Raw genomic sequence first — 57184 nt, 5'->3', positions numbered from 1 at the left:
TGGCGACACTGTTTATCGGCTTGCGGATTGGCTCGCGCACCTTCCTGTTCACGGCGTTTGCCGTACAACTGCTGGGCGGGGCGTTGTTCCTGCTGCGCCTGCAAGGCGGCGACTCGGCAGCGGTATTCAACGCCGGTTGGAACGGCCTGCTCACCGCGTCGTTGGTCGGCCTGGCGTTGATCGGCGGCATGCTGCTGGCGGCGCGTGACGACATGGTACGCAGCGATGTGCGCCTGTTGCGCGGGCTGTCCGTGGTGCTGTTGGCCGGGTTGGTGCTGATCAATCTCGCCGTGTTGTTTGTACTGCCATGGGAAAGCGCCAGTGGTGTGTGGGCGGCCAGTGGGTTGTTGATCATCTGGTTGAGCCTGTACCTGCAACAGCGCGTCAGTTTCGTGTTCGGGTTACTGCTGCAAGTGATCGGCGGCGCGTCGTTCCTGCTGGCGGTGCCGGAGCTGCTCGGGCCTCTGACCAGCGAGGGTTTGCGTCCGCTGGGGCATAGTGGCTTCTGGACGCCGATGGTGTTGGGCCTGGCCGCCTTGATCGGTGCCTGGCGCTTGCAACGTGAGCCCCATGCGCCGGTGTTTGCCGTACTCAAGCTGCAACGCCTGTCTGACCTGCTGCTGGTGTGGGGCGCGGCGTGGTGGGCGTTGGCGCTGATCGCTGAAGTGCTGCGGTTTATTCCCGACGAGCTCCAGGGCTCGTTCCTGCTGGGTATAGCGGCGGTCAGCGTGGCGATCTGGGCGCTGCTCGCGACGCGGCTGCGCTGGGCATCGCTGGGCGTGTTGTGCATCTTGTTGATGCCGGCGGCGGGCCTGGTGCTGCTGGTGTCCGCGCATCACTATTACCACCCGGCGGCGCAGTACGGCTGGCTGGCCTGGTTGGCAGTATTTGGCGTGCATTTCATCGCGCTGCGGCGTTTAGCGACGGTGGTGCCGGCCAACGTCCTGAGCGTTGCTCACGTGTTGGGTTGCTGGATGTTGATCGGTGTATTGGCGCTGGAACTGCGCTACGCCCTGTTGTTGCTGTCGAGCGAATACAACGCCTGGCGTTGGTTGGGCTGGGCGATCCTGCCAAGTCTGTATCTGGTGCTGGCTGCTGCACCGCGCAACTGGCCGTGGCCGGTGTCGGCGTATCCACGGGAATATCGAGTGTTGGCGGCACTCCCATTGGCGGTACTGATGCTGGGCTGGTTCTGGCTGGCGAATACCTTCAGCGACGGCACGGCAAAGCCGTTGCCCTATGTGCCGTTGCTCAACCCGCTGGATCTGGGCTTGCTGTTTGCGCTGCTGGGCGTGTACCTGTGGTCGCCCAGCGTGGCGCCGCAGCGAGGGCCGCGTGCTGAATTGATCGCCCAAGGCATTGCCGGTATTTCGCTGTTCACGTTCTTTACGGCCCTGGTGATGCGCACCGCACACCACTGGGGCGGCGTGCCGTTCCATCTGGATGCGTTGCTGGAGTCGATGTTGGTGCAAGCCGGTCTGTCGATTGTCTGGACCCTGATCGCCCTCGGCCTGATGATCGGCGGCCACCTGCGCCATCGCCGCGAAGTGTGGCTGATCGGTGCGGCGTTGATCGCGGTGGTGGTGGCCAAGCTGTTCTTTGTCGAGCTGAGCAACCGTGGCGGCCTGGCGCGGATCGTGTCGTTTATCGGCGTGGGCGGGTTGTTGCTGGTGGTGGGCTACTTTGCGCCGCTGCCGCCCAAGCGTGCCGAACCTGTGTTGGAAACTGAAGGAGCATCCTCTTGATCGGTAAGTTGAGCGTGGTCGTGCTGGGCATGTGTACGACGTTGTCGGTGTGGGCGCAGGAAACGCCGGCCGACTTCAGCAGCCAGGTGCCGCTGAGCGTCAGCGGCAACGGCCCCTGGTATCGCCTTGAGTTGCCGTTGGCCGTGCAACTGAATGCGCGCCAGGCTGACCTCAGCGATGTGCGCGTGTTTAACGCTGCCGGTGAACCCCAGGCCTACGCGCTGTCGCGTCAAACGTCGCAACGCACCGAACGTCGTGAAGTCACCGACGTGAAGTGGTTCCCGCTGTACGCCGCCGACACCCAGGCAACCTTGCCCGGTGTCGTGATGAAAACCACGGCCGAAGGCACCCTGGTGGAAATCAAGCCGTCCACCGCACCGGAGCCGGGTAAGCAGGTGCTGCGCGGCTGGGTGCTCGACGCCAGTAGGATCAAGGCGCCTTTGCAGCAGTTGAGCCTGGACTGGAGTCGCGAGCAAGAGGGCTTCCAGCGCTTCAGCATTGAAGCCAGTGATGACTTGCAGCACTGGGAATCCTGGGGGGATGGGCAAGTCGCGCGTTTGTCGTTTGCCGACGAGCGGGTCGAGCAGCATGACGTCAGCTTACCGGGGCAATCCGCGCGTTACCTGCGCCTGGTGTGGAAGGGGCAAGCGGCGCCGTTGCTGACCTCGGCCAAGTTGGCCAGTGCAACCAGCAGCAGCCTGCCGATGCCGCTGGTATGGTCGCAGCCGCTCTCGGGCACGCGGCTCAAGGCGGGCGAGTACAGCTGGAAGCTGCCCACCGGGCTGGGTGTCGAGCGCTTGCGTATCGAGTTGAAGCAGCCCAATACGCTGGCGCCGGTGACCCTGGCGGGGCGACGCGATGGCAATCAGGCCTGGCAGCCGTTGAGCAATGGCGTGTTGTATCGCCTGACTCAAAATGGTCAGGACGTGGTGCAGGACGAATTGCAGCTGCCCGGCCAGACGGTCACCGAACTCAAGTTGCAGGTCGACGAGCGCGGCGGCGGCCTGGGCGTCGAAGCGCCGGCCCTGCACTTCGCGGTGCGCGCCACGCAGTTGGTGTTCCTGGCGCGGGGCGAGCCACCGTTCACGCTGGCGTTGGGGAATGCCTCGGTGAAGGCGGCGAACCTGCCGCTGTCGACGCTGATCCCCGATTACAACGCCGAGCGCCTCAACACCATGGGTCAGGCCAAGGTGGCCGGGGCCGTCGCGGTCACTTCGCCGGTGGTCACTGCGGCTGTCGACAGCGGGCCGAACTGGAAAACATTCGGACTCTGGGCCGTGTTACTGCTCGGCGTCGCTGCACTGGGAGCCATGGCCTACAGTTTGCTGCGCAAGCCGCCGGTGGCACGTTAAATAAAGTCCATGAACTCTATTGGGTTTTAATCCTCTGATAGGAGGAAATACGCCCCGACTCGCGTTAAACTGCGCGGGTTTTTAGCCCCCCCCATTCATCGGAGCCTTCCATGTCCCGCGTTACCTTGAGTCGCTATTTGATTGAGCAGACCCGCAGCAACAACACGCCTGCCGATCTGCGCTTCCTTATCGAAGTGGTGGCGCGTGCTTGCAAGGAAATCAGCCACGCCGTATCCAAAGGCGCATTGGGTGGTGTCCTGGGCAGCATGGGCACTGAAAACGTGCAGGGCGAAGTCCAGAAGAAGCTCGACGTGATCTCCAACGAGATCCTGCTCGAAGCCAACGAATGGGGCGGTCACCTGGCCGGCATGGCGTCCGAAGAAATGGACAATGCCTACCAGATCCCGGGCAAATACCCGAAGGGCGCCTACCTGCTGGTGTTCGACCCACTGGACGGTTCGTCCAACATCGACATCAACGCCCCGGTTGGCACCATCTTCTCGGTACTGCGTTGCCCGAGCGAATACCTGAGCCAGAACGAAGCCCTGAACGAAAAGGCCTTCCTGCAGCCAGGCACCGAGCAGGTCGCTGCCGGCTACGCGATCTACGGCCCACAGACCATGCTGGTGCTGACCTTGGGCGATGGCGTCAAAGGCTTCACCCTGGACCGTGAAATGGGCAGCTTCGTCCTCACCCATGAAGACATCACCATCCCGGCTTCCACCCAGGAATTCGCGATCAACATGTCCAACCAGCGTCACTGGGAAGAACCGGTCAAGCGCTACGTGAACGAGTTGATGGAAGGCGAAGAAGGCCCGTTGAAGAAGAACTTCAACATGCGTTGGGTCGCCGCGATGGTGGCCGACGTGCACCGTATCCTGACCCGTGGCGGCCTGTTCATGTACCCACGCGACAGCCGCGAGCCGTCCAAGCCGGGCAAACTGCGCCTGATGTACGAAGCCAACCCGATGTCCTTCCTGGTAGAACAGGCGGGTGGTGCGTCCACCGACGGTCACCAGCGCATTCTCGATATCCAGCCCGACGGCTTGCACCAGCGTGTGGCGGTGTTCCTGGGGTCCAAGGAAGAAGTTGAGCGTGTGACCGCTTACCACAAGAAGTAACCTGCTGCGATAAGTGAACGGCATTGTTGTGAGCCGGTTCACCCTTAAAGAAGCCCCGAAACGTTTCAGCGTTTTCGGGGCTTTTTTGTTTTCGTTCGTCGGGAACCAGACACCTCTTTTCCCTTCTAAGCTTCTGGCAGATACCCAGGCTGCTTCGTCCCTCCAGGAGTTATTCCATGTCGTTACGCCGTCTCGCTTTGCTGGCTTTTTGCGTGCTGTTGGCCGCTTGCAGCAAGGTCAATCAAGAAAACTACGAAAAATTGTCGGCTGGCATGGCCAAGACAGAAGTCGAGTCGTTGTTGGGTAAGCCGACCGATTGCTCAGGCGCACTGGGCATGTCCAGCTGCACGTGGGGCGATAAAAACAGCTTTATCAGCGTTCAATATGCCGGTGACAAAGTTCTGATGTTTTCCGGGCAAGGCCTGAAGTAAACCGGGGCGAGAGCCTGCGGGAGAAGAAGAATGATGCGTTTTGTTTTGTTCCTTTGCGCCAGCCTGTTTTTGGCGGGCTGCGCCAGCCATTCTGGCGATGATCTGCAACCCAAGACAGCGAGCAACGTCAACCTCAAGCGTTACCAGGGTACCTGGTATGAGTTGGCTCGATTGCCGATGTACTTCCAGCGCAACTGCGCGCAGTCCGAAGCCCGCTACACATTGCTGCCTGATGGCGATATGTCGGTATTCAACCGCTGCCTCACCACCGAGTGGAAGTGGGAAGAAGCCAAGGGCACGGCCACGCCGCAGGTGCCTGGCAAGACCGACAAGCTCTGGGTGGAATTCAATAACTGGTTTACGTCACTGCTACCTGGCGTCGCCAAGGGCGACTACTGGGTGCTGTATGTCAGCGACGACTACAAGACCGCCATCGTCGGCAGCCCGAGCCGGCGCTATATGTGGATCTTGTCACGCACGCCGACGGTCAGTGCGGACACCCGTGAAGACCTGTTGAGCAGGGCGCGGCAGCAAGGGTATGACACCACGCGTTTGATCTGGCGTACGTCGGATAAGCAGATGGCGAAGACCTCGCAATAATTCTGGATAGCCACAAATCCAATTGTGGGAGGGGCAACCCCCTCCCACATTTTTTAACCGAGTAACTCTCTTAAGACCTGCGTAAACGCCCGGCTGCTTTCTTCTTCGCCGGCGTGCCGCCCATCGCGCACTACCCACTTGCCGTTGACCAGCACATCGCGCACTTGCCGGTCACCGCCGGCAAACAGCCAGCGATTGAGAATGCCGTCTTCTGTCGCTGTCGCCAGGTAAGGGTCGTTACCGTCCAGCACGATCCAATCCGCACGCTTGCCCACTTCCAGTCGACCTATCGGCTGTCCCAGCGCCTGTGCGCCACCGTCCAGCGCCGCATCGAACAACGTACGGCCGACCATCGGCTGGTCGCTGCGATACAAGCGGTTGCGCCGTTGATCGCGCAGGCGTTGGCCGTATTCCAGCCAGCGCAGTTCTTCCACCACGCTCAGTGACACATGGCTGTCGGAACCGATGCCCAGGCGTCCGCCCTGGGCGAGGAAATCCACGGCAGGGAAAATCCCATCGCCCAGGTTCGCCTCGGTGGTCAGGCACAAGCCGGCAATCGCGCGGCTCTTGGCCATGCGCGTCACTTCTTCAGAATCCGCATGGGTGGCGTGCACCAGGCACCAGCGCTCATCGACCTCGACATTGTCATACAGCCATTGCAATGGGCGTTTTCCGCTCCAGGCCAGGCAGTCGTCGACTTCCTTTTGCTGTTCGGCAATGTGGATATGCACCGGGCAAGTCTTGTCACTGGCAGCCAGTACTTCATTGATTTGTTGTGGCGTGACAGCGCGCAGGGAGTGGAAGCACAAACCCAGTTGCTGCGCCGGTTGTGCCGCAAGGATCGGTTGCAGGCGCGACTGCAGGTCCAGGTAGTTTTCGGTGCTGTTGATAAACCGTCGCTGGCCTTCGTTCGGTGCCTGCCCACCAAAACCCGAGTGGGTGTAGAGCACGGGCACCAAGGTCAGGCCAATCCCGCTGCTGGCGGCCGCCTGGCTGATCTGCCGGGACAGTTCCGTACGGTCGGCGTAGGGCTGGCCGCTGACGTCATGATGCACATAGTGAAATTCGGCCACCGAGGTGTAGCCGGCCTTGAGCATCTCGATGTACAGCTGGCAGGCGATCACCCGCAGTTGCTCCGGGCTGATCTTGCCGACCATGCGGTACATCAGGTCGCGCCACGTCCAGAAACTGTCATTCGGATTGCCGGCCACTTCGGCCAACCCCGCCATGGCGCGCTGGAAGGCGTGGGAGTGCAGGTTCGGCATGCCCGCCAACACCGGGCCCCTGAGCCGTTCGGCACCGTCTGCGCTGGCGTTGGCCTCAACCTGGGTCAGCAGGCCATCGGCGCTGACTTCAAGACGTACATCGTTGGCCCATCCATTAGGCAGCAGCGCGCGTTCGGCAAAGAAAGCGGACATGATTAGAGCACCCCGGTCGTGTGTTTATTTGTATATACATATACAGACGTTTGCCTGCTCGGTAAACTCCGGCAATCTATGCATCTTTTCCCCCTGCAAGGATTCCCTGTGCCGACTCCGCCCGCCAAGTCTTCACTGGCTGCCCACATGGACGAAAGTCCGGCGCCCTTGTACGCCCGTGTCAAACAGATGATCAGCCAGCAGATCCTCAACGGCAACTGGCCACCCCATTACCGCGTACCGTCGGAAAGCGAACTGGTCAGCCAGTTGGGCTTCAGCCGCATGACCATCAATCGCGCCCTGCGTGAGCTCACCGCCGAAGGTTTGCTGGTGCGCATGCAAGGCGTCGGCACGTTCGTCGCCGAGCCCAAGAGCCAGTCAGCGCTGTTTGAAGTGCACAACATTGCCGATGAGATCGCCTCCCGCGGTCATCGGCATACGTGCCGCGTCATCCACCTGGGCGAAGAGGCCGCCGGTTCCGAGCGCGCCGTCGCCCTGGAAATGCGCGAAGGCGGGCGGGTGTTCCACTCGTTGATCGTGCATTACGAAAACGATATTCCCGTGCAAATCGAGGACCGTTTCGTCAATGCCCTGGTCGCGCCGGAATACCTGCAACAGGACTTCACCCTGCAAACCCCCTATGCCTATCTCAACCAGGTGGCGCCGTTGACCGAAGGCGAGCACGTGGTCGAAGCGATTCTCGCCGACGCTGCCGAGTGCGAGTTGCTGCAGATCGAGCCGAGCGAGCCGTGCCTGTTGATTCGTCGACGCACCTGGTCCGGCCGTCAGCCGGTGACTGCCGCGCGTTTGATCCACCCCGGTTCACGCCACAGCCTGGAAGGACGGTTCAGTAAATGAGTGCAGTGAAAGTCTGGCGCGCCGCCGATTACGTGCGCATGCCGTGGAAAAACGGCGGCGGCAGCACCGAAGAAATCTCCCGCGATGCGGGCGAGGGCCTGGAAGGTTTCGGCTGGCGCCTGTCGATTGCCGATATCGGTGAGTCTGGCGGGTTTTCCACCTTCGCCGGCTACCAGCGCGTGATCACCGTGATCAAAGGCGCAGGCATGGTGCTGACCGTGGATGGCGAGGAACAGCGCGGACTGTTACCTCTGCAACCGTTCGCCTTCAAGGGCGACAGCCAGGTGTCATGCCGCCTGATTACCGGGCCGATCCGCGACTTCAATTTGATCTACTCGCCTCAGCGTTACCATGCGCGGTTGCAGTGGGTGGATGGTGTGCAGCGGTTTTTCAGCACGGCGCAGACGGTGCTGGTGTTCAGCGTGGCGGATGAAGTGAAGGTACTGGACGAGGTACTGGGCCATCACGATTGCCTGCAAGTGGACGGTAACAGCGGTCTGCTGGATATTTCCGTCACGGGTCGCTGCTGCATCATCGAACTGACCCCGCAGGGTTAAAAAATGTGGGAGGGGGCTTGCTCCCGATAGCGGTGGATCAGTGGGTATATCCTGGGCTGACACACCGCAATCGGGAGCAAACCCCCTCCCACATTTGTTTCTCACTGTTCTTGCGATCTGTTTCCAGCTCTCGCACCAATTTGTTACCGAACGCCCCAGCGTGGCGCAAAACCGCGCTGTCGTGACAAACCTCCCTCGCTATAAAACGCCTTCGTAAGAAATTTCATCATGCCTCGAAGCCTTAATTTCCGAGGCTCGCACACGCTTTCCAAAAAAATCCAATCACCTAGCCCAGAAAGTTGGCCGCTTGATTGCATATGCTTGTATGTACAAGTAAAGATGTGTGCGTAAGACTCTCCTTCGCACCATCAATGTTCGCGCATCGATCGCCGAGGAGTTCTTGTTGTGACCAAGCCTACAAAATACCGTGACGTCGAAATCCGCGCCGCCCGCGGTAACAAGCTCACCGCCAAAAGCTGGCTGACTGAAGCGCCGCTGCGCATGCTGATGAACAACCTCGACCCCCAAGTGGCCGAGAACCCCAAAGAACTGGTGGTGTACGGCGGTATCGGCCGTGCAGCGCGCAATTGGGAGTGCTACGACCAGATCGTCGAGAGCCTCACCAACCTGAATGACGATGAAACCCTGCTGGTGCAATCCGGCAAGCCGGTCGGCGTGTTCAAGACCCACAGCAATGCCCCGCGCGTGCTGATCGCCAACTCCAACCTGGTGCCGCACTGGGCCAGCTGGGAGCACTTCAATGAACTGGATGCCAAGGGCCTGGCCATGTACGGCCAGATGACCGCCGGCAGCTGGATCTACATCGGCAGCCAAGGCATCGTCCAGGGCACCTACGAAACCTTCGTTGAAGCCGGTCGCCAGCACTACGATTCAAACCTTAAGGGCCGTTGGGTCCTCACCGCCGGCCTCGGCGGCATGGGCGGTGCCCAGCCTCTGGCGGCAACCCTCGCCGGCGCATGCTCGCTGAACATTGAATGCCAGCAGGTCAGCATCGATTTCCGCCTCAACAGCCGCTACGTGGATGAGCAAGCCACCGACCTCGACGACGCCCTGGCCCGCATCGCCAAGTACACAAAGGAAGGCAAGGCCATCTCCATCGCGCTGCTGGGTAACGCCGCTGAAATCCTGCCGGAACTGGTCAAGCGTGGCGTGCGCCCGGACATGGTCACCGACCAGACCAGCGCCCACGACCCGCTCAACGGTTACCTGCCGGCCGGCTGGACCTGGGACGAATACCGCGCCCGCGCCAAGACCGAACCGGCTGCCGTGATCAAGGCCGCCAAGCAGTCCATGGCCGTGCACGTCAAAGCCATGCTGGAATTCCAGAAACAAGGCATCCCGACCTTCGACTACGGCAACAACATCCGCCAGATGGCCCAGGAAGAAGGCGTGGAAAACGCGTTCGACTTCCCAGGCTTTGTACCGGCTTACATCCGCCCGCTGTTCTGCCGTGGCATCGGCCCGTTCCGTTGGGCTGCGCTGTCGGGTGACCCGCAGGACATCTACAAGACCGACGCCAAAGTCAAAGAACTGATCCCCGACGACGCGCACCTGCACAACTGGCTGGACATGGCGCGCGAGCGCATCAGCTTCCAGGGCCTGCCGGCGCGTATTTGCTGGGTTGGCCTGGGCCAACGCGCCAAGCTCGGCCTGGCGTTCAACGAGATGGTGCGCAGCGGCGAGTTGTCGGCACCGGTAGTGATTGGCCGCGACCACCTGGACTCCGGCTCGGTCGCCAGCCCCAACCGCGAAACCGAATCCATGCAGGACGGCTCCGACGCCGTGTCCGACTGGCCACTGCTCAACGCCTTGCTCAACACCGCCAGCGGCGCGACCTGGGTTTCGCTGCACCACGGCGGCGGCGTGGGCATGGGCTTCTCCCAGCACTCCGGCATGGTCATCGTCTGTGACGGTACCGACGAAGCGGCCGAGCGCATTGCCCGCGTGCTGCATAACGACCCGGCCACCGGTGTGATGCGTCACGCAGACGCCGGTTATCAGATCGCCATCGACTGCGCCAAAGAGCAGGGCCTCAATCTTCCAATGATCAAGTAACCCATGTGGGAGGGGGCTTGCTCCCGATGGCGGTGTATCAGCCAATAGGCCTGGTGACTGACCCACTGCTATCGGGAGCAAGCCCCTTCCCACAGTTGAGCGGCGGCGACCCCCAAAACAATCCATCAGAGGTTGAACACCCATGGCTGCAAGTGACGCGCGTGCAAGCACCACCCCGTTGATCGAGAAACGTTCGATCGACTACATCCCGGAAGCGGAAAGACACGGTCGTCTATTGAGCCAGTTCACCCTGTGGCTGGGTGCCAACCTGCAGATCACCGCGATCGTCACCGGGGCCCTGGCCGTGGTGCTGGGCGGTGATGTGTTCTGGTCGTTGATCGGTCTGTTGATCGGTCAACTGCTGGGCGGCGGCGTGATGGCGTTGCATGCGGCGCAGGGGCCCAAGCTGGGCCTGCCGCAGATGATCTCCAGCCGGGTGCAGTTCGGTGTGTACGGCGCGGCGATCCCGATCGTACTGGTCTGCTTGATGTACCTCGGTTTCACCGCAACGGGCACCGTGCTTTCCGGTCAGGCCCTGGGCCAGTTGTTTGGCGTCAGCGACAGCGTCGGGATCCTGATCTTCGCCAGTGTCATCGTGCTGGTCACGGTGCTCGGTTACCGGGTGATCCACTTCATCGGCCGTGTTGCCAGCGTCATTGGCGTGATTGCCTTTGTCTACCTGTTCAGCCGTCTGATGAGCCAGGCCGACGTGGGCGCACTCCTGCAAATCCGTCACTTCAGTTGGAGCAGCTTCCTGCTGGCGGTGTCGCTCGCGGCCTCCTGGCAAATCGCCTTCGGCCCATACGTGGCGGACTATTCACGCTATCTGCCGAGCACGACGTCCTCGGTCAAAACCTTTCTTGCCGCAGGTGCAGGTTCGGTGGTGGGTGCACAGGTGGCGATGATCCTCGGCGTGTTTGCCGCGGCCATGTCCAACGGGCAATTTGCCGGCCACGAAGTGGCCTACATCGTGGGCCTGGGTGGTACGGGGGCCACTGCGGCGCTGCTGTATTTCAGCATCGCGTTCGGCAAAGTCACTATCTCCACGCTGAACTCCTACGGCAGCTTCATGTGCATTGCCACCATCATCAGCGGCTTTCGCGGTCGCCTGGAGGTCACGCGCTTGCAGCGGCTGTTTTTCGTGCTGGTCATCGTCGGTACGGCGACTCTGATCGCCTTGCTCGGGCAGCACTCGTTCCTGGGGGCGTTCAAGTCCTTCATCCTGTTCCTGCTGGCGTTTTTTACGCCATGGAGCGCGATCAACCTGGTCGACTACTACTGCATCACCCGTGATCGCTACGACGTACCGGCGCTGGCCGATCCGAACGGGCGCTATGGCCGTTGGAACCTGCTCGGTATCAGCGTGTATGTCTTCGGTGTGCTGGTGCAATTGCCGTTCATCTCCACCAAGTTCTACACAGGCCCGCTGGTGGCGGCCCTGGGTGATGTGGATATTTCCTGGATCATCGGCCTGGTACTCCCCGCCGCGCTTTACTACTGGGCTGCGAAAAAGTGGCCCGCCGCACACCCTGAACACCTGATCCTGCCGAAAGAGCAGGGCGCTGTACCAACGACGACAAACGGGCTGGTTGCACAGGCCTGAGGGGACGTGGACAGGGCTGGATGCCTACTGACTGCCGTAATCCATTTCATGATTGGGAGCGTCACAACAATGAAAATGCATAAGACCCTGTTGGCCACCGTATTCTCTGCGGGCGTGCTGGCCACTGCTGGCGCCCAGGCGGCCGGTTGGTGTGAATCCGGAAAACCGGTGAAATTCGCCGGCCTGAACTGGGAAAGCGGCATGTTGCTCACCGACATCCTGCAAACCGTGCTGGAAAAAGGCTACGACTGCAAAACCGACAGCCTGCCAGGCAACTCCATCACCATGGAAAACGCCCTGAGCAGCAACGACATCCAAGTGTTTGCCGAAGAATGGGTCGGCCGCAGCGAAGTCTGGAACAAGGCCGAGAAGGCCGGCAAAGTCGTCGGTGTCGGTGCCCCTGTGGTGGGCGCTATCGAAGGCTGGTACGTACCGCGCTACGTGATCGAAGGCGACGCCAAGCGCAAGCTTGAACCCAAGGCGCCGGGCCTGAAAAACATCGCCGACCTGGCCAAGTACGCCTCGGTGTTCAAGGACCAGGAAGAACCGTCCAAGGGCCGTTTCTACAACTGCCCGGCCGGCTGGACCTGCGAGCTGGACAACAGCGAAATGCTCAAGAGCTATGGCCTGGAAAGCACCTACACCAACTTCCGCCCAGGCACCGGCCCGGCGCTGGATGCGGCAGTGCTGTCGAGCTACAAGCGCGGCGAGCCGATCCTGTTCTACTACTGGTCGCCAACCCCGTTGATGGGCCAGGTCGACCTGGTCAAGCTGGAAGAAAAACCCGGTGTGGATAAGACCGTGAGCATCAAGGTCGGCCTGTCCAAGACCTTCCACGAACAAGCCCCGGAACTGGTGGCCGTGCTGGAAAAGGTCAACCTGCCCATCGACCTGCTGAACCAGAACCTGGGGCGCATGGCCAAGGAACGCATTGAGTCGCCGAAACTGGCGAAAATTTTCCTCAAGGAACATCCTGAAGTCTGGCACGCCTGGGTCAGTGAAGACGCAGCCAAGAAAATCGACGCGGCCTTGTAGGTCAAGTGTGCACGGCTACCCTGAGGGGTGGCCGGGTGCCTGGCTACAACCCATTGGATCGAGAGCACGCTATGTTTCCTGAGAGTTTTACGTTTTCCATCGCCGACTGGGTCAACGGTTGGGTGGATTCACTGGTCACCAACTACGGCGATGTGTTCCGGCAAATCTCCGACACCCTGCTGTGGGCCATCGTCAACCTGGAAGGGTTGCTGCGTGCAGCCCCCTGGTGGCTGATGCTGGCCATCGTCGGCGGTGTTGCCTGGCATGCCACTCGCAAGGTGGTGACCACGGCGGTGATCGTCGGTCTGCTGTTCCTGGTGGGCGCGGTTGGCCTGTGGGACAAGCTGATGCAGACCCTGGCGCTGATGATGGTCGCCACGGTGATCTCGGTGTTGATCGGCATCCCGCTGGGCATCCTGTCGGCGCGCAGTAATCGCCTGCGCTCGGTGCTGATGCCGTTGCTCGACATCATGCAAACCATGCCCAGCTTCGTGTACCTGATCCCGGTGCTGATGCTGTTTGGCCTGGGCAAGGTGCCGGCGATCTTCGCCACGGTGATCTACGCCGCGCCGCCGCTGATTCGCCTCACCGACCTGGGGATTCGCCAGGTCGACGGCGAAGTCATGGAGGCTATCAACGCCTTCGGTGCCAACCGCTGGCAACAACTGTTCGGCGTGCAATTGCCGCTGGCGCTGCCGAGCATCATGGCCGGTATCAACCAGACCACCATGATGGCGTTGTCGATGGTGGTGATCGCCTCGATGATCGGCGCCCGTGGCTTGGGTGAAGACGTGCTTGTCGGCATCCAGACCCTCAACGTCGGCCGTGGCCTCGAAGCCGGGCTGGCGATCGTGATTCTCGCAGTGGTCATCGACCGCATTACCCAGGCCTATGGTCGTCCACGGCATGAGGCGAGCAAATGACTACTGTCAGCAAAATCGAAGTTAAAAACGTCTTCAAGATCTTTGGCGCCCGCTCCAAGGAGGCGCTGGCGATGGTTGGCCAGGGCAAGACCAAGGACCAGGTGCTGGCCGAGACCGGTTGCGTGGTCGGCGTGAACGATTTGTCCCTGAGCATCGGCACCGGTGAGATCTTCGTGATCATGGGCCTGTCAGGCTCGGGTAAATCCACGCTGGTGCGCCACTTCAACCGCCTGATCGACCCCACCAGCGGCGCGATCCTGGTGGACGGCGAAGACATCCTGCAACTGGACATGGACGCCCTGCGCCAATTCCGTCGACACAAGATCAGCATGGTGTTCCAGAGCTTCGGCCTGCTGCCCCACAAGAGCGTGCTCGACAACGTCGCCTACGGCCTCAAGGTGCGTGGCGAAACCAAGCAGGTCTGCGCTGAACGCGCGCTGCACTGGATCGAAACCGTGGGCCTCAAGGGCTACGAAAACAAGTACCCGCACCAGCTCTCCGGCGGCATGCGCCAGCGTGTAGGCCTGGCCCGCGCCCTGGCCGCTGACACCGACATCATCCTGATGGACGAAGCGTTCAGCGCCCTCGACCCGCTGATCCGCGCCGAAATGCAAGACCAGTTGCTCGAGCTGCAAAAGACCCTGCACAAGACCATCGTGTTCATCACCCACGACCTCGACGAGGCCGTGCGCATCGGCAACCGCATCGCGATCCTCAAGGACGGCAGGCTGATCCAGGTCGGCACGCCGCGGGAGATCCTGCATTCGCCGGCGGATGAGTATGTGGATCGTTTTGTTCAGCGGCGCGCGGCGGTGGTCTGACCCAGGTTCTGTGGTGAGGCTCAAGCTCCCTCCCACATTTTGAATGCATTCCCCAGTGGGAGGGAGCTTGCCCCCGATGAGGCCGGCGAAGCTGTAGAGAATATGAAGAGGTCAACAATGTCCCAGGCAGCAAAAATCATCATCGCCGACACCCCCCTGCGCTGGCAGGACGTGGTCGCCGTGGCCCGTCACGGCGCGGTGCTTGAACTCTCGGGCCAGGCCTGGGCGCGTATCGACAATGCCCAGGCCATCGTGCAGCGCATCGTCACCAGCGGCGAACGTGCCTACGGCGTGAACACCGGCCTGGGCGCCTTGTGCAACGTGTCGCTTAAAGGCGAGCAACTGAGCCAGCTGTCGCGCAATACCCTGTTGAGCCACGCCTGCGGCGTCGGCCCGGTCCTCAGCGACGAGCAGACCCGCGCGATTATCTGCGCGGCGGTCATCAACTACAGCCACGGCAAATCCGGCCTGCATCCGCAGGTGGTGCATTCGCTGCTGGCACTGCTCAACCACGGCATCACGCCGCAAGTACCGTCCCAGGGCTCGGTGGGTTACCTGACCCATATGGCCCATGTCGGCGTGGCGCTGCTGGGTGTCGGTGATGTGAGCTATCGCGGCCAGATCGTCCCGGCGCAACAGGCCCTGGACGAAGAAGGTTTGCAGCCGGTCGTGCTCGGCGCCAAGGACGGCCTGTGCCTGGTCAACGGCACGCCGTGCATGACCGGCCTGAGCTGCCTGGCCCTGGCCGACGCCCATCATTTGCTGCAATGGGCCGACGTGATCGGCGCTATGAGTTTTGAGGCCCAGCGCGGCCAGATCGACGCCTTCGACGAAGAAATAATCGCCCTCAAGCCGCACCCGGGCATGCAGCATGTCGGCAGCAACCTGCGTGCGTTGCTCGATGGCAGTGAAGTGATCGCCAGCAGCAAAGGTATCCGCACCCAGGACGCCCTGAGCCTGCGCTCGATCCCGCAGATCCACGGCGCGGCGCGCGACCAGGTGGAACACGCGACGCTCCAGATCGAGACCGAACTCAACAGCGCCACCGACAACCCGCTGGTGCTCGGCACACCGGACCACTACCGCGTGGTGTCCCAGGCCAACCCCCACGGCCAGTCCGTCGCCCTGGCCGCCGACATGCTGGCGATTGCCATGGCCGAAATCGGCTCGGTCGCCGAACGCCGCCTCGACCGCCTGATCAACCCGCACGTCAGCGGCCTGCCGGCGTTCCTGGTGAGCAACCCCGGGGTCAACTCCGGGATGATGATCGTGCAGTACGTCGCCGCTTCACTGTGCGGACAGAACCGCCAGTTGGCGCAACCGGCGGTGCTCGACAACTTCGTCACCTCGGGGCTGCAGGAAGACCACCTGAGCATGGGCACCAACGCCGCGCTCAAGCTGCACCAGGTATTGGCCAACGTCACCCAGATCCTCGCCATCGAGTACCTGCTGGCGGCCCAGGCCTTCGAATTCCTGAAAGACCAACGCTTCGGGGCGGGCACCGACAGGGCCTGGCGCCTGCTGCGTGAAGTGGTACCCGCCTATGAGCAGGACCGTTGGCTGGCGCCGGATATTGCGGCTGCCGCCAAGGTGCTCAAGGACACCGCATTACCGAATCTGCACTGAACACGTATTTCAAAAGAATAATTCACAAGGAGTATAAATGTGACTGCGCTAAACCTGATTCCAGGCCAACTGAGCCTTGCCCAACTGCGAGCCATCTACCAGCAGCCGGTAACCCTCAGCCTGGATGACAGTGCCTCGGCCCAGATCGAAGCCAGTGTCGCCTGCGTGGAGCAGATTCTCGCCGAGAACCGCACCGCCTATGGCATCAACACCGGTTTCGGCCTGCTGGCCTCGACCCGCATCGCCAGCGAAGACCTGGAAAACCTCCAGCGTTCCCTGGTGTTGTCCCACGCCGCCGGCGTCGGTGAGCCGATCAGCGATGCGCTGGTACGGCTGGTCATGGTGCTCAAAGTCAACAGCCTCAGCCGTGGGTTCTCCGGGATTCGCCGGCAGGTGATCGACGCGCTGATCGCGCTGATCAACGCCGAGGTGTACCCGCATATTCCGTTGAAAGGCTCGGTGGGCGCTTCCGGTGACTTGGCGCCGTTGGCCCACATGTCCCTGGTGCTGCTGGGCGAAGGCAAGGCGCGCTACAAGGGCGAATGGCTGCAGGCCACCGACGCGCTGAAAGTCGCCGGCCTGACGCCGCTGACCCTCGCCGCCAAGGAAGGCCTGGCGCTGCTCAACGGCACCCAGGTGTCCACCGCCTATGCCTTGCGTGGCCTGTTCGAAGGCGAAGACCTGTTCGCCGGTGCCCTGGCGTGCGGCGGCCTTACCGTGGAAGCGGTGCTGGGCTCGCGCTCGCCGTTCGACGCACGTATTCATGCGGCTCGCGGTCAACGTGGGCAAATCGATTCGGCTGCGGCCTACCGTGACCTGCTGGGTGAGAGCAGCCAGGTGTCGCAGTCGCACCAGAACTGCGACAAGGTGCAGGATCCGTACTCCCTGCGCTGCCAGCCACAAGTCATGGGCGCCTGCCTGACTCAGTTGCGCCAGGCGGCCGAGGTGCTGGTGGTCGAAGCCAACGCCGTGTCCGACAACCCGTTGGTATTTGCCGCTGAGGGGGACGTGATCTCCGGTGGCAACTTCCACGCCGAACCGGTGGCCATGGCCGCTGACAACATGGCCCTCGCCATCGCTGAAATCGGTTCCCTGAGCGAGCGTCGTATCTCGCTGATGATGGACAAGCACATGTCGCAACTGCCGCCGTTCCTGGTGGGCAATGGTGGGGTGAACTCCGGCTTCATGATCGCCCAGGTGACCGCTGCAGCACTCGCCAGCGAGAACAAGGCACTGTCCCATCCCCACAGCGTCGACAGCATCCCGACGTCCGCCAACCAGGAAGACCACGTGTCGATGGCCCCGGCAGCCGGCAAGCGCCTGTGGGAAATGGCCGAGAACACGCGCGGCATCCTTGCGGTGGAATGGCTGGCTGCGTGCCAGGGCCTGGACCTGCGTGAAGGCCTGAAAACCTCGCCGAAACTGGAAAAAGCCCGTGGCATCCTGCGTGCCAAAGTGGCGTTCTACGACAAGGACCGCTTCTTCGCCCCGGACATCATCGCCGCCAGCGAGCTGCTCGCCAGCCGCTGCTTGAATGAGCTGGTGCCGGCCAAGTTGCTGCCGAGCCTGTAACCCTAGGAGTGTCGGATGAAAACCCTTTGGCAGCACTGCCACGTCGCAACCATGGCCCAGGGCAAATACTCGATCATCGAGGATGCGGCCATGGTCACCGTAGGTTCGCTCATCGAGTGGATCGGCCCGCGCAGCGAAGTACCGACGGCGGATTACGCCCAGGCGCATGACCTGCAAGGCGCGTGGGTCACTCCCGGGCTGATCGACTGCCACACCCACACGGTGTTTGGTGGCAATCGCAGCGGCGAATTCGAGCAGCGCCTCGAAGGCGTGAGCTATGCCGACATTGCGGCCAAGGGCGGCGGTATTGCCAGCACCGTGCGCGCCACCCGTGCCGCGACGGAGGATGAACTCTTCGCCAGCGCCCACAAGCGCTTGCGCAGCCTGCTGCGCGACGGCGTGACCACGGTGGAGATCAAGTCCGGTTACGGCCTGGACCTGGCCAACGAGCGCAAGATGTTGCGGGTGGCTCGGCGCCTTGGCGACGCGCTGCCGGTCAGCGTGCGCGCCACGTGCCTGGCGGCCCATGCATTGCCGCCGGAGTACAAGGATCGCGCCGACGATTACATCGAGCACATCTGCGCCGAGATGCTGCCGGCCTTGGCGGCGGAAGGGCTGGTGGACGCGGTGGATGCGTTCTGCGAATACCTGGCGTTTTCCACCGAGCAGGTCGAGCGCGTGTTCAAGGTCGCCCAGCAACTCGGCCTGCCGGTGAAGCTGCATGCCGAGCAGTTGTCGTCGCTGCACGGCTCCAGCCTGGCGGCGCGTTACCACGCGCTGTCGGCGGACCACCTGGAATTCATGACCGAAGAAGACGCCATCGCCATGGCCGCTGCCGGCACCGTCGCCGTTTTGCTGCCGGGCGCGTTCTACTTCCTGCGCGAAACCCAGCTGCCGCCGATGGATGCCCTGCGCAAGCACGGCGTGAAGATCGCCATCGCCAGCGACCTCAACCCAGGCACCTCGCCAGCGTTGTCGGTGCGCCTGATGCTGAACATGGCCTGCACCCTGTTCCGCATGACCCCGGAAGAAGCCCTGGCCGGTGCCACGCAACATGCGGCCACCGCCCTTGGCATGGGTGACACCCATGGGTCCCTGGAAGTGGGCAAAGTCGCTGACTTTGTCGCCTGGCAGATTGATCGCCCCGCCGACCTGGCCTACTGGCTGGGTGGCGAGCTGGATAAACGCGTCGTGCGCCACGGCGTCGACGTCCCTGTGTAAGGAGCATTGCTGTGGATAAGGTTCTGAACTTCAAACAAGGCCGTGTGCCGCTGCTGATCAGCATGCCCCACGCCGGGCTGCGCCTGACGCCTGCGGTGGAAGCCGGGTTGATCCCCGAAGCGCAAAGCCTGCCGGACACCGATTGGCACATCCCCACGCTGTATGACTTCGCCGATGAACTGGGCGCCAGCACCTTGTCGGCCGAGTATTCGCGGTTCGTCATCGACTTGAATCGTCCGTCCGACGACAAGCCATTGTATGCAGGCGCCACCACCGGTCTGTACCCGGCCACGTTGTTCGACGGCGTGCCGTTGTTCCGCGAGGGGCTGGAGCCGAGCGAGACCGAACGCGCCAGCTACCTGCAAAAAATATGGGGCCCTTACCACCGCACGTTGCAAGAAGAACTGGCACGGCTCAAGGCCGAGTTCGGTTATGCGCTGCTGTTCGATGCGCACTCGATCCGCTCGGTGATCCCGCACCTGTTCGACGGCAAACTGCCGGACTTCAACCTGGGCACCTTCAACGGCGCCGCCTGTGATCCGGAACTGGCCAGCCAGCTCGAGGCCATCTGCGCCACCCATCCTCAGTACACCCACGTCTTGAACGGGCGCTTCAAGGGCGGCCATATCACCCGCCATTACGGCAACCCGGCGCAGGATATCCATGCCGTGCAGTTGGAGTTATGCCAGAGCACGTATATGGAGGAGTTCGAGCCGTTCCGCTATCGCCCGGATCTGGCCGAGCCGACGCAAGTGGTGTTGAAGCAGTTGCTGGAAGGCTTGCTGGCGTGGGGGCGCAAGCGCTACGGGTGACGAACGGTCGCCTCTGTGCAACTCACAGTCGCCACAGGTCGTGTTGAGAGAGGCCTCGTTCGGTAAGGTTGTGGATACGGCGCACCAGACGCCACTTCCCACAATAAAAGCTGCCGAGTGAGACCTCTTTCATGAAAAGACTGTTCAACCGTTACCTGTTGACCCTCACCGGCGCGGCACTGCTCAGTGCCCAAGCCCTGGCCGCCGAGCCGGCCTCCTGCAAATCCATCCGCATGGGCGTGGTCAGCTGGACCGATGTGGTCGCCACCTCGGGCATGGCCGACGTGCTGCTCAACGGCCTGGGCTATGACAGCAAACAGACCAGTGCTGTGCAGCAGATCATCTTCGCCGGCATTCGCGACAAACGCCTGGACGTGTTCCTCGGCTATTGGAAACCGGCGATGGACAACAACATCGCGCCGTTCCTGGCCGCCAGGCAGGTCAAGGTCTTTGATAGGCCCAGCTTGGCCGACGCCCAGGCCACCCTGGCCGTGCCGCAATACGTGGCCGACGCCGGGCTGAAGACCTTTGCCGATATTGCCCGCTTCAAGGACAAGCTCGGCGGCAAGATCTACGGCATCGAGCCCGGCAGCGGCGCCAATACCGATATTCAGAAAATGATCGACACCAACCACTTCGGCCTGGGCGGCTTCAAGCTGGTGGCCTCCGGTGAAGCGGGCATGCTGGCCGCCGTGCAACGCGCGGTGAACCGCAAGGAGTTCGTGGTGTTTGTCGGCTGGACCCCGCACCCGATGAACATCAACATGAAAATGGCCTATCTCACGGGCAGCGAAGATGTGTTCGGTCCTGACGAAGGGCGCGCCACGGTCTCCACCGTCACTGCACCGGATTTTGCCGAGCGTTGTCCGAATGCGAACCGGCTTCTGGAAAACCTGACCTTCACCGCCGCCCAGGAAAGCCAGCTCATGGTGCCGATCATTGAGCGCCAGTCACCACAGGACGTGGCCAGGCAATGGCTGCGCGACCACCCCGAGGATTTGCAGCGCTGGTTGGCCGGGGTTACAGCATTTGATGGCAGCGATGGCTTGGCGTCGCTCCAGGCCTACCTCAAACCCTAAGCCAAATGCAGCCCCAACGGTGGGAGGGGGCTTGCCCCCGATAGCGCCATGCCTCACACCCTATCCGGTGACTGATCCACCACAATCGCAAGCAAGCCCCCGCAGGCCTTGAACCTGCTGTGCCAGAGATCATTGCGTATGTACCCACTATCCCCGCAACTCGCCGCCTTCGTCGAAAAAACCGCGTCCTTCACCAGCGACGACTCTTCCCTGGTGGGCCTGCGCCAAAGCTACGACCGCATGTGCCAGGCATTCACCCCGCCCAAACCGGGAGGCTTGCAGCTCGCGGACTTCACCCTGGCCGGTGTGGGCGCGCGCAGCTATCTGCCGTCCACAACGCCGCCCGCCGATGGCTGGCCATGCCTCCTCTATATACACGGCGGTGGTTGGGTGGTCGGCGGCCTGGATTCCCACGACTTTATCTGCTTCGAGTTGGCCACTGCACTTCAGGTCCTGGTGATTGCCATCGACTACCGCCTGGCACCCGAGCACCCATTCCCGGCTGCATACCACGACTGCCGCGCGTTGTGGCAGGCGATCCAGGCAGGGGAGTGCCCGCACGCCATCAACCGGCAACGCCTGGCGGTGGTGGGTGACAGTGCGGGCGGTAACCTGGCGGCGGCGTTGTGCCTGGGCTTGCGCGATGATGGCCAGCCTATGCCGCGCGTACAGGTCCTGATTTACCCCGGACTGGGCGGCCCGGCCGATTTGCCATCGCGCTGTGACTGCAGGGACGCGCCGTTGCTCAGCAGTGCCGACACCGATGGCTACCTCGCGCTTTACCTGCGTGGTTCGGGCACGGCGTCAGCCTATGCCATGCCGCTGCTGGCCGAGGATTTCAGTGGTTTGCCCAAGGCCTTGATCGCCGTGGCCCAATTCGACCCGCTGCGCGACGACGGCGTGCTGTATGCCGAGCGCCTGCAACAGGCTGGCGTGCCTGCGCTGTTGTATCCGGGCAAAGGCCTGGTCCACGGCTGTTTACGCGCGCGCGGCCAGGCCCCGGAGGTGGATCGGCTGTACGGTTATCTGCTGAATTACCTGAGGAGTGAAGGGGTGACACAGGTCTAAGCGCTCAAGGACATGCTCATTGCACAATTCGGGTTTATAGTGCCAGACGGCAAAATAAAAGACGTCCCCCCAGGGATGAACCCGACCCCCTACGGAGCGCGCAATGCAGACTTGGTACCCGCAGATCAAACCCTACGCCCGGCACGATCTGGCCGTCGATGACACCCACACGCTCTACGTCGATGAAAGTGGCTCCCCCGAAGGCTTGCCTGTCGTATTCATCCACGGTGGCCCTGGCGCCGGTTGCGATGCCCAGAGCCGCTGCTATTTCGATCCCAACCTGTACCGCATCGTTACCTTCGACCAGCGTGGCTGCGGCCGTTCCACCCCGCGCGCCAGCCTGGAAAACAACACCACCTGGGACCTCGTCGCCGACCTTGAGCGCATCCGCGAACATCTTGGCATCGACAAATGGGTGCTGTTCGGCGGCTCCTGGGGCTCGACTCTGGCCCTGGCCTACGCGCAAACCCACCCTGAACGTGTGCATGGCCTGATCGTGCGCGGTATTTTCCTCGCCCGCCCGCAGGACATCGAATGGTTCTACCAGGCTGGTGCCAGCCGCCTGTTCCCGGATTACTGGCAGGACTACATCGCGCCGATTCCTGCCGATGAGCGTCACGACATGATCGCGGCCTACCACAAACGCCTGACCGGCAACGACCAGATCGCCCAGATGCACGCCGCCAAGGCCTGGTCCGGCTGGGAAGGGCGCATGCTGGGCCTGTGCCCGAGCCCGCAGCACGTGGAGCGTTTTTCCGAGCCTCAGCGTGCGCTGTCCATTGCGCGTATCGAGTGCCACTACTTCACCAACAACTCCTTCCTGGAGCCCAACCAGCTGATTCGCGATATGCACAAGATCGCCCATCTGCCTGGCGTAATCATCCATGGCCGCTACGATATGATCTGCCCGCTGGATAACGCCTGGGAGCTGCATCAGGCATGGCCGAACAGCGAGCTGCAGGTCATCCGTGAAGCGGGCCATGCGGCGTCCGAGCCTGGTATTACCGATGCACTGGTACGCGCGACCGGCGAAATGGCACGGCGCCTGCTTGATCTACCGCCAGAAGAAGCATGAAGGGCCTGCTGCAACGGGTGCGCGGCGCCCGGGTCGAAGTGGCGGGCGAAATTGTCGGGGCGATCGAACAGGGTTTGCTGGTGCTGGTGGCCGTCGAACCTTCAGATACGCCCGAGAGCGCCGACAAACTGCTGCACAAGCTGCTTAACTACCGGGTGTTCAGCGACGACGAGGGCAAGATGAACCTGTCGTTGAAGGATATCGATGGGGGATTGCTGCTGGTGTCGCAGTTCACCCTGGCAGCGGATACCAAGAGCGGCCTGCGGCCAAGCTTCTCCACCGCCGCGCCGCCGGCCCTGGGAGCGGCGCTTTTTGATCACTTGCTGTTACAAGCGCAACAATTGCATGGCAAGGTGGCCTCGGGGCGTTTTGGCGCAGATATGCAGGTGCATTTGGTCAATGATGGCCCTGTGACCTTTCTCTTGCAGACATGAATGTATTAAAAACGACTTTAATGCCTAAAAACGTAGGGTTTCGCTACAAATACTTCGTTGTCCCTGATGCGTTGTTTCGCGGGCTACTAGATAATCGCGCGCTACGGGGATCAGCGTTGTTTGGTCCATTTTTGACTTAGGTAGAGACTTGTCCGACGGCCTCAGGGGAATCATTTTGCCCCAGGGGAGTCGGAACAATGCTCGCCAACCTGGCATATAGATAGCTGGCCGTTGGTTTTTTGATCTGTTTTCGGCGAGGGTTGCTCGTGATTGTTAGTCCCTGTAATGCACCAAAATTGTCTGCCAAACGGTTACGAAACGCACTGGTGACGGGCTCTGCCCTGTTTTGCCTGTTCGGCGCGGGTCAACTGTGGGCATTCAGTCTGGACGATGTGTCGGCCAAGGCAAAAGAGCTGGCCGGGCAGAAATACGAAGCTCCGCGCAGCAATCTGCCGAACGAATTCCGCGAAATGAAGTTCGCGGACTACCAAAAGATTCGTTTCCGCAACGAAAAAGCCGAATGGGCCGATCAAAACACCCCGTTCAAGTTGTCCTTCTATCACCAGGGTATGCATTTCGATACACCGGTGAAAATCAACGAAGTGACCGCCGACAGCGTCCAGGAAATCAAATACGACCCGGCTCGCTTCGATTTCGGCGGCGTGAAGTTTGATCCTAAAGCCACCGAACAGCTGGGTTATGCCGGTTTCCGTGTGCTGTACCCGATCAACAAGGGCGACAAGCAAGACGAAATCATGACCATGCTCGGCGCCAGCTATTTCCGCGTCGTCGGTAAGGATCAGGTCTATGGCCTGTCCGCCCGTGGCATGGCGATCGATACCGCGCTGCCGTCGGGTGAAGAATTCCCGCGCTTCACCGAGTTCTGGATCGAGCGTCCAAAACCGGGTGACAAGCACCTGGTGATCTTCGCCTTGCTGGATTCGCCACGCGCCACCGGTGCCTATCGCCTGATCCTGCGTCCGGGCACCGACACGGTTGTCGATGTGAAATCCCAGATGTTCCTGCGTGACAAGGTCAGCAAGCTGGGCGTTGCCCCGTTGACCAGCATGTTCCTGTTTGGTGCCAACCAGCCGTCCAAGGTGCTCAACTACCGTCGCGAGTTGCACGATTCCAGCGGCCTGTCGATCCATGCCGGCAATGGCGAGTGGATCTGGCGCCCTCTGAACAACCCTAAACACCTGTCGGTCAGCAACTTCACCGTGGAAAACCCGCGTGGGTTCGGCCTGCTGCAACGCGGTCGCAACTTCAGCCACTACGAAGACCTCGACGACAACTACGACAAGCGCCCAAGCGCGTGGATCGAGCCTGAAGGCGACTGGGGCAAGGGTTCCGTCGATCTGGTCGAGATTCCGACTGCCGACGAAACCAACGACAACATCGTTGCATTCTGGAGCCCGGCCGAACTGCCGGAAGTCGGCAAGCCCCTCGACGTAGCCTATCGCCTGCACTGGACCCTCGACGACGCCGCGTTCCACTCGCCGGACAGCGCCTGGGTCAAGCAGACCCTGCGCTCCACCGGTGACGTGAAGCAATCCAACCTGATCCGTCAGCCGGATGGCAGCGTCGCGTACCTGGTGGACTTCGAAGGCCCGGCCCTGAAAAAACTGCTGCCGGACGCCCCGGTGCGCAGCCAGGTGAGCGTGGGTGACAACGCTGAACTGGTAGAAAACAGCGTGCGTTACAACGAGCACACCAAAGGCTGGCGCCTGACCCTGCGCCTGAAGATCAAGGACGCAAGCAAGCCTACCGAGATGCGTGCGTCGCTGGTGCAGGACATCGTGCAGCCCGAGCCCGAGAAGGTTTCGACTCAAGTGCTCAAGGCCGACAAGGTCCTGGCCAAGCAACACGAGAAACAGGCCAAGAAAGACGCGAAAGACAAGGAAGCCAAGCAGCCAGAAGCTGCCCCAGCCACACCGGAGCCGATCAAGACCGAGCAGGTCCTGACCGAAACCTGGAGCTATCAGTTGCCTGCCGATGAGTAATTCTCAAATCCAGCCAGAGACTCTGTCCGAGTACCTGGCGCATCTTCCGATGACCGCTGAGCAGCGCGCCGAGTTGGCGGGCTGCACATCCTTCACCGAGTTGCATGAGCGCTTGTCGTCCAAAGTGTTTGATGCGCCTGTCGACGCCGCCCAGGCGTCGGTGGGTCGCCGGTTGACCCTCAGTACGGCTGAAGAGCTGCAAGACGCTGAAATGCTGGGGGTCGACGCCAGTGGGCGTGTGTGCCTCAAAGCCACGCCGCCGATTCGGCGTACCCGCGTGGTGCCTGAACCCTGGCGCACCAATATCCTGGTGCGCGGCTGGCGTCGGATCACCGGCCGCAGCAATCCGCCGGCGCCGCCGAAGGATGAGCGCGTATTGCCGGCAGCCCGCTGGCGTACCGTGGGTTCGATTCGGCGTTACATTCTGCTGGTGCTGATGCTCGGCCAGACCATCGTGGCCGGCTGGTACATGAAAGGCATCATGCCGTACCAAGGCTGGTCGCTGGTCGACTTCGACGAGATCCGCAGCCAGACCCTGCTGCAAACCGCCACTCAGGTGCTGCCTTACGCCCTGCAAACCAGCATCCTGATCATGTTCGGGATCTTGTTCTGCTGGGTCTCGGCCGGTTTCTGGACCGCATTGATGGGCTTCCTCGAACTGCTCACCGGCCACGATAAATACCGGATTTCCGGTAAAAGTGCCGGCGATGAGCCGATCCCGAAAGACGCGCGCACCGCGCTGGTCATGCCGATTTGCAACGAAGACGTGCCGCGCGTATTCGCCGGTTTGCGCGCGACGTTCGAATCGGTGGCCGCTACCGGTGATCTCGATCGTTTCGACTTCTTTGTGCTCAGCGACAGTAACGAAGCCGACATCTGCATCGCCGAGCAGCAAGCCTGGCTCGACGTCTGCCGTGAGGCGGGTGGCTTCGGCAAGATCTTCTATCGCCGCCGTCGCCGTCGCGTGAAGCGTAAAAGCGGCAACCTCGACGACTTCTGCCGTCGTTGGGGCGGTGACTACAAGTACATGGTCGTTCTCGACGCCGATTCCGTGATGAGCGGCGAATGCCTGACCAGCCTGGTGCGCCTGATGGAAGCCACGCCGGATGCCGGGATTATCCAGACCGCGCCACGTGCGTCGGGCATGGACACCCTGTATGCGCGCATGCAGCAGTTTGCCACCCGCGTGTACGGCCCACTGTTCACCGCCGGCCTGCACTTCTGGCAGCTGGGTGAATCCCACTACTGGGGTCACAACGCGATCATCCGCATGAAACCGTTTATCGAGCACTGCGCCTTGGCGCCATTGCCGGGTAAAGGTGCATTCGCAGGTTCCATCCTGTCCCACGACTTCGTTGAGGCGGCGCTGATGCGCCGTGCCGGCTGGGGCGTGTGGATTGCCTACGACCTGCCGGGCAGCTACGAAGAACTGCCGCCGAACCTGCTGGATGAACTCAAGCGTGACCGTCGCTGGTGCCACGGCAACCTGATGAACTTCCGCCTGTTCCTGGTCAAGGGCATGCACCCGGTGCACCGCGCGGTGTTCCTGACCGGCGTGATGTCCTACCTGTCGGCACCGTTGTGGTTCCTGTTCCTGGTGCTGTCGACGGCCTTGCTGGCGGTCAACACCCTGATGGAGCCGCAGTACTTCATGGCGCCACGCCAGTTGTACCCGCTGTGGCCGCAATGGCATCCGGACAAGGCGGTGGCGCTGTTCTCCACCACCATCGTGCTGCTGTTCCTGCCGAAATTGCTGAGCATCATCCTGATCTGGGCCAAGGGCGCTAAAGAGTTCGGCGGCAAGTTCAAGGTGACCATGTCGATGCTGCTGGAGATGCTGTTCTCCATGCTGCTGGCGCCGGTGCGGATGATTTTCCACACCCGTTTCGTGCTCGCCGCGTTCCTCGGCTGGGCCGCGACCTGGAACTCGCCGCAGCGTGACGACGACTCCACGCCGTGGGGCGAAGCGATCAAGCGTCACGGCACGCAGACCTTGCTGGGCTTCTTCTGGGCGCTGCTGGTGGTGTGGCTGAACCCGAGCTTCCTGTGGTGGCTGGTACCGATCGTGGGTTCGTTGATGCTGTCGATCCCGGTGTCGGTGATTTCCAGCCGGGTCAACCTCGGCTTGAAGTCCCGCGACGAGAGCCTGTTCCTGATCCCTGAGGAATACAATCCGCCGCAGGCGTTGCTGTCCACCGACAAGTACACCCACGAAAACCGTTGGCACGCGCTGAAAGATGGCTTTGTGCGCTCGGTGGTCGACCCGCAGCAGAACGCCCTGGCCTGTGCCCTGGCAACCTCGCGTCACGGTCAGGCCGAGCCGATCGAGTACCTGCGTGCCGAACGTGTGCGCCACGCGTTGAAAGTCGGCCCTGCCGGCCTCAACAACGGCGAACGCCTGGCGTTGCTCAGCGACCCGGTAGCCCTGGCCCGCTTGCACGAGCAGATCTGGAGCGAAGGGCATGCCGAGTGGCTCGCTGCCTGGCGTGATTCGATCAAGGCCGACCCGCACGCGCCTTTGCTGCCGCTGCAACCGCTGTCATCCCAGGCCCAACCGGCCTGATTCAGGCGCCCCCGAGGGTTCACTTCGGGGGCGTTCGAAGCGCTGGTCCTACAGCGTTTCCATCTTCTTCTTTATCGCCCTAACTCCTTGTTATTTCGAAACAAAAGACCCTTGTTCGAGGCGTATTTACGTGCCCGTGAGTGGGGTAGGATCGCCCCCCAAATTTGACTCGGTCACAGGGGGATTCATGATCAAAAGGTATTGTTCGGCATTGCTGATCGGCGTTATTGCATTGATTCACGGAGGTCTGGTGCAGGCCGGTGCCATCGACGACGCGGTTCGGCGTGGTGTGCTGAAAGTTGGCACCACGCCCACCTACATCCCCTTTGAAATGACCGATAGACAGGGGCGTATCGTTGGCTTTGAAATCGACCTGCTCAAGGTGATGAGCCAGGCCCTGGGCGTCGAGCTTGAATTGGTCAGCGTGCCCTACACCGAGCTGCTGCCTGGGCTGCAGGCGAAAAAGTTCGACCTGATCGGCAGCGGCATGACCGTCACCCAGGAGCGCAACCTGAAGCTCAATTTCAGCGACTCCTTTATCGTGGTGGGGCAAACCGTGTTGCTGCACCCCAGGCTGAGGGGCAAGGTCACCAGTGTTGAAGACCTGGACGACGCCACTTACCGGGTCACCACCGTCCAAGGCACCACTGGCGAGGCAGCGGCGCAACGATTCCTGGGGGCGGCGCGGTTGAGCGCTTTTGCAACGCCACAGGAAGCCGTGCGCCAAGTGGTGAACGGCGCCGCCGATGCCTTTATTTATGATGCGCCGTACAACCTGATTGCCCTGAGCTTGCCGGAAAACCGCGAGCTGCTGGCGCTTGAACAGCCGTTCACCTTTGAACCCTTGGCGTTTGGCGTGAAGAAAGGCGATTTTGACAGCCTTAATTGGATCAACCATTTCCTCAATCAGGTCGCCCAGGACGGGACCTACGATCGCTTGCACGACAAGTGGTTCAAGGACATGGACTGGATGGTTGAGGTTGACTGGAAGTCATAACTTCTTACACATCAATCCGTTGCCGATGTGGCCGGCGCAAGTGTCTATCCCTGCATTTGGCCGCACCGTTGTGGGGCTTTTCCGACATACGCAGATAACAATTACCCGTGAAACCTTTGTGACGGGCAATGAGTGGGTTAGGATCGCACCCCGAATTGGTGCAGCCCTTTTGCGCGCCGACCTTATAAGAATCGTTCAGGGGACTTGATGATGAAAAAGTATCTTTCGATGCTGCTGCTCGGCGTCACCGCGCTGGTCGCGGCCAATGCCGCCCAGGCCGGTGCCATCGACGATGCGGTCAAGCGCGGCACGCTGAAAGTCGGCATGGACCCGACCTACATGCCGTTTGAAATGACCGACAAGCGCGGGGAAATCATCGGCTTCGAAGTCGACATCCTCAAGGCCATGGCCAAGTCCATGGGCGTCAAGCTGGAGCTGGTGTCCACCGGCTATGACGGCATCATCCCGGCGTTCCTGACCGGCAAGTTCGACATGATCGGCAGCGGCATGACCCTGACCCAGGAACGCAACCTGCGCCTGAACTTCAGCGAACCCTTCATCGTAGTCGGCCAGACCCTGCTGATCCGCAAGGAGCTGGAAGGCACCATCAAGTCCTACAAAGACCTGAACGACGAGAAATACCGCCTGACCTCCAAGCTCGGCACCACCGGTGAGATGGTCGCCAAGAAGCTGATCTCCAAGGCCAAGTACCACGGCTATGACAACGAGCAGGAAGGTGTGCTGGACGTGGTCAACGGCAAGGCCGATGCCTTTGTGTATGACGCGCCGTACAACGTGGTCGCCGAGAAAAAAGTCGGTAACGGCAAGCTGGTGTTCCTCGAAGAACCCTTCACCTTTGAACCGCTGGCGTTCGGCTTGAAGAAGGGTGACTACGACAGCATCAACTTCATCAATAACTTCCTGCACCAGATCAAGAACGACGGCACCTACGATCGCATCCATGACAAGTGGTTCAAGAGCTCCGAGTGGCTCAAGGACATGGAATAAAGCGGGACTGTTTTCTGTTGTGAGGGGGCTTGATGTGGCAAGCCCGCTCGCCACCTCAGGTGTGCGTGCCACGATTCTTTTGGATGCTGAGTAAATGAAACAGAAAAAAGCCCAATGGCCCTGGCACCTGCTGACCGTGGTTGTGCTGGTTGGCCTGGCCGGCGCGTTGTATTACGCCACCTCGCTGATGTCCTACGAATGGCGCTGGAACCGTGTGCCGCAATACTTCGCCTACCAGGCCGAAGAGGCCCAGCGTGCCGCAGACATCTCGACTGTCGTCGAGCTGGCCCGCAAAGGCGATGTGGCCGAAGTCACCCTGCGCAACGATGCCGGCGTCGAACAACGCGTGAGTGTGGCCGACAACAGCCTGCAAGTGGCGCGCGGCGATGATGTGGCCGAAGGCGATGTCATCGGTGTTAACCGCCATTGGGCGTTGGGCCCGTTGATGTGGGGTTTGTGGACCACGTTGTGGCTGTCGGTGGTGTCCGGGATCCTCGGCCTGGCGATTGGGCTTGCCACCGGGTTATGCCGACTGTCCAGTAACCCGACCCTGCGCGATCTGTCGACGATCTACGTCGAGCTGGTGCGTGGTACGCCGCTATTGGTGCAGATCTTCATTTTCTATTTCTTTATCGGCACGGTGCTCAACTTGTCCCGGGAGTTTGCCGGGATCGCCGCGCTGTCGCTGTTCACCGGCGCCTATGTGGCGGAAATCGTCCGCGCGGGTGTCCAGTCCATCACCCGTGGCCAGAACGAGGCGGCTCGCTCCCTGGGCCTGAGCGCCAGCCAGTCGATGCGCCATGTGGTGCTGCCGCAGGCCTTCAAGCGCGTGCTGCCGCCCCTGGCCGGGCAATTTATCAGTCTGGTGAAAGACACCTCGCTGGTCTCGGTGATCGCCATTACCGAGCTGCTCAAAAGCGGTCGCGAAGTGATCACCACCTCGTTCTCGCCGTTTGAAATCCTGTTCTGCGTTGCAGGGTTGTACCTGCTGATCAACCTGCCGCTGTCGAAAATGGCCAGCCGGCTTGAGCGGAGGCTCGCGCAAAGTGATTGAAGTCCGCGATCTGGTAAAAGTCTTCGATACCCGCGGGCACGTGGTGCGCGCGGTGGACCATGTGACCACTCAGGTGGCCAAGGGGGAGGTGCTGGTGGTGATCGGCCCGTCCGGCTCCGGCAAGTCCACGTTCCTGCGTTGCCTCAATGGCCTGGAAGAGTTCGATTCGGGTTCGGTGAGCATCGATGGCTTGCAACTGGCCGACCCGAAAACCGATGTGAACGCCTATCGGCGTGAAGTCGGCATGGTGTTCCAGCACTTCAACCTGTTCCCCCACATGACCGTGTTGGAGAACCTGTGCCTGGCGCAAAAAGTCGTGCGCAAGCGCGGCAAGAAAGAGCGCGAAGCCAAGGCCCTGGCACTCCTGGAAAAGGTCGGCATTGCGCAGAAAGCCAACGAGTTTCCATCACGGCTTTCCGGCGGACAGCAACAGCGCGTGGCGATTGCCCGGGCGTTGGCGATGGAACCCAAGGTGATGCTGTTCGACGAGCCCACCTCGGCCCTGGACCCGGAAATGGTCGGTGAAGTGCTGGATGTCATGAAGACCCTGGCTCTGGAAGGTATGACCATGGTCTGCGTCACCCACGAAATGGGCTTTGCCCGTGAAGTGGCGGACCGGGTGCTGTTCTTCGATCATGGCAAGTTGCTCGAAGATGCGGCCCCGGCCGAGTTCTTCGCGGCGCCTAAAGACCCGCGCGCCCAGGCGTTCCTGCGTCAAGTGCTATAGGGCGCGGGGCGTTCATACCTTGAACCGCCCCACGCACTGCTGCAAATCCGTTCCCAGCCGCGCCAGCTCGATACTGGCCGCTGCCGTCTGTTCACTGGCGGCGGCGGCTTGCTCCGAGGCGTCGCGCACTTTCAATACGCTGCGATTGATCTCTTCGGCCACCGCACTTTGCTCCTCGGCGGCGGCGGCGATCTGCGGGTTCATTTCCTGGATGACCGACACCGTGCGGGCGATCTCCGTGAGGGAGTCCCCGGCGTTGCGGGCCAGGCCGACGCTGTTGTCGGTCAGGGTGCGGCTGTAGTCCATGATGTCGGCCACCTGTTGTGTACCGCTGTGCAGGCCTCCAATCAGCTCTTCGATTTCCTCGGCGGACTGCTGGGTCCGTTGGGCGAGACCGCGCACCTCGTCGGCGACCACCGCGAACCCTTGACCGGCCTCGCCGGCGCGAGCGGCTTCTATCGCGGCGTTGAGCGCCAGCAGGTTGGTCTGCTGTGACACAGACTTGATCACATCCAGCACGCTGCTGATTTTCTGGCTTTCCCGTTGCAGTCCTATCATGGCCTGGCCTGCGCGCGCCATTTCATGGGCAAGGTGCTCGATTTGCGCCACGGCATCCGTCACCACCTGATCGCCCAGTTCAGTCTGTTGATTGGCCTGGCCGGCAGCGATCGACGCCTGCTCGGCGTGGCGCGCAACCTCCTGGGCGGTGGCGAGCATCTGATTCATCGCGGTTGCGACCTGCTCGGTTTCATCGCGCTGATTGTTCACCCCGGCACGCGTTTGTTCGGTCACGGTGGAAAGTTCTTCGGCAGCGCTGGCGATTTGCCTCGCGTTGTCGCTGATGTTGCCAATCAGCCCCCGCAGGCTAAGCGTCATTTGGGTCATGCTGCTTTGCAACTGGCCCAGCTCATCCCGGCGTCGGGTCTGCACATCTTGGCTCAGGTCGCCCTCGGCAATGCGATTGGCGACTGTCAGCGCCCTACGCAGCGGCTTGACGATTTGCCCGGCAATCACCCAGGCAGCCAGGGCGCCGAAGAGCAACGCAGCAGCAGTAATGCCCAGGGTTTGGGTGCGGGCCTGCTCGGCTTCACTGTCGCGTCGTTGGGTCTGGTCCTGGCTCAAGAGATCACTCTGCCCGAGCAACTGATCCAACTGCTGCTCCAACTGGTTTTGCGTGTTTTCGGTGGCGAGTTGGGTGTCCTTGAGGCGTGTCAGGTAGGTGCGAATGCTGAGCACTGCGTTTTTCAGCACGCCGCTATCGACCGGCAGTTTTGCCACGGCTGCCTGGGCGAGTTCGAGGTTGCGCTCGGCGTCGCTGATGGCCTGGGCGTAGGCATCCAGCGAACTGGCGGCCCAGGCAGGGCTCTGGGCACGATCTTCGGCCTGTTCGATGGCTTGGCGCAGGTCTTCGATGGCATCCAGGGCCTTTGTATCGTCCTGGTCCGGGAGATCGCTTGCGAGTTGGGCCAGGACATCACCGGTCCGCGTGGTGGTCTGCTTCAGTTGCTCTCGGGCGTTTTCGCGTTTCTCAACCAGTGAGGGTACGTCTTTGAGGGTGGTTTTGAACGTTGCATTGATGCGGGCCATTTCCTGCAGATACCCAATGGATTTTGGCACTTTGAGCCGGCTGGAAAGCTCCACCAGAAGCCCGTCGATCTTTACCGTGCTCACACTCAATCGATTGAAGCTGGTGGGGTCGTCCAGGGTGCGGTAAATGATTCTGTCGGCCCGCAGTTCTTCGCCAGCCACCGCCAGTTGCGCGAGTACGGTCAGCGTTTGCGAGCGGTAAAGGGACGCAGCCAGGGCTTGCCAGCCGGTCACGGCAATCACGAAGCTCAGGGCCAGTACCAAGGAGAAACCCAGGGCGAGTTTGAGGGTGACACTGGCGTCACCCAACAGATGAGTCATTCGACGAAGCATGATTAACCTCCGACAAGTGAACAATGGGCGTTCTCGACATGCGCAAGCACATTGAGCTGAATTGAACGCTAGTTCTCTTGACGCAGAGGTGGGGCTGATAAACGTGTAGGAAATTTCAGAGGTCGCAGGCGGCGACCCAGGACAGGTCGCCGCGCGGGGAGGGGGTCAGACCCGGAAGCGGCCGACCAGTGTTTGCAGATGGGCGCCCAGGCGTGCCAGTTCGGTGCTCGACGTGGCGGTCTCTTCGCTGGCGGCAGCCGTTTGTTCCGACACATCGCGCACGTTCAGCACGCTGCGGTTGATCTCTTCCGCTACGGCGCTCTGCTGTTCGGCAGCGGTGGCGATTTGGGAGTTCATCGCCTGGATGGTCGATACCGTTCGTGTGATGTTTTCCAAGGCGCTGCCGGCGCGGCGCGTCAGCTCGACACTGCTATCGGTGAGGCCACGGCTATTGTCCATGATGTTCGCTACCTGCTGGGTGCCGCTTTGCAGGCCGGCAATCAGTTCCTCGATCTCTTCGGTGGACTTCTGGGTGCGCTGGGCCAGGCTGCGCACTTCATCGGCCACCACCGCGAAGCCACGTCCGGCTTCACCGGCCCGCGCTGCTTCAATCGCGGCGTTGAGAGCCAGCAGGTTGGTTTGCTGTGCCACCGACTTGATCACGTCGAGCACACTGCCGATCTTGTCGCTTTCGCGTTTCAGATCGGCCATGGCGACGGTGGAATTGCCGACTTCAGTGGCCAGGCGTTCGATCTGGGCGATGGCTTCACCGACCACCTTGTCGCCTTCGCGGGCCTGCTGGTCAGCCGCTGCGGCGGCTTCGGACGCTTCTTCGGCATTGCGCGCCACTTCCTGCACGGTCGCGGCCATTTCGTTCATGGCGGTGGCCACTTGGTCGGTCTCGACTTTCTGGCTGTTGACCCCGGCGCTGGTCTGCTCGGTCACGGCCGACAGTTGCTCGGCGGCGCTGGCGATCTGGGTGACACCTTCGCTGATGCCGCCGATCAACTCGCGCAGGCCCACAGTCATGCTTTGCATGGCGCGTTGCAGTTGGCCCAATTCATCCTGGCGCAGTGAAATGAGGTTGTGACTCAGGTCACCCGAGGCAACGCGCTCGGCAACTTCGAGGGTCTGGCTCAGCGGGATAATGATCTGACGGGTGATCGCCCAGGCCGCGACCAGGCCGAAGATCAGCGCCAGCCCGGCAGCCAGTAGCAGGAAGTATTTGGCTTGCGCGGCATCCGTATCGCGTACCGCCGTCTGGGATACCGTCAGTTTGTCACTGTGGCCCAGCAGGATATCGCCCTGCGCAGACATGGTCTTGAGCGCCGCTGCGCTGGCCACCTGAGAGTCGCGGTATTGGCTGACAGCGGCGCGGTAGGCTTGCAGCGAGACGCTGGCCTGTTGCAGGTTGGCCGAATATTGATCAGGCACCTGGCTGGTGAGGTTGGTGATTTTTTTCAGGGCGTTATCGATGGCATCCAGCGCCGGCTGCTCGGCTTCGACCTTGCCGCTGTAGGTGTAGCCGCGCACTTGAAAGCGTGCTTGCTGGATCAGCTTGCTCAGGTCCACCACACTGTTGAACAACGTGACGCTGTCGCCTTGCAGCAGGGATTTCTCCACTTCGCCGACCTTTAGTACTGCATTGTCGGCCGTGTCGCCGAGCTTGCTGCGGGCATTTTCGCGGCTGGCGCCGGCCTGCACCATCTCGTTGAACGCGCGTTTGTATTGGTCCACGGCGGCCAATTGTTCATCGACCAGGGCCGTGTCCGCGGGTTGTTCTATCAGGGTGCGTGCGGTCTTCAAGCCACTGTCCAGCTGGTTCAGCAATTCGTTGACCGCGGTCGGGCCTTGTTCGCCACGGCGCATCTCATAGTCCAGGCGTGCCAGGCGCAGGTCTTTGGTCAGGCCGTTGAGGCTGGAGATGTAACCCAGCTTGTCACCGCGGTTGATCACGTCACCCAGGCCGGTCCAGCCAGTGAAGGTGATCATCAGGGTCAACAGCAATACCAGGCCAAAGCCTACGGCCAGCTTGGTTTTGACGCTGACATTCCCCAGTTTTTCGGCTAACCAACGATACATGCTGCAAACTCCCTTGGAACAAGGCTTGGACTTATTCAGGAGTTATCGGCCTGCCCACGGGATTCTGTAGCGACGCGGTACCAATGTGGGAGCAAGCCCCGACCGCGGTGTTGTCAGAACAGGCGGGCGAGCAGGGCGGTGACGGCCGTTTCGACGCGCAGGATGCGGGCGCCCAATTGCACCGGCTGCAAGCCGGCCTTGGCCAGCAGGTCTACCTCGTAGGGGATCCAGCCGCCTTCCGGGCCTATGGCCAGGGTGACGGGCTCATCCAGCCCACGGGGGCAGGGTGGGTAGTCGCCGGGGTGGCCGATCAGGCCAAGGGTGCCTTCGGTCATGGTTGGCAGGCGGTCTTCGACGAAAGGTTTGAAGCGCTTTTCGATAACGATTTCCGGTAACACCGTGTCCCGCGCCTGTTCCAGGCCGAGGATCAGTTGCTCGCGAACGGCGTCGGGTTCCAGGAAGGGGGTTTGCCAGAAGCTTTTTTCCACCCGGTAGCTGTTGACCAGCACTACTTTCGGCACGCCCATGGCTGCCACGGTTTGCAGCACCCGGCGCAGCATTTTCGGGCGTGGCAAGGCCAGCAGCAGGGTCAGGGGCAGTTTGGCCGGTGGCGGTTGGTCGAAGCTTACTTGCAGTTCGGCTTCGCGGGCTTCCAGGCGCAGCAGTTGCGCGTTGCCCATCAACCCGCCAAGGCGCCCGACCCGCAGGCTGTCGCCCACGGCGGCGCGGTGGACTTCCTGCATATGCACCAGGCGCCGATCACGCAGGATCACTCGGTCGGCCGCGATAAAGTCGGCATCGAACAGCAACAGCAGGTTCACGGTTGGGTCGCTGGCGGCTGGTCGTCGTCGGCGGGTTGGTCATCCGGGTGATCGCCACGCTTGCTGATCAAGCCGCTGAACAGGATGCCGATCTCGAACAGCATCCACATCGGCACGGCCAGCAGGGTCTGGGAGAAGATGTCCGGCGGCGTGAGGATCATGCCGACCACGAAGCAACCGATGATCACATACGGGCGGATCTTCTTCAGGTACTGCACGTTGACCACGCCGATCCACACCAGCAGCACCACGGCCACCGGGATTTCGAACGCGACGCCAAAGGCGAAGAACAGCGTCATCACGAAGTCGAGGTAGCTGGTGATGTCGGTCATCATCTCCACGCCGGCCGGAGTGGCGGCCGCGAAGAACTTGAAGATCAACGGGAATACCAGGAAGTAGGCGAAGGCCATGCCGGTGTAGAACAGCAGGATGCTCGACACCAGCAACGGCACCGCGATGCGCTTCTCATGCTTGTACAGGCCTGGCGCGATAAAGCCCCAGATCTGGTGCAGGATCACCGGGATCGCCAGGAACAGCGAAACCATCATGGTCAGCTTCAACGGCGTGAGGAACGGCGATGACACATCGGTGGCAATCATCGTCGCACCGGCCGGCAGGTACTGGCGCAGTGGCGTGGAGACGAAGGTGTAGATTTGCTGGGTGAAGGCGAACAGCCCGGCAAAGATCACGAAGATCGCCGCCACGCAACGCAGCAGGCGGGTCCGCAGCTCGGTCAAGTGCGAGACCAGCGGCATATGCTGGTCGTTTTCCGGTTTATCAGCGCTCATGGGGCTCGCGGCGGCAATGTAGGATCATGGGGCGCGGGCGACGCAACAGGCGTCGGCGCAGGCTCGGTTGGAGCGGTCGGGGTCGGGGCGGCGGGCGTAGTTTCAACCGCGGGCGCGATGCTGTGCTCGGCCACAGGCTCCACCGGCTTGGTGGGTTCCTGTACCGGGGACAGAATCTTCCGGGCTTCCTGCTCCAACGACAGAATATGTTCGTTGTGCAGTTGGCGGCGAATCTCGTCGGCGCCGATTTCCCGTTCAACTTCCTGTTTGATGGCGTTGAAACTGCGTTTCAGGCGCCCGATCCACAGGCCGGCTGTGCGCGCGGCGCCGGGCAGGCGTTCCGGCCCCAGTACCAGCAAGGCAACAAGGCCGACGAGCAGCAGTTCAGAGAAGCTGATACCAAACATTAGTCAGTGCTCACGAGTCTTTGCGGGTCGGCTCTTCGACTTTTTCAGCCTGCACGTCGAAGGTACGACGCTCGGTGATCGGCTGGGTGGCCTGCGGGTGTACAGGCTGGGCCGGTGGCACCGGATTGGCGGCCGGGTCGGCAGGCTTCTCATCGTCGTTCATGGCTTTACGGAAGCCCTTGATCGACTCGCCCACATCGGTGCCGAGGTTTTTGAGTTTCTTGGTGCCGAATACCAGTACCACCACCACCAGAATGACGATCCAGTGTTTCCAGTCAAAAATACCCATGCTGCAAATCCTCTAGTAAAAGTTATTCAAGCGGACGGGCGCGAGGCCTTTTCGGCATGCCCGGACAAGCCGAAGCGACGGTCCAGTTCATCCAGCACGGCCTGTGGATGCTGCCCCAGTTGGGCGAGCATGACCAGGCTATGGAACCACAAGTCAGCGGTTTCATAGATTACATCGCTGCAATCGCCGCTGATTTGTGCGTCCTTGGCAGCGATGATGGTCTCGATGGACTCTTCGCCGAGTTTTTCCAGAATCTTGTTCAGGCCCTTGTGGTACAGGCTGGCGACGTAGGAGCTGTCGGCGTCCGCACCTTTGCGGTCCTCCAGCACCTGGGCCACACGGTTCAGGGTATCGCTCATGGTCAGTGTCCTGCGGAGTAGATGGCGTGCGGGTCTTTGAGCACCGGCTCTACAACCTTCCATTCGCCGTTCTCGAACACGCGATAGAAGCAGCTGTGGCGGCCGGTGTGGCAGGCGATGTCGCCGATCTGCTCGACCTTGAGGATCACCACGTCGGCGTCGCAGTCGATACGCATCTCGTGCAGGGTTTGCACGTGCCCGGACTCTTCGCCCTTGCGCCACAGTTTGCCACGCGAACGTGACCAGTAAATGGCGCGCTGCTCAGTGGCAGTGAGGCTCAGGGCCTCGCGGTTCATCCAGGCCATCATCAGCACGCGCCCGGTCTTGTAGTCCTGGGCAATGGCCGGCACCAGGCCGTCACTGTCCCACTTGATCTCGTCCAGCCAGTCTTTCATCTTCGGCTCCGGCAATTTGCGACAGTGTATAACCGGATGGGCTATCGACGCACGATCAGATAAACACCCACGGCGACCATGATGCCGGCCGGCCAGTGGCCCAGTTGGTTCAGCGGCCCACCAATGGCCAGCATCACGCCACCGACCAGGTGCGCGGCACCCAGCAGGCGCAGGAACCAATCGTCCTTGCGCTTGCGCCATGGCGGTTCCGGGTCTTTGGCGTGAGGCTGGGACATGCGCTCCAGCAGGTCGCGGGTCATGTTGGCCAGGTGGGGCAGTTGTTCCATCTGGCTATGCAAGTTGCCCAGCATGGTCTTGGGGCTCATGCGCTCGCGCATCCAACGCTCCAGGAAAGGCTGCGCGGTGTTCCACAGGTCAAGGTCCGGGTACAGCTGACGACCCAGGCCTTCGATGTTCAGCAAGGTCTTTTGCAGCAAGACCAACTGCGGCTGCACTTCCATATTGAAGCGCCGCGCGGTCTGGAACAGACGCATCAGCACCTGGCCGAAGGAGATATCCTTCAGTGGTTTTTCAAAGATCGGCTCGCACACCGTGCGGATCGCCGCTTCGAATTCATTGAGCTTGGTTTCCGCCGGCACCCAGCCCGAATCGATGTGCAACTGCGCCACGCGGCGGTAGTCGCGCTTGAAGAAGGCGAACAGGTTGCGCGCGAGGTAATCCTGGTCTTCCGGGGTCAGGCTGCCGACGATGCCGCAGTCGATCGCAATGTACTGCGGGCTCCACGGGTTGACGGTGCTGACGAAGATATTGCCGGGGTGCATGTCGGCGTGGAAGAAACTGTCGCGGAACACCTGGGTGAAGAAGATCTCCACGCCGCGCTCGGCGAGCATCTTCATGTCGGTGCGCTGGTCGGCCAGGGTCGCGAGGTCGGTGACCTGCACGCCGTAGATGCGCTCCATCACCAACACTTTCGGGCGGCACCAGTCCCAATACACTTGCGGCACGTACAGCAGCGGCGAGCCTTCGAAATTGCGCTTGAGCTGGCTGGCGTTGGCCGCCTCGCGCAGCAGGTCGAGTTCGTCGTAGATGGTTTTTTCGTAGTCGGCAACCACATCCACCGGGTGCAGCAGGCGCGCATCCGCGGAGAAACGTTCGGCGGCGCGGGCGAGGATAAACAGCCACGCCAGGTCCTGGCCGATGATCGGCTTGAGGCCCGGGCGGATCACTTTTACCACCACTTCTTCGCCGGTCTTCAACTGCGCGGCGTGCACTTGCGCCACCGAGGCCGAAGCCAGCGGTTCAACGTCGAAGCGGCTGAACACCTCGCTGATCTTCTTGCCCAGTTGCTCTTCGATCAGCTTCATCGACTGCTGCGAATCGAACGGCGGCACGCGATCCTGCAGCAGCATCAGTTCGTCGGCGATGTCTTCGGGCAGCAGGTCGCGGCGCGTGGAGAGGATCTGCCCGAACTTGATAAAGATCGGCCCCAGGTCCTGCAGCGCCAGGCGCAGGCGCGCGCCCCGGCTCAGCTCCAGTTGCTTGCGCGGGAACCAGCGCCACGGCAGTACATAGCGCACGGCCAGCAGGAACCATGGCAAAGGCAGGGCGAACAGCAGGTCATCGAGGCGGTAGCGGATTACGACGTGCTGGATACGGAACAAACGGCGGACGGCGAGCAGCTTCATGCGTTATCGCTTGGATCAAGGGAACGGCTCAGGCGCTCGAAGCGAGCCTCGAGACGTTCCAGGTCGATTTTGGCCTTGTCGAGTTCACGAAAGCGCGCTTGCGCTTCGCGTTCTCCGACCAGGGTGCGCGATTCTTCGCTCAGGTATTCGGCGAGGTTCTGGTTGAGGCTGGCGAACCCCTGCTGGTACCAGCGCGTGCGGCTGCGCAGGTGCCCGCTGATCAGCTGGGTGGCGACGGGGCCGATCCAGCGTGACAGCTCGTATTCCCAGTCCAGTTCCAGGTCTTGGAGTACGGCAGCCAAGTCCATCAGTACCGCACTGTCGCCTTCCAGGTGCACTTCGGGGCCGTGGAGGATGGCGGTCTTGTTGCGGCTCAGCGCCAGGTGCAACAGGCTGGTGGCCGGTGCACGCAGGGTGCAGTCGGCTTCAGCGGCCCATTGAGTGGCAAGCAACAGGCCTTCATCGCTGGGCAGGATAAACAGCTGCAGGGCGGGGCTGGTGCAGTCCACGGCGATGACCTTGCCGTTCAAGTGCGCGAGCCGCGCCAGGGCGGTGCTGTCCAGGCGCAGTACACGGTTGAGGCCGTGTTCGACGCTGGCGAGAAGGCCTTTGAGCAGCATCAGGGCTTGATGCCACGGTGCAGGGCGACGATGCCCGAGGTCATGTTGTGGTAGGTCACACGGTCGAAACCGGCCTCTACCATCATCGACTTCAGGGTTTCCTGGTCGGGGTGCATGCGGATCGATTCGGCCAGGTAGCGGTAGCTCTCGGCATCATTGGTGATCAGCTTGCCCATCAACGGCATGAAGGCAAAGGAGTAGGTGTCGTAGACCTTGGACATCAGCGCGTTGGTCGGCGTGGAGAACTCCAGTACCAACAGGCGGCCACCCGGCTTGAGCACGCGCAGCATCGAGCGGATCGCGTCTTCCTTGTGGGTCACGTTGCGCAGGCCGAAGGCGATGGTCACGCAGTCGAAATGGTTGTCGGGGAACGGCAGCTTTTCAGCGTCGGCCTGGACGAATTCGATATTGCCGGCCACGCCCTTGTCGAGCAGGCGATCGCGGCCGACCTTGAGCATCGAGCCATTGATGTCCGCCAGCACCACCTGGCCGGTAGGGCCGACGAGCTTGGAGAACTTGGCCGCCAGGTCACCCGTACCGCCGGCGATGTCCAGCACGCGGTTGCCGGTGCGTACACCCGACAGCTCGATGGTGAAGCGCTTCCACAGGCGGTGCATGCCGCCGGAGAGCACGTCGTTCATCAGGTCGTACTTGGCCGCCACGGAGTGGAACACCTCAGCGACTTTTTCCGCTTTCTGGCTTTCCGGGACGTTCTTGAAACCGAAGTGAGTGGTGGGTTCGGCATCGCTGCCTTTGCGCTGATCAGTCATATCGCTGTCACCAAAAGAGAATGCGGGACATGATAATCCCCAAGGCCTGCTTTGTCTTGGCAAGGCTGCAGGTAAGATAGGCGGGCACCGAGACCTTTTGCCGCATTCAAGGTATTCAAATCCCTATTAAAGAGGAGTCATTGCAATGGCCCGTATAACCGTTGAGCGTGCGCATTCCCTGGGTAAAGAAGCGGCACGCGCAAAGGCCGAAAAGTTGGCGCACAAACTCCAGGAGCAATATGGCCTGGAGCCTTCGTGGTCTGGCGATACCTTGAACCTCAAGCGGTCAGGGGTTAAAGGCACGGTATTAGTGGCGGAGGATTCGCTGCGCATTGATGTGGAACTGGGCCTGTTGATGTCGGCCATGAGTGGCACCATCAAGTCCGAAATCGAGAAAGCCCTGGATAAAGCCTTGGCCTGATCCGCGAGTACTTAGGGTGCCGATTCTAATTTTCCAGCCTACTTTGTGCCCAAGCCCTCAACTCCTGCGGGCCGTTCCTCCCCCCTATTCTGCGTGAGGTGCACCATGGCCAAAGTTATCCTGAAGAAAAAAATCGATGCTCAGACCGGCGCTTTGAGTGACGTTAAAACCTACGCCCGCAAGATCTGGTTAGCGGGTCTTGGTGCCTACGCGAAGGTCGGCAGCGAGGGCGGCGACTACTTCAAAGAGCTGGTTAAAGCGGGTCAACATATTGAAAGTAAAGGCAAAAAAGTTGCAGTGGAACAACTTGATGCGGCCAACAGTCAGATTGATCAAGTAAAGAGTAATGTCTCCACGGTCAAAGGTCTGGTAGAAGTTCAGCTGGATAAAGTTGAAAAAGCTTTTGATACTCGCGTTGCCAGTGCCTTGAATCGAATTGGCATTGCGTCTAAACATGACGTGGAGACACTCTCTGCTAAGCTCGAAGAGCTGACGGCATTGCTCGAACGTGTCGCGCGTAAACACTAAGGAGACATCGGGATGGCTGTTAAAAAGACTACTCAGAAAGAAGGCAGCTCGTGGGTCGGGAAAGTTGAAGAATATTCCCGCAAGATCTGGCTGGCTGGTTTAGGCGTTTACTCGAAGATCGACAGTGACGGCAGCAAACTCTTCGAGACCTTGGTTAAAGACGGCGAGAAGGCCGAGAAGTTGACCAAGAGCGCAGTGGGTAAACAAGTAGGCGCTGCTAAAGCGACTGCCGGTTCGCGCATCAGTGATGCGAAGAAGCAGGTATTGGGTACTTGGGGCGAACTCGAAGGGGCTCTGGACAAGCGCCTCAACAGTGCTATTTCGCGCCTGGGCGTGCCAAGTAAAGCTGAGCTGAAGACCCTGCACAGCAAGGTCGATACCCTGACCAAGCAAATCGAAAAACTCACCGGTGCCAAAGTGGCTCCAGTGAAAGCGGCTGCCGCTAAACCAGCTGCCAAGCCTGCCGCTAAAACCGCCGCTGCCAAACCTGCGGCCAAAACGGCCGCCAAACCGTTGGTGAAAGCTGCCAGCAAGCCAGCTGCAAAACCAGCGGCCAAGGCCCCGGCAAAAGCGGCTGCTAAACCCGCCGCCAAAACTGCAGCGGCCAAACCGGCTGCCAAGCCTGCCGCTAAACCCGTGGCTGCGAAAGCGGCTGCCAAACCTGCGGCTAAGCCAGCAGCCAAGGCCGCCGCAAAACCGGCCGCTAAGCCCGCGGCCAAAACCGCAGCCGCCAAGCCAGCCGCTGTTAAATCTGCAGCCAAGCCTGCTGCCGCGAAGCCGGTGGCCAAGCCGGCAACAAAACCTGCTGCTGCGAAGAAGCCAGCTGTAGCGAAAAAACCAGCAGCGCCGAAGCCAGCTGTTGCCGCCAAGCCCGCAACCACGGCGCCTTCTGCTTCGCCAGCCAATTCAGTGTCGGCACCGACGCCTGCTGCTGCCCCGACTGCAACGCCGGTAACCCCGACGCCAACCAGTCAGTCCTGACTTTTCCGGGACACGTAAAAATGCCCGGCCTGCAAAGGCTGGGCATTTTTTTGCGCGCTTACCGTGTGATCGTGGGCCCAAGCTCGGTCAGTTGTAGGTGATCGAAACGGTAACTGCGCTGGCCAGGGTGCCTTGGGTGATCGCTGCGCCGGTTTTGTGATACGCCGCTGTTAGGGGGATCACGGCCTTGTTGCTGCTCGTTGCAATGGTCCGGCTGCGCTGGGCGGGGGTACCGTTGGCAGGAATGGCATAAGCGGGAGAGACGCGGTGCAGTAGTTGAAGGGCAGTACCCTTTGACGTCCCCGTATTGGAAAACAGCGCGGCGTTCCCCGTTGAGGCGGTGCCTGCGAACAGGAAAATCACGTTGCGTAAATCCGATTCGCAATCGGCAGAGATCTCGAAATCAAACGCGCCCGCGCTGGAAGTCGCGCCAAAGTCGGAAATCTTGATAGTCGGCAGTGTGATGGTACGGTTTTCGTCGCCGGCAGCCAGGTTGCACGTACCGGCATTGACTTGGCCGGTAAAGCGCAAGGTGCCCGTAGTCGCGGCATGGACCACAGTGGTGGCCAGGCTCGCGGTGATTACCAGCAGCAGGGGCAGGGCTCGAATCCTCATTCCATAATCCTCAGGTTTTTAGTTGTAGGTGATGCTGACGGTGGTGGTGGCGATGAGCGTGCCTTGTCTGACCGTGCCGTTCTGGTGATAGGCCGCGCCGAGCGGCAACACGGCGCGGCCGCCCGAGACCGGCACCGTGCGCGTGTTTTCGGTGCCGTCGGCGAGAATGTTCTGGATACCCCCGCCAATTCGCGAGTACAGCCACAGGGCAACGCCACCGGCACTGCCCGTATTGGCGAAGAGCCGGTCATTGCCCGGTGCGGGGGTTCCGGAAAAACGAAAAGTGACGTTGGATGCGTGTGCGCAGTTTGCAGTAAGTTCGAAGTTACGTTGGTTTGCGTAAGTGGCGTCTTGAAGCGTGCTGACTTTAACGGGGTCGAGGGTGATCGTGCGGTTGACGTCGCCAGTCGCCAGGTCGCAGGTGGCGGCGGGGCTGACAAAGCGCACGGGGTTGCCGAGTCTCAGGGTGAAACTCTCTGGGTGGTTATCCCATCGCCTCACCCAAATGTTTCCGGCGGGCACTGTCTGGCCTGTTACCGGCCCGACTTTATGGAACCTCAGCTCCGCGGCCGTGAAGCTGGTGTAGGGGCCGCTGTATGGGACTTGTTGGTTAATCATGGCAAAGAAAGGATAGAGTCCGCTTGCATCTCGGATGCGCAAGCGTACGCCCACACCTGAAGCCTCGGTCTGATAGATGTTTGGGTAACCTGCAGCCCTTGCTTGGTATCGTCCGATGATCGTCAGTAAAGTGGAGCTGCAATACGCGGTAAAAGCGGGCGCCGTACCACTGAATTCCCGAATGATAATTTCAGCGCCCACCGGGAGACTGTCCGGCACGGTGATTGTGGAAGGAAGGGTGAGTGTGAGTGTGGCGTTCTGATACCTGTCACACGCCGCTTGAGCAGCGATGGGCAGGTTGAACACCAATAGGGTCGAAATGAATTGAATAGAGTGCTTCATTTTTCAGTTCCACGATGAGCGCAAGTTGGCCAGATCATTGGCAAATGGCTGCACGATGAGATCGCCAACGACCTCGCAAGCGCCCCCGTCCAGTTGCAGTAATCGAGCTGAGTCCTTGGCTGGCGTCTTTGCTTCCACTTCGTAGCGCATCCGGCACATCGCCGAATTACTGCTCCCCCACTTGACCGTCAACTTCCCCCGCGGGCGAGACACCCGGACGAAGGCCTTGGCGCCCTGCCCGACAACCCCGACGCTGGCGCCGTCCTCATCGAACACATCCGCACCAAACGGCAGCGGGCTGCCATCCTCGCGCCGTGCCGTGATCAACAAGGCCTGGCCGCTGAGCGTCTCGAACTGCAGTTGCACCACTGCACCGGCGCGCGGGGCGACATTCCGGGCGGCGGTCTTGAGTTCCACGTCGGTGGACAATTCCTTGGGGTCCAGTTCCACGATGTTCTGGCGGTAGGGTGTGAGGTGGGGCACCACCGCGAAGCCGCTTTTCCCGATTTTCGCGCTGTGGTTGCCATTGATTTGTGCGCCTTGGGCGTCAGGCGCCTGGACGATGCCGAGGGTATCGCCGAGTTCTGGGGCGAAGGTCACACCGCCTGCGTGGGCGACAATACCGCCGGTCATGCCAAGCGATGTGGAGCGGTACGCGCTGCTCTGACCATGACTGGCGGACAGTACGCCCTGACTGGTCTGGTATTTCATGTCGGCATTGGTAGCGTTGTTGCTGTCCTGGGTCCGGTTGGCACTGACGCTATAGCTGAACTCACCGCGCTCGCCCACGCTCCCACCCAGGCTGGCGCGCTCACCGCTGCCTTGACCGCCTCGATAGGCCGTGGTGGTCAAGGTCGGCGAGTGGGCGTGGCTGCCCAGTGGCAGGCTCAAGGTGAGTTCCAGTTGCTTGTCCACGCGTTCACTGCGCAGATCACGGCTGCGCTGTGCACTCAGCAGATAGTGAAGGCCCCGCCACGTGCCGCTGTACCCGGTGGTGAAGGTCAGGTTGCCATGGTCGCGATTCCAATAGTGTTGCGAAGAACCGGTCAGGTACACGGAGCCGTTGCTCAGGTTCTGGTTGAGGCTGATGTCCATCCTGTTGCGTAGCCGCGACAGGTTATCCGGGGTCAGCCCGTCGATGGCCAAGTCACGAACGTGTGCCGCATCGCCCACATTCAGGAACCCCTCAGTGGAGTAGCGGTAAGCCCCGAGGGCGAAATGGGTGCCGGTGTCCGTGAAATTCTTGCTGTAGCGCAGTTGTACGCTTCGCCCCTGGCGTGACCCGTGACCTGGTACATGGGCGTTCGAATGGGTCAGGTCGCACGACAGCGCACCCATTGAGGTATTGAACGCGGTACCCAGCAACTGCGATTGGTAGTCCTCGCCAATCGTCGCGCCGGTGTACCCGGTCAGCAGGTTGCTCAGGCCCTGCTGATAAGTGGCCTGCATCAACGTGGGAGGGTGATGCAGACCTATTTCATCCAGTTGGCCAACGCTCAATGCGTAGCGGCGGTGGTCGGGGCGCAGCAGGTTGGCGTTGGCGGCGAACGGCACGATGAACTCGCGCTGGCGGCCATCGGCCTCGGTAATGGTGACGCTCAGGTCGCCTCCATACCCGGTGGGGAACAGGTCGTTGAGGACAAACGGGCCGGGCGCTACAGATACTTCGTCCAATAGCACGCCGCGTTGGCGCACGCTGACCCGCGCGTTGGTCTCGGCAACGCCACGTACCACCGGCGCAAACCCGGTCAGGGAGTCGGGCAGCATCCGATCATCGCTGAACAGGCTGGCACCGCGCAGACGTACGCTATCGAACAGTTCCCCCGGTGTGTAGATCTCACCCGCCATCAGCTGTGACTGCAACCGGCTCACTTCGTGTTGCACGTAGGTGGCGCTGCTTTGATAACCCGAGGCGACCTCTGAATGGCTGTAGCTGCCAGTATGGCGCCAGTGCCAATCGCCAAGGTTGAGTCCGGTGTTCAGGCCCAGGTAGCTGGAGCCGAGTGTGCGCGTACCGGCCTGGGTGGCGAACGTATTGGCGTTGTACCGTACAAAGGCGGCGTCGATCCCGCTGTCCCAGTGCCGCGGGTCGACATAGCCCCGCGCCTTGCGCGCCAGGTAAACCTGCGGCACTTGCAGGTCGAGGCGGTTTTCGCCTGAATCGAATTGGCTGCTGGCACCCGGCAGATAGGTCCCGATCTGCGCACAGCGCGCAAACGGCATGTGGGAGGCCTGATTGAGCTCATTGGAATCCAGGTCAATGCCAAACCTGAGCAGCGCATCGCGCTCCAGGCACAGCTGCGCCGTTTGCTGTCCTTCGACCGCGCTGAAGGTTAGGTTTTCACGCCCGATCCACTGGCCGTTGAGATAAATGTCGGTGCGATAGTTGCCAGGTAGCACGACGTTACCTTGGCCGAACTTTGCAATATCGATCTGCAGGCTGGCCCGGCCACCCGCGAAGAAAGCCGGGTTGAACTCGACCTGTTCTGCGCTATTGGCGGCCATGGCATGGGCGCCGCTCACCAGCAGCAAGCTACGCATCGTCTGCTTTAAACGGGGCCGGCTTGCGAGCCTGGCGGGCGGGTACAAACTCATTTTTCACGTTTCCATAAACCGGGCTCCCCGAATCTCGGCACAGGGCGTCCCTGCCCACTGAATGGGCATCAACCTAAGGTGTGTTCAATAAGGCGCAGCGGGATTGCTACATAAGAACGGTTGTCATGGAGAGACCTCTGCGCTGTGGCGGGTCTTGACCCCAAAGTCGTCGAGCGTCTGGAACTCCACGCTTGCAGCGCTGCCCATCGGGGGGGACAGGCGAGGCAACTCAAAGCGGGCGCGCCCACCTGGCGTCACCATGTTCTCGGCACTCGACGCTGCGGGTTCTCGGACATGACGCCGCCCTGCCACCCGCACTTCGATGCGTTCGAATGTCACGTGGTAAGGCGTGGGATTAAGGACTTCCAGCGCCAGGCCCTGCTCGGTCGAGACAGACCGCCACAGCAGCTTTCCAGGCGCTGCCTCGACCCCGTAAGGCAAGTTCGACGGGCGCCAAAACAACTTGATGCGTGAGTGGAAGGCGAATTGCAACTGATCGCCCGGTTGGCCGCCATGCGATCGTGAGGGCACTTCCAGCACGTTGAACCAGAACAGGCTTTCCTGTGCCGACGGCAAGGCCTCGCCGGTGTAGGCCAGGCGTACAACCTGTTGCTTGCCTGGCTCCATGCGAAAGATCGGCGGTGTGAGAATGAAGGGCGCTGTCGCCAGATCCGGCGTTGAATACTCATCGCCGTTGTCCAGCCAGGCCTGGATCAGCACCGGTGCCTGGTTCTTGCTGTGCAGCCTGATGCTCACCTCGTTGTCGTCCTGCGGGTAAACAATTCGGGTGCTGTTGATGATCACGCTCGCCTGCGCGGTGAGCGTGGTCAACAGCGCAAGCATCAACGCCATGCACTGCAGCGGTAAGTGTGAGCGGGTGGTGGCCGGCATGTTATCGATCATCCTGCGGATGAAGGGTAAGGCGGGCCGAGTGAGGTACTCGGGCGCCAAAATCGCTGACGGTGCTGAACTCGACCGTAGGCGTATCGACCGGCTGATGGCGTAGCAGGGGCAGCACAAACAGTTTCACGTCGCCGGCAGGCATCAGCAGGCTGTCATCGACGGCTTTGTTTGCAGCCTTACTGAACCGCTTGCCGCCGCTCAGCAACTCAATCGAGGCGAGGGAAATATGGTACGGCGTAGGGTTGGTGGCTTGCAGGGCGAACCCCTGTTCATGGGCTACCAGCTTCCATTGCAGCTTCTCGGCGGCGCTGTCGACTGGGTAGGGCAATGCCTGCGGACGCACAAACACACGCAGACGGGTGCGGAACGACAATTCAATCTGGTTTTTCTGTGCGGCGTCGGCGGCGAGCGGAGGTACTTCCAGCACGTTCAGCCAGAACAGGCTTTCGCGGTCGGTCGGCAAGGCGCCTCTAACATAGCGAAGGCGCAAGGCTTGTTGCTGGCGCGGTTCAATGCGGAAGATCGGTGGCGAAAGAATGAAGGGTGTGTGTGCTGTTGCCGGTGTCGAATGCCGGTCGCCCGTGTCCAGCCAGGTTTGCACCAGCGCCGGAAGCGGCCCCTTGTTCTCCAGGCGCACCACGACTTCCTGCTGCTGCATGGGGTAGATCACGCGTGTGCCATGGATGATCACGCCTGCCCGAGCAGGAAGCGGCAGCAGCGAGAGCCACGCGCAAGCAGCGGTAGCAGCCAGCATCAGGCAGGCGATTCTTTTCATCGTTTCAGGCCTCTGGAATGCCTTACTCGGCGTACTCGATCAAAAAGCCCACACGGGTGTTGACCTTACCTTCGGTTGCGGGGCCGCTTGCGTACATCTGCGCAGCCAGTGGGATGACTGCCTGGTTGTCGACGATCACCGCGCCTGCCGATTTCTCGGTGTAGACGTTGATCGGCGTGCCATCGCGCTGAGTCACTTCCACCTGTACGTTCTTGGCGCTGCTGGTGTCGGTCGGGTCGTCGTAGCCGTCGATGTTCAAGCGCCCGGTCGCCACATCAATGGCCGGGCTGGTCGGATCGAAGGCAACCATGGCGGTGCGCCCGTTGGTGCAACTGCCTTCGCCTGGCGCTCCGATACGGATGGTGAAGCCTGTCGGGTTGGCGCGACTGCCAGCGCTTGCCAGGCGTGCCGCCGAGACGCCGCCCAGGTTGACGTCCTTGACGATTGCGCCAGAGCCGGGTGCCGCACCTTCTACCGTGCAAGTCAGGTCGGTCACAAGACCACTGAACTTGATAATGCCATCTGCTGCGTATGCCGATTGTGAGGCGACGGCGGACAAGACCAGGATGGCCGCAACCGTGGAGAGGAGGTTAACTTTCATGGTGTTCCCAGTCGTGATTCATAGGTATGGCCCATCGCAGTTGATAGCACTGATCTCTCGACTGGCGGGGTGCCCTAATTTGTCGCGTTTGCCGAGCGGTATCTATAGAGAACTAACGAGACTCATCTAGTGATCGTTCGATAAGTTGCTTTCAACTTATGTAGGTGTTTTCTGTAGTACTGGGAATTGTCTGTAAGTTATGACTGAAGGACGTTAACTTACTGAGTTGTCGTATTGATCCTGGGCTGTAACTGGGTATACCGTGTATTTAACCAGAGCGATTATGGGGGCGGTGCTGTATTCACTTATATGGGTGTAATTATGGCTACTTCAATATCCACTACGCATACCGTCATGCTGTTGGATGACCACGAGATGGTTCGGCAGGGCATCGAGTTGGGGTTGAGCAAAGAAGCCGACCTCGCTGTGATCGGTTCCTTCGGAACAGGCAGGGAACTGCTGGAAGCCCTTAAGCAGCGGCCGGCCGATGTCGTGGTGATGGACTTTATCCTCGCGCCATCGGACAGCGATGGTCTCAGCCTGATCCAGGTACTGCACCGGCGCTTCAGCACCTGCAGGCTCTTGATTGTGTGTTCGCACTACACGCCTGCCATTGTTTCTTTGTCGTTGAAGGCGGGATGCAGGGGGATTATGGGGAAAAGCCAGAACCTGACGGAGTTGATCACGGCTATCCGAACGGTCGCCCAGGGACGGATCTACCTGCAGCTTTGTATGGTGCCCGCGTTGCAGGGTGTACATTCCGTGTTGGAGGGGGGAAAGATTAAATCGGAAACAGATGTTTCAATACCACTGCGGTTCAACGAGTGTCTGACGCCTAAAGAGCAGGAAGTATTGCGTTGTTTTCTGGACGGTATGTCCGTGAATTCAATTGCGCAAAAGTTTTCGCGTAGTGCAAGTACGATCAGTACGCAAAAACAATCAGCCTATCGAAAACTGGGGATCAGGAACGACAGTGAACTGTTCAAGTTTACTCACCAGCTCGGGCAGCTTGGGTAGTTAATCCTGATCCTCCAGATAACGCAGCGCCAACCGTTCAGTCGCCAGCCGTGCCGATGTCAGCAGGTGCGGTGCTACCAGCATCATGATCTGGTACACCACCACCCGAACCTCGCCCTCACGGTCAAGAATGCGTTGGTAATCCAGGGAAAACAGCAGGGTCATAGTGATCTGTTCCACCAGTTGCCCCAGCGCTTGAGTATCGCTGACCACTTGCCCTGCCGCCTGCAACCTCGCCAGCAAGGATGCCAGGGTGCGTTTGAGCGCCGTGAGCAGGTTGCGAATGCCTTTGGCCAGCTTTGGCAGACGTCCCGCCAGGTTTGACAAATCCTGGAACAGAAACCGGTACTGGGCCATGCGCTCGACGATCAGGTGCAGGAACAGCCAGTAATCCTGGGCCTGCAGTTGCGCGTCCGCCGGTGGGTCGAGCAGCGGCGCCAGCTCAGATTGGAAACGCTCGAACAGGCCAATGACCAGCGGTTCCTTGCCATGGAAATGGTAGTAGAGGTTGCCGGGGCTGATCCCCATTTCATTGGCCACCTCCATGGTCGACACGTTCGGTTCGCCCTTCTGGTTGAACAACTGCAGAGCACATTCAAGGATACGGTCGCGGGTCTTCATCCAGTCTTCTTAATCTGATCGTTGAGCTCAGCGCACGCGCACGTAGGTGCCCGGCGCCGCTTCCATCGGTGGGTAATTCTGGTTGCCCAGGGCAGTGAGGGTCTCGCGCTGTACGCCCGAGCGCTGCTGGATCCACGCCAGCCACTGTGGCCACCAGCTGCCTTCGACGTGGCTGGCGTCGTAGTACCAGGCGCGTGGGTCGCTGCTCATCTTGGGGTTTTCGACGTAGTTGGCCTTGGGGTTGCCCGGGGGGTTGAGGATGCTCTGGATATGCCCGCTGTTGGACAGCACGAAGCGCCGCTCCCCACCCAGCAATTGCGTGGAGCGATACACCGCGTCCCACGGCGTGATGTGATCGTTGATCCCGGCCACGCTGAAGCTGTCCACCGTGACCTTCTGCAAGTCGATGGGCGTGCCACACACCTCCAGGCCACCGGGATGGCTCAGGGGGTTGTGCTTGAAGAAATCGAGCAGGTCGCCATGCAGCGCAGCGGGCAGGCGCGTGTTGTCGTTGTTCCAGTACAGGATGTCGAACGCGGGCGGCTCCTTGCCCAGCAGGTAGTTGTTGATCCAATAGTTCCAGATCAGGTCATTGGGGCGCATCCACGCGAACACCCTGGCCATGTCGCGGCCGTCGAGCACGCCTTGCTGGTAGGAACGGCGCTTGGCTGCTTCCAGGGTTTGCTCGTCGACGAACAACGTGGCAGGGCTGTCGATCTGGCTGTCCAGCAGGCTCACCAGGTAGCTGGCGCTGGAGATGCGGCGCAGCTGGCGCTTGGCTTGCAAGTGGCCTTGCAGGGCGGCGATGGTCAGGCCCCCGGCGCAGGCACCCATCAGGTTGACCTCGCGGGCGCCGGTAATGGCCCGGCAGACGTTGAGCGCTTCTTCCAGCGCCGCCACATAGGTGGACAAGCCCCACTCGCGATGGCGCACGTCTGGGTTGCGCCAACTCACCATGAAGGTTTGCAGGCCGTTCTTGAGGGCGTACTGCACGAAGCTGTTGGCCGGGCTCAGGTCGAATATGTAGTACTTGTTGATTTGCGGCGGCACGATCAGCAGTGGCCTGGCGTACTGTTTTTCGCTCATGGGCTTGTATTGGATTAACTCCAGCAGCTCATTGCGAAACACCACCGAGCCTGGGGTGGTGGCCACGGTCTTGCCGACTTCGAAGGCCTGTTTGCTCACCTGGCGCGGCAGGCCGTGGTTGTGCAGCAGGTCATCGAACAGGTTGCTCACGCCGCGCACCACACTGTTGCCGCCGGAGTTGAGCAGCTCCTTGACGGCCAGGGGGTTGAGCAGGGTGTTGGAGGGCGACACGGCGTCGTTGATCAAGGCGAAGGCAAAGTGCGCGCGCGCGCGGTCGTCGTCACTCAGTGAACTGTCATCGATCCACTGGCGGGTCTGCTTCTGCCAGCTCAAATAGGCTTGCAGGCTACGTCGGTAGAACGGGTTGAGCGCCCAGGTCGGGTCGCTGAAGCGGCTGTCCCGTGGGTTGGGCTCGTGCACGGTTTCACCCAGCAGCACGCGCCCCAGCTGACCGCCCAGGGCCAGGGCGTGACGGGCGGTATGCACCGGGTTGCGCCAGCCGTGGGCGGCAACGCTGCGCAGGGTCGACAGCAAATCCCGACCGCGCAGGCCGGTGATCGCGCTTTGTGCGTTGATGAACGCGGCAGGGGTGGGCGCCGGGTTCGTCACGGGTCTTTCTCGCATGAGCCAACACTCCTTCGTCAAGCCATCAACAGGCACGCCAATTCAGAACCATAGTCGGTTCTGGGCAAGTTGCGCGGCGGTGTGGTCCTTACACCGCTGGTCGCGGGTGAATCACGGCCCGCATGCGCTCCTCCTCGAGAAACTTCATGATGATCGGTGCCACGGCTTCAGCCCGGGTGATCAGGAACAGGTGGCCGTCATCGATGATGTGCAACTGTGCGTTGGGAATGCGCCAGGCCAGCATGCGCATGTTGACCAGCGGGATCAGCGGGTCGTCGTCCCCGGCCAGCACCAGGGTGGGCTGGCGGATCTTGTGCAGCCAATGGATGCTGGTCCAGCCCAGCCCAGCGAACAGCTGCCAGTAATAGCCCAGCTTGCCGGCCGAGCGCACTTTGCTCGCGTGCTCGGCCGCCAGTTTCGAATCGCGGCGGAACGAACCGCCATAAATCATCGGTGCGATGCGCACCACATGGGACGGTTGGATATAACGCCGGGGGCTGGCCATCAGCCACAACACCTTCGGCTTGCCCGGCACCATAAAGGCACCGGCCGCGGTCGCCGCCAGGATCAGCTTCTTGCAGCGCTCCGGGTAGTCGTAGGCAAACTGCTGTGCCAAGGCGCCACCCCAGGACACGCCCACCGCATTTACCTGGCCGTAATCCAGGTAATCGAGCATGCGTGCAGTGAGCTTGGCCAGGCCGGGAAAACGATAAGGCCGGTTGGGCGTCGAGGAACCGCCCACGCCCGGCACATCGAAGGCGATCACTTCCAGGTCCGGGTCCAGGGCCTGGACAAACGGAAACACCAGCTCAAGGTTGGCGCCGATGCCATTGAAGATAAGCAACGGCGTCAAGTGGGGCTTGCCTGGGCGTACCGCCGTGCGGATGGTCTGGCCATCCAGGTCGATGGTACGGAAGATGAACGGTTGCGGCATGCTCAGACCCTGTGAAGTGTTACAGCTGGAATGCAGTCAGTGTGGGAAGGGGCTTGCTCCCGATAGCCGTGTGCCAGTTTCAGATGTTGTGCCTGACACGCCACAATCGGGAGCAAGCCCCTCCCACATTTGAACGCATTTCAATTTAGCGTTCGTGTACGTAAGTCCCTGGGGCGGCTTCCGCTGCGGCATAGGTCTTGTTACCCAAAGTCGTCGGCGCCTTCTTCAGCTTGCCCGCTCGCTCCGCCTGCCATGCCTGCCAGTGCAGCCACCAGGAATCGGTGTGCTTGGTCGCATTCTCCTGCCACTCCAACGGCTTGCCTGCCAAGCCATCGCTGGTCTGGTAGCGCGCCTTGGGGTTGCCCGGCGGGTTGAGGATGCTCTGGATATGCCCGCTGCTGGACAGTACGAATTCCACCTTGCCACCAAACAGCTGAGCCGACTTGTAGCACGACTGCCATGGCGTGATGTGGTCGTTGGTGCCGGCCAGTGAGTAAATATCGGCCGTGACCTGCTTGAGGTCGATCGGCGTGCCGCACACTTCCAGGGCATTGGCGCGCACGAGTGGGTTGTTTTTGAACAGCTCGATCAGGTCGCCGTGGAACGCCGCCGGCAAGCGCGTGGTGTCGTTGTTCCAGAACAGGATGTCGAACACCGGCGGCTCATTGCCCAGCAGGTAGTTGTTGACCCAGTAGTTCCAGATCAGGTCGTTGGGGCGCATCCAGGCGAACACTTTGGCCATGTCGCGGCCCTCCAGCACGCCGGCCTGGTAGGAGTGGCGCTTGGCTGCTTCCAGGGTCTGTTCATCCACAAACAGCGCCACCTGGGTGTCCAGGGTGGTGTCCAGCACGCTCACCAGCAGGGTCAGGGCGTTGACTTTCTTCTCACCCAGCGCCGCGTAGTGGCCGAGCAGGGCGGTGCAGGTGATGCCGCCGGAGCAGGCGCCGAGCATGTTGATGTCCTTGCTGCCGGTGATTGCCGTGACCACATCGACCGCTTCCTTGAGCGCCTCGATATAGGTCGACAGGCCCCACTCGCGCTGGGCCTTGGTCGGGTTGCGCCAACTGACGATAAAGGTCTGCTGCCCATTGCGCAGGCAGAAGCGCGCCAGGCTCTTCTCCGGGCTCAGGTCGAATACGTAGAATTTGTTGATCTGCGGCGGTACCACCAGCAACGGGCGTTCGTGCACCTGTTCGGTGATCGGCTTGTACTGGATCAGCTCCAGCACGTCGTTGCGAAATACCACCGCCCCCTCGGTGATGCCCAGGGTCTTGCCGACTTCGAACGCGCCCATGTTGACCTGGCTCGGCATGCCGCCGTTGTGCACCATGTCCTTGGCCAGGTGCGACAGGCCGTCGAGCAGGCTCTTGCCGCCGGTCTCAAAGAAGCGTTTGATCGCCGCCGGGTTGGCCGCACTGTTGGTGGGCGCCATGGCTTCGGTCATCAGGTTGATCACGAAGTGGCCGCGGCTGATGTCCTGTTCCGACAGGTTGCTGTCGCCGATCCAGTCGTGCAGTTCCTTGCGCCACGCCAGGTAGGTTTGCAGGTAGCGTTTGTAGAGCGGGTTCTGGCTCCAGGCGGGGTCGTGAAAGCGACGGTCATCGCTTTCGGGCTGCAGCTGCGATTTGCCGAACATCACGTTCTTCAATTCAACGCCAAAATGGGCGACGTGCTTGACGCTGTGCAACGGCTGCTTGATGGCTTGGGTCAGCACCATCTTGGCCGAGGTCAGTAAATCCTTTTTACGTAACGCGATGATCGGGTTGAGCCCCAGGGTGTTTTCCGAGGCCTGGCGTTTCAAGTCATCGTTGTTCTTGTTACTCATCTACGACGCTCCATTGTCCGAAAGACGAGTACCGGGTACCGCTGCGCACCAGGTTTCGATACACAACACAAGCCAGGTACTGCGACTCGGGTGACCGTTGATACCGCATCGTCAAATGCAGGGAACTTGCCAGTTCCATTGGTTACCCGAGTTTAATTTTTTTCGCAAGCGGGCCAATCGTTGGCCACGCGACAGGGCATTCAAGCAGATGAAATTAGAAAATGCCCTCTAAAGAGCAAGAGGCCTGAACTAGAGCATTAGCCGCACGACCGATTCACTCGGGTCGCGGGTTTTTCCGGCCGCCTTGAGCTCGACAAGATAATCGGCCCACAACGCATCCTGACGCACGGCCAATTGGTAGAGGTAGTCCCAGGTGAACAGTCCGCTGTCATGCCCGTCGTCGAAGGTCAATTTCAGGGCGTACTGGCCGGCCGGTTCGATCTTGGTCAGGCGCACGTTGAGCTTGCCGAACTGCAGGATAGGTTTGCCATGGCCCTGGACCTCGGCGGAAGGCGAGTGCACCCGCAGCAGTTCGGCGGGCAACCGGTAAACCTCGTCGGGGCCGTAGGTGAGGCCTAGGGTGTTGGAGGTTTTGTGCAGGTTTACAGCGGTAGGAAACTTGGCCATATGAGGTGCTCTTGAATAAACCGGCTTAAAAACGTGGGAGGGGGCTTGCCCCCGATGGCAGTGGGTCAGCTATAGATAAGCTGACTGATCCACCGCTATCGGGGGCAAGCTGAACTGGCCTAATGATTTTGGACACTTCAATCGGGCGCTATGATAGCGCCCAAATCTGAGGTGTTTGGATATGCGTAAATCTTA

General features: G+C 61.1%; 53 protein-coding genes and 1 pseudogene (1 of these 54 cut by a window edge). 30 read left to right on the top strand and 24 right to left on the bottom strand.

Going from position 1 to position 57184, the window contains the following annotated elements:
* The 5 genes from M2397_RS23520 to M2397_RS23500 form a co-directional block, all read left to right on the top strand.
* Positions 1–1745 carry the final stretch of a DUF2339 domain-containing protein gene (locus tag M2397_RS23520; RefSeq protein ID WP_259244524.1) on the top strand. It extends 1771 nt beyond the left edge of the window, so only the last 1745 of its 3516 coding nucleotides appear in the window; the start codon falls outside the window, past its left edge; the stop codon is at positions 1743–1745.
* Positions 1745–3097, top strand: coding sequence for a DUF3999 domain-containing protein (locus M2397_RS23515; protein WP_259244643.1), 1353 nt, complete (start codon positions 1745–1747; stop codon positions 3095–3097). The genes M2397_RS23520 and M2397_RS23515 overlap by 1 nt, the downstream gene beginning before the upstream one ends.
* Before the next feature lie 110 nt (positions 3098–3207).
* Positions 3208–4218 (top strand): class 1 fructose-bisphosphatase, encoded by a 1011-nt coding sequence (locus tag M2397_RS23510; protein ID WP_131696902.1) that lies wholly within the window; start codon positions 3208–3210, stop codon positions 4216–4218.
* A 176-nt stretch (positions 4219–4394) separates the two neighbouring features.
* Positions 4395–4649, top strand: coding sequence for a hypothetical protein (locus M2397_RS23505; RefSeq protein ID WP_131696901.1), 255 nt, complete (start codon positions 4395–4397; stop codon positions 4647–4649).
* 30 nt (positions 4650–4679) lie between these two features.
* Positions 4680–5249 carry a lipocalin family protein gene (locus M2397_RS23500; protein WP_027605060.1) on the top strand — a complete coding sequence of 190 codons (570 nt, stop codon included), beginning with the start codon at positions 4680–4682 and terminating at the stop codon, positions 5247–5249.
* 53 nt (positions 5250–5302) lie between these two features.
* On the opposite strand, the gene M2397_RS23495 is transcribed toward M2397_RS23500, so the two are convergent.
* A complete protein-coding gene (locus M2397_RS23495) occupies positions 5303–6667 on the bottom strand; it encodes a formimidoylglutamate deiminase (protein ID WP_259244523.1) in 1365 nt (454 codons plus the stop codon).
* A 147-nt stretch (positions 6668–6814) separates the two neighbouring features.
* Here M2397_RS23495 and hutC point away from each other — a divergent pair, with 147 nt between their 5' ends.
* The 21 genes from hutC (at position 6815) to M2397_RS23390 (ending at position 31779) form a co-directional block, all read left to right on the top strand.
* Positions 6815–7525 carry a histidine utilization repressor gene (hutC, locus tag M2397_RS23490; RefSeq protein ID WP_237683111.1) on the top strand — a complete coding sequence of 237 codons (711 nt, stop codon included), beginning with the start codon at positions 6815–6817 and terminating at the stop codon, positions 7523–7525.
* Positions 7522–8082, top strand: coding sequence for a HutD family protein (locus M2397_RS23485; protein ID WP_145335884.1), 561 nt, complete (start codon positions 7522–7524; stop codon positions 8080–8082). Before hutC ends, M2397_RS23485 begins: the two co-directional genes overlap by 4 nt.
* 405 nt (positions 8083–8487) lie before the next feature.
* Complete coding sequence (hutU, locus tag M2397_RS23480; protein ID WP_053140434.1) at positions 8488–10158, top strand: urocanate hydratase; 1671 nt, start codon at positions 8488–8490, stop codon at positions 10156–10158.
* 142 nt (positions 10159–10300) lie between these two features.
* Positions 10301–11761: a cytosine permease gene (locus tag M2397_RS23475; RefSeq protein WP_131696896.1), complete on the top strand. Its 1461-nt coding sequence runs from the start codon at positions 10301–10303 to the stop codon at positions 11759–11761.
* Between the two features lie 69 nt (positions 11762–11830).
* Positions 11831–12796: an ABC transporter substrate-binding protein gene (locus M2397_RS23470; RefSeq protein WP_259244522.1), complete on the top strand. Its 966-nt coding sequence runs from the start codon at positions 11831–11833 to the stop codon at positions 12794–12796.
* A gap of 71 nt (positions 12797–12867) precedes the next feature.
* Positions 12868–13719, top strand: coding sequence for a proline/glycine betaine ABC transporter permease (locus M2397_RS23465; protein WP_032890174.1), 852 nt, complete (start codon positions 12868–12870; stop codon positions 13717–13719).
* Positions 13716–14540 (top strand): glycine betaine/L-proline ABC transporter ATP-binding protein, encoded by an 825-nt coding sequence (locus M2397_RS23460; RefSeq protein WP_051429333.1) that lies wholly within the window; start codon positions 13716–13718, stop codon positions 14538–14540. Before M2397_RS23465 ends, M2397_RS23460 begins: the two co-directional genes overlap by 4 nt.
* Positions 14541–14657: 117 nt before the next feature.
* The gene (hutH, locus tag M2397_RS23455) at positions 14658–16166 is read left to right on the top strand and encodes a histidine ammonia-lyase (protein WP_167655615.1); all 1509 of its coding nucleotides are present in this window, start codon (positions 14658–14660) and stop codon (positions 16164–16166) included.
* A gap of 39 nt (positions 16167–16205) precedes the next feature.
* Positions 16206–17738, top strand: coding sequence for a histidine ammonia-lyase (gene hutH, locus M2397_RS23450; RefSeq protein ID WP_259244521.1), 1533 nt, complete (start codon positions 16206–16208; stop codon positions 17736–17738).
* A 15-nt stretch (positions 17739–17753) separates the two neighbouring features.
* Positions 17754–18959, top strand: coding sequence for an imidazolonepropionase (hutI, locus tag M2397_RS23445; protein ID WP_259244520.1), 1206 nt, complete (start codon positions 17754–17756; stop codon positions 18957–18959).
* 11 nt (positions 18960–18970) lie between these two features.
* Entirely contained in the window at positions 18971–19771 is an 801-nt protein-coding gene (gene hutG, locus M2397_RS23440) for an N-formylglutamate deformylase (RefSeq protein ID WP_131696891.1), read from the top strand.
* A gap of 131 nt (positions 19772–19902) precedes the next feature.
* Positions 19903–20850, top strand: coding sequence for a choline ABC transporter substrate-binding protein (locus M2397_RS23435; protein WP_259244519.1), 948 nt, complete (start codon positions 19903–19905; stop codon positions 20848–20850).
* 138 nt (positions 20851–20988) lie between these two features.
* A complete protein-coding gene (locus tag M2397_RS23430) occupies positions 20989–21918 on the top strand; it encodes an alpha/beta hydrolase (protein ID WP_259244518.1) in 930 nt (309 codons plus the stop codon).
* A 103-nt stretch (positions 21919–22021) separates the two neighbouring features.
* Positions 22022–22993 carry a prolyl aminopeptidase gene (pip, locus tag M2397_RS23425; RefSeq protein WP_027605045.1) on the top strand — a complete coding sequence of 324 codons (972 nt, stop codon included), beginning with the start codon at positions 22022–22024 and terminating at the stop codon, positions 22991–22993.
* Positions 22990–23427, top strand: a complete 438-nt coding sequence (dtd, locus tag M2397_RS23420) for a D-aminoacyl-tRNA deacylase (protein ID WP_131696888.1) — start codon at positions 22990–22992, stop codon at positions 23425–23427. The genes pip and dtd overlap by 4 nt, the downstream gene beginning before the upstream one ends.
* 323 nt (positions 23428–23750) lie before the next feature.
* Entirely contained in the window at positions 23751–25430 is a 1680-nt protein-coding gene (locus M2397_RS23415; RefSeq protein WP_205885666.1) for a glucan biosynthesis protein G, read from the top strand.
* Complete coding sequence (gene mdoH / locus M2397_RS23410; protein ID WP_131696886.1) at positions 25423–27993, top strand: glucans biosynthesis glucosyltransferase MdoH; 2571 nt, start codon at positions 25423–25425, stop codon at positions 27991–27993. Before M2397_RS23415 ends, mdoH begins: the two co-directional genes overlap by 8 nt.
* A 187-nt stretch (positions 27994–28180) precedes the next feature.
* Positions 28181–28990, top strand: coding sequence for a transporter substrate-binding domain-containing protein (locus M2397_RS23405; protein WP_259244517.1), 810 nt, complete (start codon positions 28181–28183; stop codon positions 28988–28990).
* A gap of 210 nt (positions 28991–29200) precedes the next feature.
* Positions 29201–29998: a transporter substrate-binding domain-containing protein gene (locus M2397_RS23400; protein WP_041160821.1), complete on the top strand. Its 798-nt coding sequence runs from the start codon at positions 29201–29203 to the stop codon at positions 29996–29998.
* A 94-nt stretch (positions 29999–30092) separates the two neighbouring features.
* Positions 30093–31052 carry an amino acid ABC transporter permease gene (locus tag M2397_RS23395; RefSeq protein ID WP_259244515.1) on the top strand — a complete coding sequence of 320 codons (960 nt, stop codon included), beginning with the start codon at positions 30093–30095 and terminating at the stop codon, positions 31050–31052.
* Complete coding sequence (locus M2397_RS23390; protein ID WP_027605038.1) at positions 31045–31779, top strand: amino acid ABC transporter ATP-binding protein; 735 nt, start codon at positions 31045–31047, stop codon at positions 31777–31779. Before M2397_RS23395 ends, M2397_RS23390 begins: the two co-directional genes overlap by 8 nt.
* Before the next feature lie 12 nt (positions 31780–31791).
* On the opposite strand, the gene M2397_RS23385 is transcribed toward M2397_RS23390, so the two are convergent.
* The 12 genes and pseudogenes from M2397_RS23385 to ubiE all read right to left on the bottom strand — a co-directional run bounded on the left by M2397_RS23385 (position 31792) and on the right by ubiE (position 41876).
* Complete coding sequence (locus M2397_RS23385) at positions 31792–33699, bottom strand: methyl-accepting chemotaxis protein (RefSeq protein ID WP_259244514.1); 1908 nt, start codon at positions 33697–33699, stop codon at positions 31792–31794.
* Between the two features lie 165 nt (positions 33700–33864).
* On the bottom strand, positions 33865–34569 hold the full coding sequence (locus M2397_RS30590; protein ID WP_405046499.1) for a methyl-accepting chemotaxis protein: 705 nt from the start codon (positions 34567–34569) through the stop codon (positions 33865–33867).
* Positions 34570–34770: 201 nt separating this feature from the next.
* A pseudogene (locus tag M2397_RS30585) lies at positions 34771–35691 on the bottom strand (methyl-accepting chemotaxis protein); the annotation flags it as partial.
* Between the two features lie 203 nt (positions 35692–35894).
* Entirely contained in the window at positions 35895–36602 is a 708-nt protein-coding gene (locus tag M2397_RS23375; RefSeq protein WP_131696882.1) for a 16S rRNA (uracil(1498)-N(3))-methyltransferase, read from the bottom strand.
* A complete protein-coding gene (gene tatC, locus M2397_RS23370; protein ID WP_027605034.1) occupies positions 36599–37390 on the bottom strand; it encodes a twin-arginine translocase subunit TatC in 792 nt (263 codons plus the stop codon). The genes M2397_RS23375 and tatC overlap by 4 nt, the downstream gene beginning before the upstream one ends.
* Positions 37387–37797 (bottom strand): Sec-independent protein translocase protein TatB, encoded by a 411-nt coding sequence (tatB, locus tag M2397_RS23365; RefSeq protein ID WP_131696881.1) that lies wholly within the window; start codon positions 37795–37797, stop codon positions 37387–37389. Before tatB ends, tatC begins: the two co-directional genes overlap by 4 nt.
* Positions 37798–37807: 10 nt before the next feature.
* Positions 37808–38086 carry a twin-arginine translocase TatA/TatE family subunit gene (locus M2397_RS23360; RefSeq protein WP_003171180.1) on the bottom strand — a complete coding sequence of 93 codons (279 nt, stop codon included), beginning with the start codon at positions 38084–38086 and terminating at the stop codon, positions 37808–37810.
* 26 nt (positions 38087–38112) lie between these two features.
* Positions 38113–38445 (bottom strand): phosphoribosyl-ATP diphosphatase, encoded by a 333-nt coding sequence (locus tag M2397_RS23355; protein WP_027605032.1) that lies wholly within the window; start codon positions 38443–38445, stop codon positions 38113–38115.
* A gap of 2 nt (positions 38446–38447) precedes the next feature.
* Positions 38448–38840, bottom strand: coding sequence for a phosphoribosyl-AMP cyclohydrolase (gene hisI / locus M2397_RS23350; RefSeq protein ID WP_012721796.1), 393 nt, complete (start codon positions 38838–38840; stop codon positions 38448–38450).
* A 41-nt stretch (positions 38841–38881) separates the two neighbouring features.
* Positions 38882–40486, bottom strand: coding sequence for a ubiquinone biosynthesis regulatory protein kinase UbiB (gene ubiB / locus M2397_RS23345; protein WP_131696880.1), 1605 nt, complete (start codon positions 40484–40486; stop codon positions 38882–38884).
* The gene (locus M2397_RS23340) at positions 40483–41106 is read right to left on the bottom strand and encodes an SCP2 domain-containing protein (RefSeq protein WP_145335902.1); all 624 of its coding nucleotides are present in this window, start codon (positions 41104–41106) and stop codon (positions 40483–40485) included. The genes ubiB and M2397_RS23340 overlap by 4 nt, the downstream gene beginning before the upstream one ends.
* Positions 41106–41876: a bifunctional demethylmenaquinone methyltransferase/2-methoxy-6-polyprenyl-1,4-benzoquinol methylase UbiE gene (ubiE, locus tag M2397_RS23335; RefSeq protein WP_259244512.1), complete on the bottom strand. Its 771-nt coding sequence runs from the start codon at positions 41874–41876 to the stop codon at positions 41106–41108. The genes M2397_RS23340 and ubiE overlap by 1 nt, the downstream gene beginning before the upstream one ends.
* A 145-nt stretch (positions 41877–42021) precedes the next feature.
* Here ubiE and M2397_RS23330 point away from each other — a divergent pair, with 145 nt between their 5' ends.
* The 3 genes from M2397_RS23330 to M2397_RS23320 all read left to right on the top strand — a co-directional run bounded on the left by M2397_RS23330 (position 42022) and on the right by M2397_RS23320 (position 43806).
* Positions 42022–42297: a polyhydroxyalkanoic acid system family protein gene (locus M2397_RS23330; protein ID WP_131696878.1), complete on the top strand. Its 276-nt coding sequence runs from the start codon at positions 42022–42024 to the stop codon at positions 42295–42297.
* A 105-nt stretch (positions 42298–42402) separates the two neighbouring features.
* Positions 42403–42825 (top strand): phasin family protein, encoded by a 423-nt coding sequence (locus tag M2397_RS23325; protein ID WP_131696877.1) that lies wholly within the window; start codon positions 42403–42405, stop codon positions 42823–42825.
* Between the two features lie 12 nt (positions 42826–42837).
* The gene (locus tag M2397_RS23320; protein ID WP_259244511.1) at positions 42838–43806 is read left to right on the top strand and encodes a phasin family protein; all 969 of its coding nucleotides are present in this window, start codon (positions 42838–42840) and stop codon (positions 43804–43806) included.
* Between the two features lie 87 nt (positions 43807–43893).
* Here the strand turns inward: M2397_RS23320 and M2397_RS23315 are convergent, their stop codons facing one another.
* The 6 genes from M2397_RS23315 to M2397_RS23290 all read right to left on the bottom strand — a co-directional run bounded on the left by M2397_RS23315 (position 43894) and on the right by M2397_RS23290 (position 50255).
* Positions 43894–44421, bottom strand: a complete 528-nt coding sequence (locus M2397_RS23315) for a fimbrial protein (RefSeq protein ID WP_259244510.1) — start codon at positions 44419–44421, stop codon at positions 43894–43896.
* Between the two features lie 18 nt (positions 44422–44439).
* A complete protein-coding gene (locus M2397_RS23310) occupies positions 44440–45381 on the bottom strand; it encodes a fimbrial protein (RefSeq protein ID WP_259244509.1) in 942 nt (313 codons plus the stop codon).
* A gap of 3 nt (positions 45382–45384) precedes the next feature.
* Positions 45385–47922 carry a fimbria/pilus outer membrane usher protein gene (locus M2397_RS23305; RefSeq protein WP_259244508.1) on the bottom strand — a complete coding sequence of 846 codons (2538 nt, stop codon included), beginning with the start codon at positions 47920–47922 and terminating at the stop codon, positions 45385–45387.
* A gap of 177 nt (positions 47923–48099) precedes the next feature.
* Positions 48100–48828 (bottom strand): molecular chaperone, encoded by a 729-nt coding sequence (locus M2397_RS23300; protein ID WP_405046498.1) that lies wholly within the window; start codon positions 48826–48828, stop codon positions 48100–48102.
* Between the two features lie 40 nt (positions 48829–48868).
* A complete protein-coding gene (locus tag M2397_RS23295) occupies positions 48869–49654 on the bottom strand; it encodes a molecular chaperone (RefSeq protein WP_405046495.1) in 786 nt (261 codons plus the stop codon).
* Positions 49655–49676: 22 nt separating this feature from the next.
* Entirely contained in the window at positions 49677–50255 is a 579-nt protein-coding gene (locus tag M2397_RS23290) for a fimbrial protein (protein ID WP_184745474.1), read from the bottom strand.
* Positions 50256–50609: 354 nt separating this feature from the next.
* Here M2397_RS23290 and M2397_RS23285 point away from each other — a divergent pair, with 354 nt between their 5' ends.
* Positions 50610–51272: a response regulator transcription factor gene (locus M2397_RS23285; RefSeq protein ID WP_259244506.1), complete on the top strand. Its 663-nt coding sequence runs from the start codon at positions 50610–50612 to the stop codon at positions 51270–51272.
* On the opposite strand, the gene M2397_RS23280 is transcribed toward M2397_RS23285, so the two are convergent.
* The 5 genes from M2397_RS23280 to M2397_RS23260 all read right to left on the bottom strand — a co-directional run bounded on the left by M2397_RS23280 (position 51273) and on the right by M2397_RS23260 (position 56989).
* Entirely contained in the window at positions 51273–51893 is a 621-nt protein-coding gene (locus tag M2397_RS23280; protein WP_131696870.1) for a TetR/AcrR family transcriptional regulator, read from the bottom strand. It abuts the gene before it with no gap.
* 27 nt (positions 51894–51920) lie between these two features.
* Positions 51921–53603, bottom strand: coding sequence for a class II poly(R)-hydroxyalkanoic acid synthase (gene phaC, locus M2397_RS23275; protein WP_131696869.1), 1683 nt, complete (start codon positions 53601–53603; stop codon positions 51921–51923).
* Positions 53604–53691: 88 nt separating this feature from the next.
* The gene (gene phaZ / locus M2397_RS23270) at positions 53692–54537 is read right to left on the bottom strand and encodes a poly(3-hydroxyalkanoate) depolymerase (protein ID WP_027605018.1); all 846 of its coding nucleotides are present in this window, start codon (positions 54535–54537) and stop codon (positions 53692–53694) included.
* 145 nt (positions 54538–54682) lie between these two features.
* Positions 54683–56362, bottom strand: a complete 1680-nt coding sequence (phaC, locus tag M2397_RS23265; protein WP_259244505.1) for a class II poly(R)-hydroxyalkanoic acid synthase — start codon at positions 56360–56362, stop codon at positions 54683–54685.
* 249 nt (positions 56363–56611) lie between these two features.
* Positions 56612–56989 (bottom strand): DUF971 domain-containing protein, encoded by a 378-nt coding sequence (locus M2397_RS23260; RefSeq protein ID WP_259244504.1) that lies wholly within the window; start codon positions 56987–56989, stop codon positions 56612–56614.
* Positions 56990–57184 lie beyond the last annotated feature (195 nt).

Source organism: Pseudomonas sp. BIGb0381 (assembly GCF_024809815.1).
Taxonomy (GTDB): Bacteria; Pseudomonadota; Gammaproteobacteria; order Pseudomonadales; family Pseudomonadaceae; genus Aquipseudomonas.
Note: the sequence above shows the minus strand (reverse complement) of the source record. Positions and strands in the feature narration are given on the sequence as shown.

Excerpts from the sequence above, each read along its gene's own strand:
- M2397_RS23510 (WP_131696902.1), top strand. The coding sequence starts at position 3,208 with ATGTCCCGCGTTACCTTGAGTCGCTATTTGATTGAGCAGACCCGCAGC.
- M2397_RS23505 (WP_131696901.1), top strand. The coding sequence starts at position 4,395 with ATGTCGTTACGCCGTCTCGCTTTGCTGGCTTTTTGCGTGCTGTTGGCC.
- M2397_RS23500 (WP_027605060.1), top strand. The coding sequence starts at position 4,680 with ATGATGCGTTTTGTTTTGTTCCTTTGCGCCAGCCTGTTTTTGGCGGGC.
- M2397_RS23495 (WP_259244523.1), bottom strand. The coding sequence starts at position 6,667 with ATGTCCGCTTTCTTTGCCGAACGCGCGCTGCTGCCTAATGGATGGGCC.
- hutC (WP_237683111.1), top strand. The coding sequence starts at position 6,815 with ATGGACGAAAGTCCGGCGCCCTTGTACGCCCGTGTCAAACAGATGATC.
- M2397_RS23485 (WP_145335884.1), top strand. The coding sequence starts at position 7,522 with ATGAGTGCAGTGAAAGTCTGGCGCGCCGCCGATTACGTGCGCATGCCG.
- M2397_RS23475 (WP_131696896.1), top strand. The coding sequence starts at position 10,301 with ATGGCTGCAAGTGACGCGCGTGCAAGCACCACCCCGTTGATCGAGAAA.
- M2397_RS23470 (WP_259244522.1), top strand. The coding sequence starts at position 11,831 with ATGAAAATGCATAAGACCCTGTTGGCCACCGTATTCTCTGCGGGCGTG.
- M2397_RS23465 (WP_032890174.1), top strand. The coding sequence starts at position 12,868 with ATGTTTCCTGAGAGTTTTACGTTTTCCATCGCCGACTGGGTCAACGGT.
- M2397_RS23460 (WP_051429333.1), top strand. The coding sequence starts at position 13,716 with ATGACTACTGTCAGCAAAATCGAAGTTAAAAACGTCTTCAAGATCTTT.
- hutH (WP_167655615.1), top strand. The coding sequence starts at position 14,658 with ATGTCCCAGGCAGCAAAAATCATCATCGCCGACACCCCCCTGCGCTGG.
- hutI (WP_259244520.1), top strand. The coding sequence starts at position 17,754 with ATGAAAACCCTTTGGCAGCACTGCCACGTCGCAACCATGGCCCAGGGC.
- M2397_RS23435 (WP_259244519.1), top strand. The coding sequence starts at position 19,903 with ATGAAAAGACTGTTCAACCGTTACCTGTTGACCCTCACCGGCGCGGCA.
- M2397_RS23430 (WP_259244518.1), top strand. The coding sequence starts at position 20,989 with ATGTACCCACTATCCCCGCAACTCGCCGCCTTCGTCGAAAAAACCGCG.
- pip (WP_027605045.1), top strand. The coding sequence starts at position 22,022 with ATGCAGACTTGGTACCCGCAGATCAAACCCTACGCCCGGCACGATCTG.
- dtd (WP_131696888.1), top strand. The coding sequence starts at position 22,990 with ATGAAGGGCCTGCTGCAACGGGTGCGCGGCGCCCGGGTCGAAGTGGCG.
- mdoH (WP_131696886.1), top strand. The coding sequence starts at position 25,423 with ATGAGTAATTCTCAAATCCAGCCAGAGACTCTGTCCGAGTACCTGGCG.
- M2397_RS23405 (WP_259244517.1), top strand. The coding sequence starts at position 28,181 with ATGATCAAAAGGTATTGTTCGGCATTGCTGATCGGCGTTATTGCATTG.
- M2397_RS23400 (WP_041160821.1), top strand. The coding sequence starts at position 29,201 with ATGAAAAAGTATCTTTCGATGCTGCTGCTCGGCGTCACCGCGCTGGTC.
- M2397_RS23395 (WP_259244515.1), top strand. The coding sequence starts at position 30,093 with ATGAAACAGAAAAAAGCCCAATGGCCCTGGCACCTGCTGACCGTGGTT.
- M2397_RS23385 (WP_259244514.1), bottom strand. The coding sequence starts at position 33,699 with ATGCTTCGTCGAATGACTCATCTGTTGGGTGACGCCAGTGTCACCCTC.
- M2397_RS30590 (WP_405046499.1), bottom strand. The coding sequence starts at position 34,569 with ATGGCCGCGACCGTGCAGGAAGTGGCGCGCAATGCCGAAGAAGCGTCC.
- tatC (WP_027605034.1), bottom strand. The coding sequence starts at position 37,390 with ATGAGCGCTGATAAACCGGAAAACGACCAGCATATGCCGCTGGTCTCG.
- tatB (WP_131696881.1), bottom strand. The coding sequence starts at position 37,797 with ATGTTTGGTATCAGCTTCTCTGAACTGCTGCTCGTCGGCCTTGTTGCC.
- M2397_RS23360 (WP_003171180.1), bottom strand. The coding sequence starts at position 38,086 with ATGGGTATTTTTGACTGGAAACACTGGATCGTCATTCTGGTGGTGGTG.
- M2397_RS23355 (WP_027605032.1), bottom strand. The coding sequence starts at position 38,445 with ATGAGCGATACCCTGAACCGTGTGGCCCAGGTGCTGGAGGACCGCAAA.
- hisI (WP_012721796.1), bottom strand. The coding sequence starts at position 38,840 with ATGAAAGACTGGCTGGACGAGATCAAGTGGGACAGTGACGGCCTGGTG.
- ubiB (WP_131696880.1), bottom strand. The coding sequence starts at position 40,486 with ATGAAGCTGCTCGCCGTCCGCCGTTTGTTCCGTATCCAGCACGTCGTA.
- M2397_RS23340 (WP_145335902.1), bottom strand. The coding sequence starts at position 41,106 with ATGCTGCTCAAAGGCCTTCTCGCCAGCGTCGAACACGGCCTCAACCGT.
- ubiE (WP_259244512.1), bottom strand. The coding sequence starts at position 41,876 with ATGACTGATCAGCGCAAAGGCAGCGATGCCGAACCCACCACTCACTTC.
- M2397_RS23330 (WP_131696878.1), top strand. The coding sequence starts at position 42,022 with ATGGCCCGTATAACCGTTGAGCGTGCGCATTCCCTGGGTAAAGAAGCG.
- M2397_RS23325 (WP_131696877.1), top strand. The coding sequence starts at position 42,403 with ATGGCCAAAGTTATCCTGAAGAAAAAAATCGATGCTCAGACCGGCGCT.
- M2397_RS23320 (WP_259244511.1), top strand. The coding sequence starts at position 42,838 with ATGGCTGTTAAAAAGACTACTCAGAAAGAAGGCAGCTCGTGGGTCGGG.
- M2397_RS23315 (WP_259244510.1), bottom strand. The coding sequence starts at position 44,421 with ATGAGGATTCGAGCCCTGCCCCTGCTGCTGGTAATCACCGCGAGCCTG.
- M2397_RS23310 (WP_259244509.1), bottom strand. The coding sequence starts at position 45,381 with ATGAAGCACTCTATTCAATTCATTTCGACCCTATTGGTGTTCAACCTG.
- M2397_RS23305 (WP_259244508.1), bottom strand. The coding sequence starts at position 47,922 with ATGCGTAGCTTGCTGCTGGTGAGCGGCGCCCATGCCATGGCCGCCAAT.
- M2397_RS23300 (WP_405046498.1), bottom strand. The coding sequence starts at position 48,828 with ATGGCGTTGATGCTTGCGCTGTTGACCACGCTCACCGCGCAGGCGAGC.
- M2397_RS23295 (WP_405046495.1), bottom strand. The coding sequence starts at position 49,654 with ATGAAAAGAATCGCCTGCCTGATGCTGGCTGCTACCGCTGCTTGCGCG.
- M2397_RS23290 (WP_184745474.1), bottom strand. The coding sequence starts at position 50,255 with ATGAAAGTTAACCTCCTCTCCACGGTTGCGGCCATCCTGGTCTTGTCC.
- M2397_RS23285 (WP_259244506.1), top strand. The coding sequence starts at position 50,610 with ATGCTGTTGGATGACCACGAGATGGTTCGGCAGGGCATCGAGTTGGGG.
- M2397_RS23280 (WP_131696870.1), bottom strand. The coding sequence starts at position 51,893 with ATGAAGACCCGCGACCGTATCCTTGAATGTGCTCTGCAGTTGTTCAAC.
- phaC (WP_131696869.1), bottom strand. The coding sequence starts at position 53,603 with ATGCGAGAAAGACCCGTGACGAACCCGGCGCCCACCCCTGCCGCGTTC.
- phaZ (WP_027605018.1), bottom strand. The coding sequence starts at position 54,537 with ATGCCGCAACCGTTCATCTTCCGTACCATCGACCTGGATGGCCAGACC.
- phaC (WP_259244505.1), bottom strand. The coding sequence starts at position 56,362 with ATGAGTAACAAGAACAACGATGACTTGAAACGCCAGGCCTCGGAAAAC.
- M2397_RS23260 (WP_259244504.1), bottom strand. The coding sequence starts at position 56,989 with ATGGCCAAGTTTCCTACCGCTGTAAACCTGCACAAAACCTCCAACACC.